The sequence below is a fragment of the Aminobacter sp. P4_D5 genome (genome assembly GCF_056401815.1).
Genome location: NZ_JBFUIP010000006.1, coordinates 1 through 55,986 on the forward strand (window position 1 = coordinate 1; position 55,986 = coordinate 55,986).

A 55,986-nucleotide genomic window follows, 5' to 3' on the forward strand; every position below is an offset into this window, starting at 1 on the left:
GCCCAAGATCGTCGCCATCGTCGCGACAATGCGCAAGCTCCTCACCATCCTCAACGCCATGATCCGGGACCAAAAACCATGGCAAACCGCTTGACCGCCAAGACAGTCGCTCTCCCCGTTCACGGGGAGAAGGTGCCGGCAGGCGGATGAGGGGCAGCGCATCGCGCCTTAGCTGGCACTCGGATCACAGGCTTTTAGCGACTGATCATTCATGCCGTGACATAGGTGAAGCCAGAATCGGTGCATACCGAGGCGGGGTTTGAGAAGGCCCTTTTCACCCCGCCCGGACCTTCGGTCCGCCCCCCCACAAAGGGGAGGTAGAAAAACCTACCGCACCACCGCTTCCGAAAACTCCACCGCCCTGCCCTGCGACGGCGTGACAATCTCGCCCTGCCACATCACACGGATGCCGCGAACGATCGTGCCCACCGGCCAGCCGGTGACCTGCTTGCCATCATAAGGGGTCCAGCCGGCCTTCGAGCCAGCCTGGGCGTTGGTGATGGTCTCGATGCGCTTCATGTCGACGACGGTGAAGTCGGCGTCATAGCCGGCGGCGATGCGGCCCTTGCGTGCCATGCCGAAAATGCGGTTCGGGCCGTGGCTCGCGAGATCCACGAAGCGCTCGAGCGTCAGCCTTCCAGCGTTCACATGGTCGAGCATGATCGGCACCAGCGTCTGCACGCCGGTCATGCCCGAAGGCGATGCCGGATAGGGCTTGGCCTTTTCTTCAAGTGTATGCGGCGCATGGTCGGAGCCAAGCACGTCGACCAAACCCTGGCTGATGCCATGCCAGATGCCGTCGCGATGGCGAGGGCTGCGCACCGGCGGGTTCATCTGCAGCAGCGTGCCGAGCCTGGCATAGTCGTCCGAGCTCATGGTCAAATGGTGCGGCGTCGCCTCGCAAGTCGCGACATCCTTGTGGTGTTCGAGGAAGGCGATCTCCTCAGCCGTAGAGATATGCAGCACATGGATGCGCGCGCGGGTCTCATGCGCGATGCGCACCAGACGCTCGGTGCACTGGAGGGCGGCGATCTCGTCGCGCCAGATCGGGTGCGAGGACGGATCGTTGTCGACGCGCTCGCCAAGGCGTTCGCGCAGGCGGAACTCGTCTTCGGAATGGAACGCGGCTCTGCGGCGCGTATTGCGCAGGATGGAAGCCACGCCCTCGTCGTCTTCGACCAGAAGGTCGCCGGTCGACGAGCCCATGAACACCTTGATGCCGGCCGCGCCCGGCAGGCGCTCCAGCTCGGCCACATCCTTGGCGTTCTCGCGCGTACCGCCAACCCAGAAGGCGAAGTCGCAATGCATGCGCGCCGTCGCACGGCTGACCTTGTCGGCGAGTGCTGCTTCGCTGGTCGTCAGCGGGTTGGTGTTGGGCATTTCGAAGACGGCGGTGACGCCGCCGAGCACGGCCGCGCGCGAACCCGTTTCCAGGTCTTCCTTGTGCTCGAGGCCTGGCTCGCGGAAATGCACCTGGGAGTCGACCACGCCGGGCAGGATGTGCAGCCCACGGCAGTCGATGGTCTCGCCGGCCGATGCGCTACCCAAATCGCCGATGGCGGCGATCCTGCCATTGGTCACGCCGACGTCGCGGACGCCGGTGCCGTCATGATTGACGACGGTGCCGCCCTTGAGGATGAGATCGAAGGTCGTAGCCATGTCGCGCRTGCCCTTGTCTGGGAATTGACTGCGGCTTACGTAATGGCTCTCCGAAATGCAAGATCAGGTCCATGCCGACAGCCATCCTCGCAGACCGCGCCATCATCGATGTTTCCGGCCCCGACGCCGAGCATTTCCTGCAAAACATCCTGACGCTTGATCTGGATGCACTCGGCATGCACGAGGCGAAACCCGGCGCGCTGCTTTCCCCGCAAGGCAAGATCATGTTCGATTTCCTGGTCTCGCGAAGCGGCGAAAGCGCACTCAGGCTGGAGTGTCGCGCCGACATCGCGGACGATTTCGTCCGCCGCCTGATGCTTTACCGACTACGCGCCAAGGCCGATATTTCCAAGCAGGATCAGTCAGTTGTCGCCGTTTCGTGGCAATTCGAATCAGCCGCTTCGCAAACTGATTCAAGCAAGACCGTCCGCGACAGCCGTTTTCCGACGCCAGTCACCCGTATCTACGGCGATGCGCCCGTTGCTGATGCCAGTGAGGCCGACTGGCATGCCTTCCGCATCGCCAACGGTGTCGCTGAAAGCGGGCCCGACTACGCACTGAGCGACGCCTTCCCGCATGACGTGCTGCTCGACCAGATGGGCGGGGTCGGCTTTAAGAAAGGCTGCTTCATCGGCCAGGAGGTCGTCTCGCGCATGCAGCATCGCGGCACGGCGCGCCGCCGCGTGCTGCTCGTTTCGGCCGGCTCGAACCTGCCCGCCGCCGGTACCGAACTCAAGGCCGACGGCAAGGTTTTGGGCACGCTCGGTTCCGCTTCGGGCGCCAGCGGCCTTGCCATCGCCCGCATCGACAGGGTCAAGGCGGCACTCGACGCCGGCACCGAAATCACCGCCGGCGACATTGTTGTGTCGCTTAAAATCCCCGCCTGGGCGAGCTTCACCTATCCCGAAGCCACCAGCGCGGAAGAAGCCTGAGACATGGCCGACCGTCCCGGCGCCCCACCGCGCGCCTGGCAGCGCATGCTGTCGGGCCGCAGGCTCGACCTGCTCGACCCCTCGCCGCTCGACATCGAGATATCTGACATCGCGCACGGCCTCGCGCGTGTCGCCCGCTGGAACGGCCAGACTTCCGGCGACCACGCCTTTTCGGTGGCGCAGCATTCGCTTTTGGTCGAGCAGATTTTTCGCGCCATCGAGCCGGACGCTTCGCCCGACGCGCAGCTTGCCGCGCTGCTGCATGACGCGCCCGAATATGTCATCGGCGACATGATCTCGCCGTTCAAATCGGTGGTCGGCGGCGGCTACAAATCGTGCGAGGAGCGCCTCCAGCATGCCATCCATTTGCGCTTCGGCCTGCCCACCGAAATCGGACAGGGCCTGAAGAAAGACATCAAGCGCGCCGACCAGATATCAGCCTATTTCGAGGCGACGATGCTTGCCGGCTTTGCGGTTTCAGAGGCAACCGAGTTCTTCGGGCGCCCGCGCGGCATCACAGCCGATGGGCTCGATCTCGCGCCACAGCCGGCAAAACGCGTGCAGGATGCTTTCCTCAAACGTTTCGCTGTAATCGAACAGCAGCGCTACAGGTAATTCAAGCCGGCGGGATGAACTCCTGGCTGATCTCCTGGAACACCGGCATGGCCTCGAGCCGTGCTGCATCCCTGGCGAGTGCAGGGAAATCGGCCATATCCAGCAACCCCTGATGTGCGTCATTGATGAAACGCAGCACGACAGTCACTGCGATATCGGCATGACCGATGCGGTCGCCGAACCAGTAGTCCCCGCCCCGCTTGGTCCGCTCGGCTTCGAGCACTTCGAGAACCGACGCTATCTGCGTGCGACAGCGCTCCACCCAGACGTCCGACACCTGCGTGTGCAGCCGCTTTTCGTAAAACAGGCTGACGGCCTTTTCGCCGACGCCCATCGCCAGCGAGGCGATCTTCAACGCCTGATGCCGGGCCGGCTCAGCCGTGGGGAACATCGCTTGCCCAGCGGGCGCCAGGCTGTCGAGATAGTCGAGGATGATATGGCTTTCGATCAGCACCTCGCCATTATCAAGCACCAGCGTCGGCACCCGCGTCAGCGGGTTGTAGGCACGGATCTTGTCGGCGTCGCCAAAGGCCGACCACGGCTCGTGCTTGAACGGCAGGCCGTAAAGCCTGAGCGCTACGCCGACGCGGCGAACAAAAGGTGAGTCAAACTGGCCGATGAGGATCATGCGATGCTTTCCAAAATCTGATGGTTCGAATGGAGGGTCATGGCGGCCCGCAGTCAAGTCTTGGAATGCCGCCCCGGCTGGCCGCGCAGTTCAAGCACCGTGACCAGCACCATCACGACGGTCGTCGCGGCACCCACAAGCAGCGGCGACATGTGGCTGGCGAGCGGCACCAGGGCCGCGAGGATGGCGATGCCGATCAGATGCGACAGCGGTGTCCTGCCAGTGACGTAGCGCTTGAACAAAAGATTGCCGAACAGATACAGCGCCGATCCGCCGACCGAGGTCCAGATCACGGCGGCTTCAGAATTGCCGAGCGGATGGGCCAGCACCAATTCGTCCGACACCGCCACCACGATAATTCCGGCAACCAGCACGACGGGAATGTAGGTATAGGCAACGCGCGCGATCCGCCCCCTGTCGGCGGCCTCGGCGATCTTGTGATGCGCAACCTCCTGGCCAACGTTGAAATAGATCAGCCACATGGCGACTGAGGCGAAGAAGGTCGTCAGGAATGCCGCGAGGTTGATCCAGTTCCATTCGAGTTCGGCGAAGGTCGCGCCCGAAACCAGGATCGATTCACCGAGCGCTATGATGATGAACAGCGCGCTGCGCTCAGCCATATGGCCGCCGTCGACGTCCCAATCGGCGGTCGACGAGGCGCCATGCCACGGTGTCCAGAAGCCGAGTGCCAGCGAGATCAGCTCGATGGCAAGTGCGGCGCCCCAGAGCAGGAATCGGCTTTCGGGTGCTGCCAGCCCGCCTGATAACCAAAAGATGCCGGACAGACACAGCCACAGGCCGATGCGCACGAAATTGGCGTGGTTGTCGGGATTGTGATGCTTGAGCGCCCACAACATGAAAAGCGTGCGACCCAGTTGCATGAACACATAGGCGACAGCGAATTGCAGGCCACGCCCCTCGAAGGCTTCGGGGATCGATGTCGATAGCATCAACCCAGCCAGCATCAGCACAAACAGCATGCCGCGCACCGGTGCCTTGGTGGGATCGAGCCAGTTGGTTACCCAGGCGGTGTAGTTCCACACCCACCACACGGCGATCAGCATCAAAAGGCTTTCGAGCGAACCCTTCATGTTGAGGTCGCGCAACAGGAAATGCGACAGCTGGGTAATGGCGAATACGAAGACCAGGTCGAAGAACAGCTCGACGAAGTCGACCCGCGCCGCCTCGCCTGCGGTGCGTTTGCGCAGGTAGTTTTGAGTCGCCCCTTTGATCGCCACGCCCCCGCCCCTCGTTGCTGCTCGCGGCAATTTCGACGGCGATCCCTTGGCGGTCAAGGCTCGGAGATACGGCCGAGAGTCTCGGCCGCATCTTTACTGACAATGACCTGCAAGTCGGTATTGGAACGCAGCCCTAGTCGACCAGCGTGCCGCAGCTCAGATTGGCGATGGCACCGGTCATCGCGCCGGCACGATCCGAGGCGACGAAAGCGGCGAAGTCGCCGATCTCGGCCAGCGTCGGAAAACGCCGGAGCAACGGCCCCGAAGCGGCGCGGGCGGCGAGCATGTCGTCGACCGACATGCCGGCGCGCTTGGCGAAGCCCTCGAAGGCCGCGCGGGCGTGCGAAATTTCAAGGGATTCCGGGATGGCATCGGGTCTCAGGCAGATCACCCTGATGCCGCGCGCACCAAGCTCGCCGGCGAGGATGCGCGACATGGCTTCGACCGCAGCACTTGCCACGCCGTTGCCGAGAAAGCCCACACCCGACATTCGCGCGCCCGGCGTGGACAAGGTCAGCATCACGCCCCTGCCCCGCATGTGCCGCGCCACCGCCTTCGCGGTCAGGAAATTGGTCCTGGTGTAGGCAGAAACAGGGGTTTCGAAATCGGCAAGCGAAAGTTCGGCAAGCGGCGTGCCCTGCACATGGGCAATGCCAACCGCGTTCAACGCGATGTCGATACCACCCGCCTTTTGGGCCACCGCATCGGCATGACGCTCGACCATCTGCTCGTCGAGTGCATCCAGTATGGCAATTTCCGCGAACCCGCCTACAGCACGGATGTCGGCTGCGACAGCCTCCATCCTGGCGCGCGTGCGTCCGGCCAGGAAGACACGGGCACCGTCACGGGCGAATGCCTTTGCGGCAGCTCCACCGATCGCGCCGCCGCCGCCATAGACGACAGCCGTCTTGTTCTTGAGCAACATGTCACGCTCCACTCTTTGTAGCGGTTGAGGTCTGTGAGCTTTCGATACGCTGTGCGTATTCGCCCACCAGCCTGGTGTGGGTCCGCCAGAAGCCCTCTGGTTCGCGCCCCTCAAGCCTGTCGGCCAATATGCCGAGATGCGTATGCCAGCCAGCGGCAACGTTCAGCATCGCGCCATGGTCGGTGAGACGACGGTGGGTGACCGTCAGCAATACCTTGCCGTTGCGCGGCGAAAGTTCGAAACGCACCTCCGAACTTGCACCCACCTCGGCAGAAGCGCCCCAGCTATAGGCAAGCAGATGCGGCGGCTCGCAGGCGATGATCTCGCCAGGCACCCGATGCTCGGCGAAGGCGGCCATGTGCGCTGGCGGCGGATCATCGTTGCGGGTCAGTTCGGAATTGCTGAAGACGTTTTCGACCTGTCCGCCGGCTCTGAGTTCCATCGGCCCCGCCGCCAGCCATGTCCGGCGCTTGTCCGACTGTGTCAGGTAGTCCCACACCCGCTCGATCGGCCCAGGCAAGAGACGCTCGATACGCAACGTGCCGGGTTCGGTGACGACGCCGTAGGAAGCTTGCAGAGCTTGAATGGTCATGGCTTGATTCCCTTTTGTCTGTCCTCGGCGGCGGCGCGGTCCTCCGCCTCCAGGATGGCCTCAAGTGTGTCGAACTGCTGGTTCCAGAATTTCTCGTAGTGACGCATCCACTCGACGCCGGCATGCATCGGCAGCGCATCGAGGCTGCAGACATGGGTGCGACCTTGCACACTGCGTTTCACCAGCCCCGCCTTCTCCAGCACCTTGATGTGCTTTGACGCCGCGGCCAGCGACATGTCGAAGGGCGCGGCAAGGTCGCCGACATTGCGCGGTCCCCTGGCCAGCCCGTTGAGCATCGCCCTGCGGGTCGGGTCGGAAAGCGCGTGAAAGATCGCGTCGAGCAGTTCGGTATTTTGTTCAACCATAAGGTTGAAGATAAGGCCGCAAATCCGAATAGTCAACCATTCGGTAAAATGTTTTTAAAGGCTACTTGCCGTTGCGCTCCAGCCGGTCGAGGAACCACTGGGTCAGGCGCACCCAGACCTCGTCCTTCTCGCCCGAATCCTCGACGCCATGGTCCAGGTTCGGATTGTCGTTGACCTCGATAACGAACACGCCGTCCTTGGTCTCCTTGAGGTCGACGCCGTAGAGGCCGTCGCCGATGCATCGTGCCGCGCGCACGGCGGTGTCGATGACATGGGCCGGCGCGTTCTTCAGCGTAAACGTCTTCATGCCGCCCTCGTCGGGCTTGCCGGCGCGGTCGTGATTGACGATCTGCCAATGCTTCTTGGCCATCAGATAGTGGATGGCAAACAGCGGCCGGCCGCCGAGCACGCCGACACGCCAGTCATATTCCGTCGGCATGAATTTCTGGGCGATCAGCAGGTCAGAATCCTCAAGCCACGAGGTCGCCAGCGCCTTCAGCTCGTCGAAGTTCGAGGCCTTCTTGACGCCGCGCGAAAACGAACTGTCAGGGATCTTCAGCACCAAGGGAAAGCCGAGCGTGTCGGCCGCCAGCCCCAGATCCGACGGTCCCGCGATCATGACGGTCGGCGGCACCGGCACGTTGTTATAGGCCATCAGCTCGTTGAGATAGACCTTGTTGGTGCAGCGGATCATCGACAGCGGGTCGTCGATAACGGGCATGCCTTCCTGCTGGGCGCGGYGGGCGAAGCGGTATGTGTGGTTGGAGATCGACGTGGTCTCGCGGATGAACAGCGCATCGTAGTTGGCGAGCTTGGCCAGGTCCTTCTTGGTGATCGGTTCAACCTCGACGCCCATCTTTTCGGCGATGCGCGACCAGTAACGCAGCGACGATATTTCAGACGGCGGCATCTGCTCGTTGGGGTCGATCAGCGTGGCGAAGGTGTAGCGCGAGGGCGTGCGCGCCTTGGTGTCGCGCCACTCCCGGTTGGTGTAAGCTTCCAGCGCCGCAACGAAGCGCTTCTTGTCGGCATCGTCGAGCCGGCCAAGGGCTGCAAAGCCGATCTTGTGGATCGAGGCCCATTCGCCATCCTTGATCGCGACTTCCAGCGCCGGCGCGCGGAACCAGTCGAACAAAAGCCGAGCGAAGCGGTCCCAGGCTTTCGACGGGCCGGCGCCGAAGAAGATCGTCACTTTCGCCGGAAACGCGCCGCCCAAATCCTTGCGGCATTTGTTGAGCGCCAACTCCAGTTCCGGCAGCGCGTTTTCGTAGAGCTTGCGCTCCGATAGGTCGATCATCGTCTCGACGGTTGGGATCACCTTGTGCCCGCGCGAGCCGGCAAGCAGCGAGGCGTAATAGCCGCGGCTCTGGTAGGCATAGCGATTCGACAGGTTGATGATTTTCGGCCGCTGGCCGCGAAACAGCGCGGGGTGGGCGAGATAGTCGCGATTGGTGATGATCTTGTGCGGCGTCGCCGCCTGGTCGAGATCGCTTTGGCGGCCGGTGATAATGACCCAGGTCATCGTTTGCTAGGCTTTCCGAGAATGATTGCGGCGCGCAGGCCATCGCGGCCGAACTGCGCCATGCGCATGAAGATGTCGTAGGGAACGGGAATGTTCGCGGCGTCGGATGCCGTCTCGCGCTGCTCGTCTTCGATCCACGGGTCGTGGATCAGGATGTGGCCGCCGTCGTCGCTGATGGCGAGCACCCAGTGCGGCACCTTCTTGCCGAACATCAGGAAGCCCGAGATCAGCACCAGAACAAGCTTGCCCTCGGCCAGCTTTCCCCTGATGTCTTCGAGCGCGAACGGGCGGTAAGTCACGGCAATGGCGTATTTTTCGGCGCGGTTGCGGAAATCGGCCTGCGCCAGTTCCATCACCCGGCGTTTTTCAGCGCTACGCACCGACTGCAAGAACAGCGCGCCGGGAAAAGACACAAAAATCTCGGTGCCCAGGCCGCTTTCGTGTGCCGCGACCGCGAGCCCAAACGGTTCGCAACCGCCCGGCCCCGACATCATGAAGATCGTGGTTGCCTCACGCCACAGCCTGACCTCCATCACCGGATCGGGCACGAAGGCCCGGTCGAAATTGGCAATCGCCATCATCAGGCAGCACGGGCCGCAGGTGAAATCGCAGGTCTGGGCGTAGAAAGGCACCTTGGTCGCCACCGGCACGTCGCCGCGCAGCGTCTTTTCGTAACGAAGCGCAGTCATGCCATCTTCGTAATAGTCGGGCTCCTGGCCTATCTTGCGGTAGCCGTTTTGCTCGTAGAGGCGGATGGCGCGGGCATTATCCTCGCGCACCTCAAGCCGCAGCATCATGCGGCCATGTTCGTAGGCGACATGTTCGGCCGCATCGAGCAGGCTGCGGCCGATGCCCTTGCCGCCGAAATCGGGCGCGATCGCAAAGGAGTAAAGCCGCGCCACGCCGCTGCCCTTACGAAACAGCACCATGGCGTAGCCGGCGACGCTGCCATTGCTTTCGGCGACAAGCGCCTGTGCGGTCTCGTGATCTATCAGCTGGCGGAAAGATCGGCGCGAGATCCTGTCGCCTTCAAAGACGGCGTTCTCGATGGCGCAGAGCGCATCGACATCATCTGCGCGGGCCGTACGAATGTCGGCAGCCATGCGGACCTGAGAACCTCGATTGGGCGGAAGACTGCCCCAAAGATGCATCCTGCGAAGCACTCATGCGCTCGCCATGCCAGCGCAGTCACGCCTCGATTCGGGCCATATTGTGACATGGCCGAGGGGCTGGTGGGCATATGAATCTTGTAGTGAATCGAGATGAAGATGTCGGCGCCTCCTTCGAGGCTCGCTGCGCTCGCATCGCCGGTTGAGGGGACGTTCTCGCCCTGAACCGGCTTCACTGAAAACTTGGAATTCTGCTCGGTCAACGGCATGGAAGCTGGCAATCGACCTTCATCCTGGGCGCCAGCGAAGCGAGCCCCCAAGCGCACGCACCGACGACTAGGTCATGCCCGCGCCGGCGATCAACTGCATGTAGGCATCCTTGGCGACCACACCCATCTGCTCCGCCGGCAGCGTGCCGACGATGGCGCAGCCATAGCCCTTGTCCTGCCAGTAGACGGCCTCGGGCCCACCGCTGGCGAGTGTAACCGTGCCCTTCGAGCGCTCTGTGCCTTCGGTGGTGACATAGACCGAAATCCGGTTGCCCTCGGCGTCGGCATAAAGCATGAGCGCCGCCGTACTTCCATTCGCCGGCACCAGGCGCCCGCCGAGAAGCGTGAAGCCGTTCTTGCTCAGGTCCGGCGCCACAAGCTTCAGCCCAGTGCGCTTGGACAGCCAGCCAGTCAGATAGGCCGGATTGCTGCCATCGACCTCGACGGGCCGGTTCTTGTCGGCGGCAAAGGTCTGATGCGCCGCGATTGCCAGCTGGGCCATGCGGTCGTCGGCGTCGGGATCAGCGCCCAGGCCGCTTGCGCCGGCGAAATAGCCGCCAAGACCACCTGCAACCAGCAGCGCGGCCGCCGCCGCCATGCGCCAGCGCTGCGGCGCCTCCTTGCGCTTGGGCGTGTCGCCATTGACCGCCGCTTCGAGCCGCGAAGGCACATTTTCGTCGAGCACGCCGGCAAAGATGTCGCGCAATGCCGAATTGTCGGCGGCATAGCGCTGGCTCCTCGCCTTCATGTCGGGGTTGGCCTCCAGCCAGGCCTGATAGGCGGCGCGTTCGTCCTCCGGCAGCTCGCCGTCAAGCGCCAGGTGGATATCGCGATCGGTAAAGGCGCGCGCGTTCATTTCTCGACGATCCTTATCGTCCGCCGGCGTGCCTGATCGTCAAGCAGTCCGCGCAGTTCCTCGCGTCCGCGCGCAATGCGCGACATCAGCGTGCCGGCCGGCACGCCGAGCATCATTGCGGCCTCGGCATAAGAAAAACCTTCGATGGCGACCATCACCAGTGCGGCGCGCCGGTCGGGGCTGATCGCCTGCAGCGCATCGACGATCTCGCGCGAGGCGATACTTTCGGTCTGCGTCGCCGGTGTCGCCAACGCCTCCGAGGCATCGAGCGGCAGCATCGCCGCCTCGCCGCGCCGGTTCACCTTGCGCATTTGGTCGATGAATAGATGATGCATGATCGTAAACAGCCACCTCCTGGGGTTTTCTCCGGTTCGCCAGTTGTCCATACGCAACAGCGCGCGTTCGAGGCAGTCCTGGACGAGGTCATCGGCGGCATCGCGGTCGCGCAGAAGCGCGCGCGCATACCGGCGCAAACGGGGAATTTCCTGAAGTATCGCTGCCTTCTTTTCTTCCATGACCGCGGATCGCAAGTCGCCCTTTGAACATGCCGATTGAACGCGCGTTGCGCGCGCGGCGCAAGCATTCTGACTAGAGCGCCGCGCGTCCGCTTGGACGCGCAAAGGACGCTCTAGAACTCCAAAACTGCGCATCGTCCTTCCGAAAATCAATTCGGATTTTCGGGTCGATGCGCGGCGACGCCTTGCCACCCCAGTCACCCAAGCACACAAGCAACGCTGGCGACGCTGTGTTTATTCCCGACACATCAGAATTCTTGAAGCATTGAGCTAGTTCAATTGATTTTGAACATCGCATCGGATCGGCTAAACAAGCGCTCCCACGGGAGATGCGACGATGACGGCAGCAGCAGCAAGCACCAGGTCGAAGTCGAGCGTCCCCTGGCTCATCATCATTTGCGGCTGCCTGATCGCCGCGCTGACCTTCGGCCCGCGCTCAGCGATGGGCTTCTTCCAGCTTCCCATGCTTGCCGAAAAGGGCTGGGACCGCACCACCTTCGGTCTCGCCATGGCGATCCAGAACCTGTGCTGGGGCCTTGGCCAACCGATCTTCGGCGCCATCGCCGACAAGTTTGGCAGCTGGCGCGTGCTGACGCTGGGTGCAGTCCTTTATGCGCTCGGCCTGTATCTGATGGCCCATGCCAACAGCGCCACCATGCTGCATCTGAGCGGTGGCGTTCTTGTCGGTCTCGGCGTTGCCGCCGGTTCCTTCAGCATCGTTCTGGCGGCTTTTGCCCGCAACACCAACCCTGAGAACCGCTCCATGGTGTTCGGCATCGGCACCGCCGCAGGTTCCGCCGGCATGTTCATCTTCGCCCCGATCAGCCAGGGCCTGATCGACGCCTATGGCTGGTCCGACACGCTGGTCTACATGTCGATCGCCATGCTGATCATCCCGGTGCTGGCGATCCCGCTGGTCGGCAATGCGCGCTCGGGCAAGGTATCGCAAGCCGAGGTCGATCAGACGCTCGGCCAGGCGCTGTCCGAGGCCTTCGGCCACAAGAGCTACCTGCTGCTTACCTCCGGCTTCTTCGTCTGCGGCTTCCAGGTCGCCTTCATCACCGCCCACTTCCCAGCCTATATCAGGGACATCGGCATCGACGCACGTTACGCCGTAATCGCGCTGGCGCTGATCGGCTTCTTCAACGTCATCGGCTCGCTCGCCTCGGGCGTCATCGCCCAGAAATATTCAAAGCCGCACTTTCTCGCCTGGATTTACATAGCACGCTCGGTACTGGTGACGGCCTTCCTGCTGATGCCGCAGACACCGACAAGCGTGGTGGTCTTCGCCATCATCATGGGCTTGCTCTGGCTGTCGACCGTGCCGCCAACCAACGGGCTCGTCGCCATCATGTTCGGCACCCGCCATCTCGGCATGCTCGGCGGCATCGTCTTCTTCTCGCACCAGATCGGCTCGTTCCTCGGCGTTTGGCTCGGTGGCTACCTCTACGACCATTTCGGATCCTACAATCCGGTCTGGTGGCTCGGCGTGATACTTGGCCTGTTCGCCGCAGCCATGCACTGGCCGATCAAGGAACGCCCGGTCACACGGCCAGCAATACTGGCGCCAGCGGAATAAGGCTACCTAAGGCCTAACTATGTCAGGCCATATCGGTCTGGGAAAAATCATTGCCCTTGTAAAACAGCTTGGCGCCCAGCGTCTTGGCACAGGCATACGCGAAGCAATCGCCGAAATTGAGGTCGGCTGGATGGCCGACCGCCTTGCCGTAACGCATGCCGGCGTCGATGGCGATCAAGCCGATTTCGCTTGAAATCGCCGTATCCTGGGCCTCAATTTCAAGGATAAATCCGTCGACCAGTTCGCGCGCCCGGGACACGACTTCCGGGGTCGGTTTGCGTCCGGTCGGTTCGGCCGCCGCTCGTGCCAGTGCCATCACAGCCTCGAAGCGAACCAATGGCGAGACATGGCGCTCGCCAGGGATATCGCCTAACCGTTTGACCAGCTCTTCCCAGCCGGCCTCCTGGTTCAGGATGGCAACGATGACCGACGCATCGACGAACATCACTCGCCGTCCCACATCTCGTCGGTGAATTTCTTCATGTCGAAATCTGGATTGGGCAGACCGATCCCGGCTGCCTTCGCCTGCAGTTTGGCCAGGCGATCGCGCAGCGGTACCTTGGCGCGATTGCGTGCGAGTTCGTGCAGAAGTGCCGTCCGCACCGCCTCGGTCTTGCTCGCGGCACCCGAAACCGCCTGCAATTCGGACGCCAGCGCGTCGACTTCATTGTCTCTGATGTAGAGCGGCATCTGAATATCCTTATTAGAATATTCAGATAGGCGAAATCGCATATTCACGCAAGGTAAACTACCACGCTTCACATACAGGTCAGCTACAATAAAAGCGGCGGCCGCCGTCGCCGATGAAGGTGTTGCTGCGCCGGTCGTAGCCATGACGCTGGTGGCAAGGCCCGTTCCACTTTTCGCGCCGGCGCTCCTTGGCGTTCTGCTCTGCCACCGATCCGGCAACGATGGCCCCGACCGCAAGGCCAAGTATGCCAAGGCCGATGGCGGCTTCAACGTCGCTATCCTTGTCGCGCTTGCGGCGTTCGTGGCGATCCTGACGGTCACGCCACCGGTCGCATTGCCGGCGCTCGTAACGGTCGCGAGGCCACGAGCAATCGATGTCGTCGTCATCGTCGTAGTAATAGCTGTCGCCGACCAGTTGTACCGAGGCAGCCGCCGTGACGTTTCGGCCGCCGGCATGCGCCGGAAGGCTGGCCAGAAGGCTTGYGGTCAACAGGCAGGCAAGCGGTTTTGCAAACAACATGACGCTCTCTTTTCTGGGATCACCCGATCATCGAAACAGGCCGGTTGGGAGGGGGACTGTCTTCGATGCGTTGGAAAGTGCTGCGCGCCCTCCCTGGAGGTGCAAAGGACGCCGCAGCACTTTGGACCAGCGTCTGATCCGTTGCGAAAATCGATGCCGATCTCCGGCAGCCGGGCCTAGAAGCGGTAGTTCAGGCCGAGCTTGACGCTGTGGCTGGCGGCGTCCGCGCTCGTACGAGCGCCGTCCTTGAGCACGGCGTTCACGTCGCCATAGTTGACGTAGTTGTATTCGGCACGGGCCGAGATACCGCCGGCGAAGGCCTGCTCGACGCCGCCGCCGACCAGGTAGCCGCCTTCCCACTTGTCGTCGGAAACCACGTTGCCCTTGGCTTTGAACTTGGCCATGGAATAGCCGGCCGTGCCGTAGACGAGCGTGCGGTCGAGACTGACGCCGGCGCGAACCTTGGCCGCACCGTTCCAGGTGCGTTCGAGTTCGGCACCACGACCGAGATCGTATTTCGACCCGCCGGAATAGCTGCCTTCGAGTTCAGCACCATAGACCATGACGCCGGACTGGAAGTTGGTGCCGACTTGGCCGCCGAACTGCAAGCCGCTCTTGTCGGCGAACGGGTTGGGAAAGCCCGAGGACGCGGAACCAAGGTGAACACCGGCATAGACGCCCGACCAGTCGTAGGGCGCATCGGAAAACTGCTGGGGGGCGTAGTTCTGGGCCACATCCGCTGCTATCGCGGGCATGGCAAAAGGCGCTAGGCCAGCGAATACAACGACAAACAGATTTCGCTTGGACATGATAATTCTTGCTCCGACATTGACGTTGGGCTGCGAAGCAAATGCCTCGCAGCCCGTTGACGGGGCATCGACGCGGCGGCAACGGGGGGAGAACCCGCCGGCGAAGTCCCGTGCAGCCTATTTGGTTGCGAGCGGAAACTGCGCCTTCTGCATTGCAGCAACATTGCATCGAATATAATAAAATCAACTATTTATCGGTAATCTTTCAGTAATCTTCATTAAGCGATCCTTGCGGCCATGTGCCGGTTCTAACGGGCGGCTCGCGTGAGCAGCCGTTGATAGAAGAGTCCGATGCCGATCAGCACCGCACCCAGTCCGATGAAGGACAGCGCGCGCAGAACACCTTCGAGTTCCGACATGTCGAACAGGAAGACTTTTGCCACCGCAATCGAGATCAGTGCCGCCGAAGCGATGCGCAGGACCTGCGATTTCAGCATCACGCCGGCGACCAGAAGTCCGACGCCCATGGCAAGCCAAAGTGCCGAATAGGTATAGGTCTCGACCTGCCCTAGCCCGGCCCACAAGGCGATATTCTCGCCCTGGAACAGCCGCCTGACCGACAGCGTCGCATAGGCGAAGGCGAGCAGTGCCGCGACCAGCGCCAGCATTGCCGAATACCATTTCGGCCGCTTGCCCCTGGCGTAGTAGGCGAGCGCAACGGCTGCCGCCGCCGGCAGCAGGTAGGCGAGGAACAACAGGTTGAAGAAGACGATCCTGCCCGTGCCTTCGTCGGTGAACAGCGGGTTGAGCACCAGGAAGTGCTGGGCAAGGATGAACAGCACAGAAAGCACGCCCATGCCAAGCGAGCCGTATTGCAGCACGGCACTCGGCGAGCGCATGTCGAGCGCCACCATGATAGCAGCGCCGCCGAGCGAGATCAGCGTGTAGATCGCCTGCTCGGCCAGGGTCGGAGCGTTGGAGGTGATGACCCCGCCATTCATCGCGTGGCGCACCAGCATTGCCACCGTCAGCAACGCAAACAGCGCCGCCACCGCTTCCATCACCAGCCGTGGCCGGCCATTGGTGGTGCGCGCCAGTTGCCAGGCGGCAAAGCCGAAGGCGAGTGCGGGGATGCCGTAGCCCAGCAGCAACCAGTTGAACACTGGCGTCCGGCCCAAGACATCGGCGCCGACGATAGTCGGATCGAAGGCGACACGCGCCAGCACGGCGATGGCGGCTGCAACGCTGAGCCAGCCAAGCACTGGATAGGCCCGCTGGCGAGTCACCAGCGCCGGCACCACAGCGGCCAGGCCGAGCAGCACGGTCGTAAAGCCCGAACCGAAGCCCATATGCAAGGCCAGCAACAGCGCCACCCCTGCCCCGCCAAACGCGAAGGAAACTGCCGGCCCGCCAGTCAAAGGCGGCTGTTCGCCACGTGCGATCCATTCCCCGCCTGCGACGAAGGCAGCGACCAGGACTGTCGCGACAAGCGCCCGCACAAGGTCGCGATCAGGATTGCCATAAGCGATCCAGAGCGAAAACAGCACCACCAATGGCACCGCAACACCCCATCCGGCCCAGTTCGCCGCACGCCAGGGTGCGGCCACCACCTGCCGCCGGGCGCTCCAGAAGCCCGCGCCAGCAAAGACCAGCCCCAGTCCCCAGCCGATGCGGGTCAACGTCGAACCGGCGACCTCGATCGGCAGGCCTTCGACCGTCAGCCCGCCGATCGGCAGCTCAAGGTCGAATGTGCCGCCTATGGCGTTGCGCAGGTAGATGAGCACCACGGCAAAGCCGGCTGCGAAAAGCATGGACACTGCGGCCGGACGGTAAAGTGCTACCGCCAGCATGCCGAGCAGCAGCAGCGTGCCGCGCAGCGGGCCGCCAAGGGCGGCATAGGTCGGATGGATGAACAGCACCAGCGCGGTGACGGCGATAAAGAACGCCGGCACCATCGAGGGCCAGTCGAGTTCTGCCTCATCGCCGCCGCGTCCGAGCCACAGCCAGGCAAGTGCTGCAAGCGTCACGGCACTCATGAACAAGACGATGGTGAAACTGACCAGCGGCGCGTCGGCGAGGTAGAGCAGCGTCCACAGGCCGGTGCCGATGAAGGCAGCCCCGATCAGCAGCGACCATCTGCGTGTGCGGGCAACGGCCGCTGTCGCAACCAAAACGATGGCGAGATAGCCGAACAGCGCCCAGTAGTTCGGTGCAGTGGACGAGACCAGCACAGGCGTCACCAGCGAGCCGAGCAGGCCGAGACCGGCCAGCGCCTGGCCATGTGCCAAGGCTGCGGCAATGGTCGTCACACCGACGATGCCCAAAAGGGTGAAAGCTGGGCCTGCGCCGATGAAGCCGTAGATGCCGTGCGCGGCGTAGATGGTGCCGAAAAGCGTGAACGCGCCAGCGGCGGTCAGGATCGCTGGGATATAGGCGCTGCCGCCATTCTGGATCGGCACGCGGAAGCCGGTGCGGCGGATGAATTCGCCGCCGCCGACAAGGATGAGGCCAAATACAGCAGCCATGGTCAGCCGCGCAGCGGGGCCGAAGAAGCCGGATTCGATCGAATAGCGGATCAAGAAGACGCCACCGAAGGCCAGCGCCAAGCCACCGACCCACACCGCCCAGCGCGTGCCGAGCGCGGTTTCGATATCGGGCCCTTCACGCGCCGGTGCCGGCTCGGCTACTGCAGGCTTGGCGCTCCACGGTCCCGGTTCGCCCGCCTCGGCCTGTGCCGCGACCAGCAATTCTTCAGTGACCGCCGCTGCCGGCTCCGCCGCAGCAGGCTGGTCGGCCGCCGTGGCCGCCAACGCCTCGGGGGCGATCGGCTCGCTGACCTTCTCCGCTGAAATTTCCGCCGCCTTCGCTGTCGGCGCGGGCACCGTCCCTGACAGTACCAACGAGCGCAGCGCGCCCAACTCGCGTTCGAGCAGGCCAAGCCGGCTTTGCTGTTTCGACACGATGATGATCAGCGCGACAATGGCGATGACGCCCAAAAGGCTCTCAAGCATGGCCGTTTCCCCCTCAGATTGGCCTGCTCACCGCGCCGCCAGATTGGCGACGGGAAAGATCGAGCATGTTTCGGTGCCAAAGGCGAGCAGCTTGCCGCTGGCATCCTTCAGCGTGGCTTCGGACACTGCGAGCGTCCTGCCCTTGTGGATCACCTTGCCTTCGCAGACCACCTCGCCGGTGGCGGGCGTGATCGGCCGGATCAGGTTCACCTTGAACTCGACCGTTGTGTAGGCCTCGCCCTTGTCGAGCATGCTGTGCACCGCGCAACCCAAGGCAGAATCAAGCAGGGTCGCCGCCCAGCCGCCATGAACCGAGCCAAGCGGATTGAGATGGCGTTCGCTTGGCACGCCGCGAAACACCGCGCGACCGGCGTCCACTTCGGTCAGCCCAAAATTCATCACCGCGGCGATCGGCGGTGACGGATACACCCCGTCCACGACACGTTTCAGCAACTCCATGCCTGAATATAGGTGCACGTCCTCATGCGGGATCGTGCCCAGGCCAAGGGGAGAAAAATGGCCAGGGAACAACTCGACTTCGCTCATGCGGCAGTGTCTCCATGGGAGATGGCTTGGGCAGCGTAGAACTTGCGCAGCGCCATGAGCAGCCCGCTCCGCGCGTCGGGGATATCGATCCCGCGCGGCTCATAGACATGGCGGGCAAAAAAGAAACTCGACAGCCTGAAAGCGTCCTCGATGGCTTTGAGGTCGGCACCTTGCCGCGCCCCGCGCTGCAAAAAGGGCGGCAGCGCAAACAGCTTGTCGCGCCATGGTTCACCGGCAGAACGCGACACCGCCCGGCCCGATTTCGGCGAGACGTAGGTCAGTTCCTCGACGGTGCCGGTCGCGGCACATTCCGAGAGATCAAGGCCGAAGCCGAGTTCTTCCAGCACCAGAAGCTCGAAGCGAACCACCAGCTCTCCGACCGCCTCGGCTTCGTTCAAGTGATCGATCAGGATCGCCAGCGTCTCGTATAGTGCTGCATGCGGGTCGCGCTCGGGCAGCAGCCTCAGATGCGCGGCCAGTGTCTGCAAGGCATAAACGGCAATGGCGCTGTCGATCAGCCTGGCGGCATTGAGCTCGATCGGCTCGGCCTGGAAGGTGCCCATATGCTCGTCGAGCCGGGCACGCCAGACAAGGTCGACGCGGTTTCCAGCCTGCAGCACCGGCTGCTGCTTGCGCGAGCGGCCGCCGCGCACCAGCCCAAGATGCCGGCCATGCGCACGCGTCATCACCTCGAGCACGGCCGAGGTTTCGCCATGCTTTCGGGTGCCGAGGATGATTCCTTCGTCGCGCCATTCCATGGCCGGACCATCAGCCGGTTAGGTGGCGAAATCAAGAACATTGCAGGGGCCAAAGCCGTACAGAGAAGCATCCTGCCTTCGGCATGGACATGGCGAGTGCTGCGCGTGCATGATCCCGAAGGTGTCGAACGCGAGGGGCGGTCGCGCTCTTCCATCGGGGGACAGATATGTTTCACAAGCAGATTACGACATTTCGACTGCCGCTGGCCGCGCTTGGGTTTCTGCTCGGATTTGGCCAGGCCAGTTTTGCCCTCGACGATCTGGAGACAGCACCTCCCCCGCCCCTTGTGACCACCGACGTGACCCTGTTCGAAAACGTCCGCATCTTCGACGGCAAGAGCGCGACGCTTTCGGCCCCATCAAACGTCCTGGTCAGGGGCAACATCATCGAGCGGATTTCACAAGCGCCGATCGAGGCCGGCGGCGAGGCAAAAGTGATTGCCGGCAATGGCCGCGTGCTCATGCCAGGGCTGATCGACGCCCACTGGCACGCCTTCATGGCCGCCACACCGCAACCGCTGTTGATGACGGCCGACCCCGCCTATCTGCAATTGCTGGCGGCGCGCCAGGCGGAGGCGACGCTGATGCGCGGCTTCACCACCATCCGCGATCTCGGCGGGCCGGTCTTCGGGCTCAAGCGTGCGATCGACGAAGGCGTCACGCCTGGCCCGCGCATCTATCCCTCGGGCGCGATGATTTCGCAGACCTCCGGACATGGCGACTTCCGCTTTCTCTACGAACTTCCCCGGATCCCCGGAGGACCGCTGAGTTTTTCCGAGCGCGAAGGCATCGCGGCCATCGCCGACAGCCCCGACGAGGTCAGGCTGCGCGCACGCGAACAACTCAGGCTGGGCGCGAGCCAGATCAAGCTGATGGCCGGCGGCGGCGTCAACTCGCCTGCGCACAATCCGATCGAATCCATTCAGTACACCGAGCCGGAGCTTCGTGCGGCGGTCGAGGCGGCCGAGAACTGGGGCACCTATGTCACCGTGCATGCCTACACCCCGCCCTCGGTCCAGCAGGCGATCCGCGCCGGCGTCAAGGTCATCGACCATGGCCAGCTGCTTGACGAGGCAACAGTCAAGCTGATGGCCGAAAAGGGTATCTGGTGGAGCCTGCAGCCGCTGACCTATGACCCGGACGTCTTTGCGCGCATGGACCCGTCGTCCCAGAGACGGGCCAAGCAGGTGTTCGACGGTACCGACAACGCCTACCGGCTGGCCAGGAAATACAAGGTCAAGACTGCCTTCGGCGCCGACATCCTGTTCGACCCGGCCGCTGCCAGYCGTCAAGGCGCAGCACTGGCGAGCCTCGCCAAATGGTACACGCCGGCCGAAGCACTCAAGATGGCGACCGGCGACAATGGCGAGCTGATGGCGCTGTCGGGCTTCATCAACCCCTATCCCGGCAAGCTCGGCGTCGTCTTGGAAGGCGCGCTCGCCGACCTCCTGCTTGTCGAAGGCAATCCGCTGGAAGACCTCAAACTTGTCGCCGACTCCGACAAGAATTTTTCCATCATCATGAAGGACGGCAAGGTCTACAAGAACACGCTGGCGAAGTAACCGGCCGCCGCGTCGCCACGGCGGCCGGTTGGATCAGGCCGGCTTCATCGCCCGGGTGCCGAGCCAGTCGAGCGCGAGCATGACCAGCAGCGAGATGCCGACCAGCGGAAACAGGATGCCGCCGACAGCCAGAATCGCGATCAGTCCACGAAACACGCGCCGGTCGGTGGGCAGCGGCGGCACGCCAAACGAACTGGCCGGGCGCCGCTTCCACCACATCACGGCGGCCGACACGGCAAGCAAGACGATGCCCAGGCAGGCAGCCAGCAGCACCAGCTGATTGGCGAGGCCGAACTCCTGGCCCATATGCACTGATATGCCCCATTCCAGCCATTTGCCGAGCGGGCCGTAATCGGCAAAGCCCATGTCGATCAGCGGCTTGCCACTATACTGTTCGAGATGGACAACGCGCTGTTGGCTCGCATCGTCGGGATAGACCGAGCCAGTGTAGACGCCTTCCGGCGTCGCTGGAATGTTGACGGCATAGCCGCGATGCAGGCCAAGCTTGTCGAAGGTCGCGACCGCCACGTCGAGACCTATGGGCGCCATTGCATGCTCGGCTGTCGATTGCGGCATCTGCGCCTGCTCGAGCGACCACGACGTCTTGGCGACATGGTTGAGATGCTCGTCGGACATCGGCACGGCCACCCGCACGCCGGCGGGATAGCCGAAATTGTTGCCATTGGCCCATTCATTGACCTTTTCGCCCCACACGCCCGACCACGGCATGCCGGTGATCGCCAGAAAGACGATGAAGAAGCCGACGAAGATGCCTGTCACCGCGTGGGTGTCGCGCCAGAACATGCGGTTTTTCGGCTTGCCCCGCACGGTGACGACACCGCCCGACTTTCCGCGCGGCCACCAGAGATAGATCCCTGTCGCCACCAGCAGGATCGACCAGCCGGCGGCGAGTTCGATCAGCATGCGGGCGGTGTCGCCGAAATATTTGAGGCTGTGCAGATAGCGCACCATCCACATGATCGTGCCGCGATCGGGCAGCGCGCCCAGCACCTCTCCGCTATAAGGGTTCACATAAACCGCAAGCTTGCCCTCGGTTTCCGTCTTGACGGTAATCTCCACCGAACCTGTCGGTGAAGCGGCGTCGGTGAATTTGACGGCGGTGCCAGGATGAGCCGCGAGCGCTGCGACAACCATCGCAGAGGGTGCGGCCTTGCCTTCTGAAATCTCGACACGCTTCAGGTCGGAATAGACGAGCGCGTCGATCTCATCCTTGAAAAGATAAAGAGCGCCGGTCACGGCGAGGCTGATCATGAAAGGCAGCACCAGAAGGCCGGCATAGAAGTGCCAGCGCCAGACGGCGCGAAAAAGATTGGACGGCGAGCGCGCAGCCACAGCGCTGCTCTCCCGTCCGAGGGTCATTTCGGACATTGTTGTCTCCATAAGCGTGGAAGTCAGGCCGCTTGAACGGCCTTGATCGGTTCGACGTCAGATGGAGATCGTTGGTGGTGCCCTTGCCTCGGCGATCAGCCCGCGCAGGCCCTGCCGAACGGGCTCAGCCAGTACGGCAATAACAGTGCCATCCGCCTCCGGCCGGTTGAGGATGAAGGCAAGCTGTTCGCCCGGCAGGCCGGGAGCAGTCGCCACCGCCAGCTGGCAGAGCGTGCCGCAGGGGCATTCGGCGGGGCTGCGGACAGGCTGCTTGTCGCCGCTCGCAGGGGCCATGCCGTCCATGGTGCAGATGACGCCGAGCGGGTCGGCGGCAGAGGCCGCCATGGCGCCGGACGCGGCACCTGAAAGCAGCGCTTGGAAAAGCAGCAGGAACGCGATCATGCCGGCGATGGCGCCGGTCGCAAGCCTGTCCCGCAAAATGAGCCGCATGCTCTTCATCGTGGCGCCATGCCACAATGCCGCCGCAAAGTCACTGCGGCACGGGCGCTATGCCAGCCTGTCACCAGCCGCGAAAACGTGGCCAGTGGCCCAGCCCGCCACCAGCGGCCAGCACGTCGTAGCCGTCGAACTGCGCGGCAGTAGCGCAGGCATGGTTGGGCAGGATGCGCAACATCTCGCCCACCGCGAGATCGGGAAGCTTTGCCTCGCTGCCGGGCCGCACCGCAATGACGCCGTGTTCCTGGGTCGTGGCCGCGACGATAAGGTCTTCAAGCACGCGCCCCTCGATGTCGCAGACCACGCCGTAACCCTGGTCAACGGCTTGCGATGCGGTGCCGCGATCGCGCGACAGCGCCATCCAGCCGGCATCGATCATGATCCAGCCGCGCTCGTGTTGATGGCCGATGACGGTTGTCAGCACCGACAGGGCAATGTCCTGCAGCGTGCATACACCTATGCCTGCCTGGACGAGGTCAAAGAAGACATAGACACCCGCCCTCACCTCGGTCACACCGGTCAGGTCGCGGGCAAAATGCGCGGTCGGCGTCGAACCGACACTGACGACCGGACAGGCCAGGCCAGCGCGCTTCAGTATTTCCACTGCCGTCAATACCGCGCGACGCTCCTGTTCGGCGAATTCGACCAGGCTTGCCTCGCCGCGCGCGCCGTAGCTCTCGCCGGCATGAGTCACGACACCGCGCAGTTCCGCGCCACCGTCTGTCAATATACGCCCTATCTCGACGATGGCGGGATCATCCGGGCGCAGCCCCGAACGATGGCCATCACAATCGATCTCGATCAGGGCCGGTATCGCCTCGCCCGCCTGGCGCGACGCTGCGGCAACGGCACTTGCCTGGGCAATCGAGTCGAGGGTTACGACAAGGTCGCAGCCCTTGGCTCGCAGGGACAGAACGCGCGGCAGTTTTTGCGGCGAAATGCCGACGTTATAGAGAAGATCAGTGACGCCGGCGCCAGCAAAGACTTCGGCCTCCTTCAGCGTCGCGACCGTCGCCGAGCTGGCATTCCTGAGAACTCGTTTGGCGGCATCGACCGACTTGATCGTCTTGAGATGCGGTCGGCCCGAAACATTCAATCCAGCCAGTCTATTGTCGAGGCGTTCGATGTTTCGGAGCATGATCGCCTCATCGAGGATCAGGCTTGGAGTCGGCAGTTCCCTCAGGCTGGCTGCATCCCGCATAACCGCAGGTCCCCATCTCGGCTGCACAGATCATAACGCAAAGCCTGATCGACCACCAAGGGTTGGAAAGAGCACCAGGTTCTCGTCAGCGCTCGCGCGGCCATTGCGGATGCAGCGTGTCGATGACGAAGCCGTGGGCATGCCGGCGTCCATGGCGATGCGCGCCCTCCGTCCAATGCGGATCGTCCTCGGCAAGGTCATCATGGTGATGGCCCACGATATCGGGATCGGAAGCCGGCCACATCAATACGGCCACCGCCACCGCAACAGCGGCGATACCAGCCATGATGACAAAGGTCTGGGACAGGCCGACGGTCACGCCGAGCCAGCCGGCCAGCGGATAGGCGATCAGCCAGCAGGCATGGGAAAGCGCAAACTGCGCGGCAAACAATGCCGGCCTGTCTTCCGGGCGCGACGAACGCCTGAGCAGCCGGCCCGCCGGCGTTTGCGCGACCGAATAGCCAAGGCCGAGAACGAACCACAGGGGTAGCAGGGAATCAAAACCCTGTACCAGCGTGCCGCACACAAGYCCGAACGCCAGCAGAGCTATGCCCGCCAGCATGATCGAGCGGTCCTGGACCCGGTCGAGTATTCGCGGCAGCATCAATGCCGCCACCATCGATCCGACGCCATAAGCCGCCAGCGCCATCGCCGTAGACTTCTGCGTCAGGCCATATTCGCCCTGCACGATGACGACTGTGTTGACGATCACCATCGCACCGGAAGCCGCAACCGCCATGCTGACGGCAAGCAAGCCCTGCAGCCGTGGCGTTGCAAGATAGATCCGCAACCCCCGCGTGGTTCGCTCATAGATCCCGCGGTGTTCGGATACGTGCGGGCTCGGCAGCGTCACCGAGACGACCAGAGCCGCCGATGCCAGAAAGCCGATCATCGTACCGGCAAACAGGCTGTGGAAGTTGATCACCGTCAGAAGTGCCGCCGCCAGAATGGGGCTGACCAGACTTTCGAGGTCATAAGCAAGCCGGGTCAGCGAAAGCGCGCGGGTGTAGTCCTTTTCGTCAGGCAGAATGTCGGGAATGGTCGCCTGGAATGCGGGAGTGAACCCGGCGGATGCCGATTGCAGCAGGAAGATCAGCACATAGACCTGCCAGACTTCGGTGACAAAAGGCAAAAGCAGCACCACCGCCGCACGCACGAGATCAAGGCAGACCAGCATCGGCCGTCGCGGCAGCAGCTCGGCAAAGGCAGCCGCCACAGGTGCTACGACAACAAAGGCGATCATCTTGATCGCAAGGGCTGTGCCAAGCACCACACCGGCGTCCGGCCCGGCCAGATCATAAGCCAAGAGCCCGAGCGCGACCGTCGCGAGGCCCGTACCGATCAGCGCGATCAGCTGGGCAGCAAACAGATGGCGATAGGTTCGGTTGGACAGGATCTGAAGCATCGGTCAGGCTCGGTGATGTCAGGCGGCCCGAGGGCTGCAACGGTTGCTCGGCAGAAGGCGCGAGGCGGCCGGAATCGGCGGCGTCTCACAGGTACTTGGTGATTTCCTTGAACTCGTCGATCGACTGCCGCTGCTCGCGCGGCAACGGTCCGACCGCTTCTTCCAGGCAATGATCGAGATGATCCTGGATCAGGGTGCGCTTGGCCTGGCCGACAGCCTTTTCCACCGCGTGCAATTGCTGGGCGACATCGAGGCAAGGCCTGCCCGCCTCGATCATGGCGATAATGCCGCGCAGATGGCCTTCGGCCCGCTTCAGCCGCTTGAGCGTATCGGGATGGGACGCGTGGGTATGCGCATGTTCTGTCATCCCAAGATGCTATCCCCCTGGGGAGCATGTGGTCAAGGCAGCATCCCTAGAGGTCGCCGACCTTCTTCTTGCCGCTCAAGAGCGCGTAGACCGCCATCGAGTGCCCGTGCCCGAGGGCGAAATCCTCGCGCAGCCATTCGATTACCTGCCCGGCCTTCACGCCGGCCTTGAGCTTTCCCTGTTCAGAAAAGCCCTTTTCGTCGGACAGTTTCAAAAGGTCCTCCGGTCCCTTTCCGGTCTTGTTCTTGATCGTGTCGAGATAGGCTTGAAATGACATTGCAGTTTCTCCCGATTGAAGGTTGGGTTGATCAAGCGCGCCGACGGTTGGCCAGCACCCCACCAGCGATGATCGCCGCGAGGCCCGCGACCGAAAGCAGGGTCAGCACGTCGTTGAACAAGAGCGCCGCCAGCACCACGCCGAAGCCCGTGCCCCAATAGCCAAGCTGGCTGAAGAACACCGGCCCGCCGATCTCCTGCAGGCGGAAGTTGAGCAGGTAGGACGAGGCCGAGGTTGCGACCATGCAGCCGATCCAGAACAGCACGTCACGGTCGAAAAAGACCCAGCTCGATGGCGCCTCGAAGAAGGGCGCCACCAGCGCCACCATCAGGCTGGAGCTCAGCAGGATGCCACAGGAGAAAGCGAGCGCCGACGAGCCCTTGGGCCAAAAGGCCGAGCGGATGATGTTGCCGGCGGCGGCACAGGCCGGGATAGTGATGCCGAGCAGCACCCACACCGTCTCCGAGAGGTCGATCTCTGCCAGCTGCTGCTGCACAAGGGCCGCCATGCCTGCAAGGCCGATGAGGATGCCGGCGAAGCGCCTGACATACATGCGCTCGATGCCGAGCCCGGCGGCGAAGCTCATCGTCAACAGCGGCGACAGCGAATAGACGGTCGAGGTATAGGCCGGCCCGACACGGTCGACGATGTAGTAGCCGAGTACCGTGGGCACGGTGAAGCTGATGATGCCGAGCACCAGGTAGAGCACGATATGCCGCCACTCGCGCGGTATGCCCTGCCCCGACGCGGCCAGCAGCGGCAGCAGGATCAGGCCAGCGCCGACATTGGCAACCAGCGCCAACTGGAACGGCTGCATGCCCGCGTTCAGTGCCGCCTTGGAGATCATGATGCGGGTGGCAAAGACGAGGCCGCACAACGCCAGCAGGATCAGCGGCGAGCGCGCGGCGTAGGACACCGGCAGACGAAGAACTTCCTGTTGCGTCATGGCGAACCTCGAGATATCTTAGCGCTAAGATAAATGACGGAATTATCTTAGTGTCAAGACATCTCGACGAAAATAATGGGGAATTGGCCGGCGGCGGCCTGCAGGACGGCATCGATGCGCGGCGCGCCCAATGGGCCAAAGAGCTCCCTCATCTCGATACGCGCGGCATGGCGATCCTCGGCCGCGCCCGCTGGATCACGCTTGCCGCCCGCCCGAAGATCGAGGCGATCTTCGCCACCTACGGCCTCGACAGCGGCGAGGCCGACGTGCTGTTTACGCTTTTGCGTTCCGGGCCTCCATACCGACTGCGCCCGACCGAACTCTACCGCTCGATGATGATTTCGTCGGGCGGCGTCACCAACAGGATCAACCGCCTCGCCAAGGCAGGGCTGGTCAGACAGGTCAGCGCCGAAGGCGATGGGCGCAGCCTGCCTGTCGAACTCACCGACGAAGGCCTCCGACGCGCCCGGGAAGCATTCGAGGCCGATATGGCGGTCGAGACGCTGATGCTCGAAAGCCTGACCGAAGCCGAACAAGAGCAGCTCACAAAGCTTTTGCGCAAACTGGCGCTATCCCTTGGCAGCACCAGCGCGCCAGAGTGAGAGCGCAATGGGCATCTCGATGCCGGCCGCCAATGCCAAAGGAAACGGAATGAACAGGGACGATCTCGCCGCGCGCTTGCGCCAACAACAGGCCGCGACGACCTTGTATGCCACCGGCAAAGGTCTCGATCAGCCTTGGCAGGTCTCGGCCGGCGTGGCTGATCAGTCGAGCGGCAGGCCGATTTCCGCCGACACGCCGCTTCGGGTGGCGAGCAACACCAAGACCTTCGTGGCCGCCACCGTTCTCCGGTTGTGGGAACAGGGCCTGATCGACCTCGACAGCCGGATCGCACCACTCGTGACGCCACTGTTCAACGACCTGCTTTCGACCGCCGGATACCGCACCTACAAGATCACCGTTCGCCATCTGCTGAACCACAGCGGCGGGCTATGCGATCACGCCGACGATCCGCGCTACTTCGCCACCGTGCTTGCCGACCCGACCCGCTTCTGGACACGCGAAGAGCAGGTTCGCCTCGCCGTGGAATACTCGCCCCCTTTGAGCGAAGCGGGGACGCGGTTCAGCTATTCCGACACAGGCTACATCCTGCTCGGCGACATCATCGAGCGCATCTCGGGCACAAGTCTCGCCGCCACGGTTCGGCGCGAAATGTCGTTCGACAGGCTGGGCCTGACATCGACATGGTGGGAGATCGCCGAACCACAGCCTGTAACAACCGAGTTGAGGGCGCGTCAGTTTCTGGGTGCGGTCGACGCCACCGACATCAACGCATCGATGGACCTCTACGGCGGTGGCGGGCTGGTGATGTCGGCGCGCGACCTCGCCACATTTTTTGCAGCCCTGTTCGAAAACAGAGTTTTCGACAGCCCGCAAACGCTCCAAGAAATGCTCTCGAAGGGCACTCATGAGGGCGCCGACGCCTACCGTCTCGGCATTGCCGTGAGCCGCGTCGACGGCATCGAATGTTGTTCGCATCTCGGTTTTTGGGGAACGGTCGCCTACTATTCACCGGCCTCGGGCACGGCCATCGCCGGCTTCACCACGAACCGCGAAGCGCGCGCTGGGCTCGTGTCGATCATCGAGCAGACCCTCGCGACAACCCTGCCCGTTTCCGCTATCGCCTGAGCAAGGATCATGTAGTTTTGCAAAGTTGCCGCAGGGCCTGGCCAATGCGGACTGACCACTGGAGCGCAGACATGCCGTCGACCGAGCTATTGATCGCCTTTTTCGCCACCACAGCGATCTTCGCCTTCATGCCTGGTCCTGCCATGCTTTACGCCGCGGCCCAGACGCTGGCGCGCGGACGCTGGTCGGGGATGATGGCAGCGCTCGGCATCCATCTCGGCGGCTATGTCCATGTCATTGCCGCTGCTGCCGGCCTGTCGGTGCTTTTCCACGCCGTGCCGCTCGCCTATATGGTCGTCAAATTTGTCGGCGCGGCCTACCTCATCTGGCTCGGCATTGCGCTGTTCCGCGCCAAGGTGCAAGGCGATGGCGATCTCCCCGTCATCGAGCCAAAATCCGCCCGGCGCGCCTTCTTCGAAAGCGTCACCGTCGAGGTGCTCAACCCCAAGACGGCGATCTTCTTCATGGCGTTCCTGCCGCAATTCATCGATGCGTCGGCCACATTTCCGGTCTGGCTGCAGTTCGTCCTGCTGGGCATGATCGTCAACATGATGTTTTCGAGCGCCGATATCATCGGCGTGATGCTGGCGGGCGCGATGATCACCAGGCTGCGGCGCTCGAGCCGTGCCCAGCGCCTGATGCAGCGCGCCGGCGGTGCCGTGCTCGTCGGCCTTGGCGTTCACGTGGCCCTGCAAAAGAGCTGAACTACAAAGCGCAGACCACCGACTGAGCCCTTCGAGAATGATACCAGCCGACCACACCATTTCCCTCGCCGATCAGCTTGCCCAGGGTCAGCGCTCATTCAGGGGCCTGCAACTCGCAGGTAGCGATCTCGCGCGGCTTGACCTCAGCGCTTGTGAGTTCGTCGACGGCAATCTGGCCGGATGCGATCTATCGGCAGCGACGCTCACGGATACGCGCTGGACAAGCTGCCGCATGGCGGGCGCCAAGCTTGCGGCGATCGATGGCGTCGATGCCGAGTTCCGCAATTGCGACCTCTCCAACACAGACTGGACGCGGTCGCGGCTCAACGCCGCGAAGTTCAGCCAGAGCAAGCTGACGGGCGCGAATTTCGCCGATTGCGCGTTGATCGGCACTGACTTCCAGCAATGTCGGCTGGTCAGCGCCTTCCTGCCCGCCGTCTCGTTCCGCCGCAAATCGCTCGACAATCTCGATTTCAGCGATGCCGAACTCAGAGGCTGCGATTTCCGCGAGGCGATCTTCGACGGCTGCAGCTTGCGGGGCGCCACCTTGCGCTCCTGCCGCTTCGAAGGTGCCGACCTGCGCGGCTGCGACCTTGGCCCGCTGAAGCTCAACGAGGCGGCGATCCTCAAAGGTGCGGTGATCTCGAAAAGCCAGGCAACAGACCTTTTGCGCAATCTCGGGCTGCAGGTGCTGTAGCCAAGAGCGGCCCTAGCCGCCGCTGGCCTCGACAAAATCAACTTTGTGAATGTGGCGGCCGCCCAGCGGGGCTACGCTTTCACGCTGCTTCTGCCGAAACAATTGTGGATGCATCGAAGAGATTGCGGCCGATGGTCCGCGCGGCCTCCAGATGGTCAGCCGGCCCTTGCGTTTCGGAGTCGAGCAGGAGCTCGGACGTCACCACTGATGCACCGACATAATCGAAGATGCCATGGTCGATCTGCGTTTTCATCGCGCCGAAATAGCCGTGCCGCGCATAGGTCCGCATGGTTGCGCCACCGATGGCGACGAGATGAACCTTGAGGTGACGCAGTCTCTTCATCGGCTTGATGCCGGGGCCCTCATCGTAAGCCCAACCGTTGGCGAACACGCGGTCGACCCATCCCTTGAGCAGCGCCGGCATCGACCACCAATAGACGGGATAGACCAGCACAAGCGTGTCGGCGCGATCGATCCTTGCCTGCTCGGCGGCGACATCGGCTGACGGCGGCACCTCCCTGCGGTGAACGGCGAGATCCGTGGCGGTGTAGCGCGGATCGAAAGTTTCCGCCGCAAGGTCGGCAACTTCGAAGCTGTTGCCTGGGTCGGACTGGGACAGGCCCTCGGCGATTTGCGCAGCGACGCTGTGGCTGAGCGACTTCGGATCGGGATGCGCGACAACGATGAGTGCGTGCATGTCGAAAACTCCTGCTTGGTGGTTGCGGGCGGCGGGCGCTGCTTATATACTTTCTGTAAGCTAATTTTAGTAATATACTTTTGGTACATAACGATGTCAAGCGCCGTTACGACAGCCCCACGCCTGCGCAGGCGCCTGCTGCGGGAAGACCGCCATCGCCAGCTTCTGGACGTCGCATGGGCTTTGATCAGCGAGGAAGGAACGGAAGCCTTGACGCTGCCACGGCTTGCCGAGCAGGCGAACGTGGCAAAACCCGTCGTCTATGACCATTTCGCCACGCGGCCGGCGTTGCTCGCAGCACTTTACCAGGAGTTCGACACGCGCCAGACCGCGCTGATGGACACAGCACTTCAAGCAAGCGAACCGACCCTATCGGGCAGAGCCGCGGTCATCGCATCGTCTTATGTCGAGTGCGTGCTTCTGCAGGGCCGCGAGATACCGGGCGTGATCGCAGCCCTTGCCGGCTCGCCCGAACTGGCGAAGGTCAAGCGCGATTACGAAGCGATCTTCATGGAGAAGTGCCGGGCCCTGCTTGCCCCGTTTGCACCGACCGGCACCGTCGCGTCGCCGGGGCTTTGGGCGATGCTTGGGGCGGCCGAAGCACTGTCCTTCGCCGCCGCGAGCGGAGACATCACGCCCGCTCAGGCCAAGGACGAGCTGTTCGAAACAATACTCGCCATGGTCGCCAGAAACGAGCGGCAGAGGCAATGATAACGTTCTGGGGCTCGCGCGGAAACCGCGCGAAAACCCCATTCCGATCAACACCCGGCTGCCGCTGTTTGCTACGCGGACCTTCGCTTCGGGATCATGCTAGCAATAATACACGCCAACCGCGCAGCGCCGCACGGTGCGCCGCGCCACGCCGGCAACGCTCACTGGCGTAAGAGGCCGACCGACCCTGGCTTCGGCCGTTGAGACGAAACCAGGAAGCCCAGGCACTGTCGGATGCTCCAGGGTTTCGAGCCCGATAAACCCGACAGTTGCGGCGAGCAGATAAATTCTCAGCTTCCTTGACGCGTTCATTTGCCACCTCCTGGTGCAAAATGGCTGGGCAGTTCATCGATGTCGCGCAACTCCTTCACATCGATCTTCTTGGCACCGTCCGGCGCCTTGAAGGCAAAATCATCGGCCTTCATGTCGGTGCCGGCTTTCCAGTCACTGATCTGGATACTGTATTGCGGCCCTTGGGCCACCCCTTTGGAGGTAATGACATACCGGCACGGATAGGGATGTTCGCCTTGCGCGATCCAGATCTGCCAATCGACGTCCTTTGCCCGGAAAGCCAGATGGTCGCATTCGGTGCCGCCGATGACGCCGCTGCCGAGATCCTTGACGTTGGTCACGCCATGCATCAGCTCGTCATAGACGTTCGACAGCAAGAGATCGGCGCCCGGAACCGGCTTGTGGTATTTATCGCGCAACTCGTCGACAAGATGATCCACCGTGCCGGGGGCATCGACCTGGGCATACGCATTGGCGTCCTTGCCCAAAAGGGTCAGGACCTTCCCGTCGAAGAGAATTTCGACATTGGCGAACCCGCCGGTGCGCGTAGCACGGAACTTGTCGGGCCGGCTGAGATCGACTTCGCCCGAACTCGCCAGCAACAATTTCTGGTGATCCTTGGTGACGACCTCGAGGTTGGTGTCGTAGTCGAACGATATGCTCTTCTGCGCGGCCAGATAGTCGGACATCGCCTTGAGCATGGTCTTGGCCGCTGCTTCATCGGCTTTTGCGGGCGCTGCGAGGCCAAGCGTCAAGACCACAGCAGAAGCCGTCGCGGCTATGAGCGCGAGACGGTGAGTCCGCTTGAGGAAATCATGCTGCACGAACATGGGAATACCTCCGCTTTGGGTGACTTGTTCAATTGGGGTATCTGCTCTTGGAAAATGGTGACCTAAGCCTGATCGGAAACGAAGCGGCGTGTCGCTCCAGTCGAGCGCGAATTTCCTCCGGAAAAGACAGCAATGCGGATACAGCAAAGGTGCTGGATTGCCATTCCCTCAGGCCTCGCCTGATACAACCTGGGCCTGCAAACCGTAGCCTACTCCCCGAATGTCCCTTGGTCCACCACAGGGGAGCTATCGAGGCGGTGCTCGACGTCGCCATCATTTCCTTCCCCAGCCGGAGGACCGTAGTTGTATCTGCTGCGCGCCGCGTAAACATGTCTTCCCAAAGGACAAATCATCAACTATCCGCAGATTGACCTTCGCTGGACAATGGATCGAGACGTGATCAGACCCGCAGATATGACGGATGCTTCCAGCCTCGCTGCGCTCGGTCTGGAAGTTTGGCTGAACACTTACATTCGCAATGGTGTCAACGCGTTCTTTGCCGACTTTGCATTGAGACAGTTCACCGCCGCTCGGTTCGAAGAAATCTTGTCGCAAGAAAATCAAACCATCCTGGTTTCGCAGAATTCCGTTGGCATCGACGGATTTATCCATGTCTCGTTGGGCGTCGAGGCGCCCGTGGCCAAATGCTCCGATCTCGAAATTTCAACGTTGTATGTCCAGCCCCGGCACCAAGGCGGTGGCGCCGGCGGGAGGCTGCTTGCGGCTGGCTTGCAATTTTGCGCATCAACCGGGCGGCCCGATGTCTGGCTGTCGGTCAACGCCGAAAATGACCGCGCCTCCCAATTCTATCTGAGGAAGGGTTTTGCCAAGGTCGGCGAAACGCAGTTCCGGATCGATGGCCAGTCTTATCCGAACCACGTGCTGCGATACGCACTGACCTAGCAAGCCCGGGCCAGGGAAAACTGCAGCCCGGCGGGCTGCCATTGCGAGCCGCCCGCCCAAGATCACATTGTCCTACTTGGCCATGGACGCCCTGGCGGCCTCGATCTGCGCCTTGACTGCATCAAGGTTGAAGCTGGCGCCCTTCTGCATCGGTGGGAACTCGATTGCCGTCTCGGCGAGCTTGGCCACCTCCTGCTGAACGAACACGAAGCGCCAGAACTGATACAAGAACCACTGGTTGAAGTATCCTTGGGCACCGTCCAGGGTTCCGTTTTCCGGAGTGCCCAGGCGTTCGAACGGATCGAGCCGCAGGTTCGTGATCGACGGTGCATCGACATGATCCTTGGCCCCGAGCCAGCCGTTCGGCTGCTCTATGAAGCGATACTTGTAGTCGTCGATGCGCACTGCGCCCAAAGTGCTCTCACCAAAATAGTAAATCTCGTGGCGGGCCGAAGGTCCCTTGCCGGTGAGCATGGCCGTCTGGTCGTAACCGTCGAGATAGTTCTTGTAGGTGCGATCGCCAATCTTCTTGCCTTTGAGAAGCTCGGCCTTGATGTTCGGGTTTCCTGCCGCTGCCACGAAAGTCGGCAGCCAATCAAGACCCGACACGATGCCGTTCTCGACCTTGCCGGGCTCAATCTTGCCGGGCCAGCGAATGAATGCCGGCACGCGGAAGCCACCTTCATAGATCGTGCCCTTTTGTCCCTTGAATGGCGTGTTGCCGCCATCGGGCCAGGTAAAGGTCTCGGTGCCGTTGTCTGTCGTGAACAAAACGATGGTGTTGTTGTCGACGCCCAGTTCCTTGAGCTTCTGCATCACCAGTCCAACGTCGTCGTCGAGCTGGGCCATGCCGGCTTCCTGGAGAGACCAGCCATTCTCCGAATTCTGAAGCGCCTCATATTTGGGAGAAAGGTGGGTTACGACATGCATGCGCGTGGGATTGAGCCACAGGAAGAAAGGCTTGTTGTCTGACTTGGCCTTCTCCACGAACTTCAGGGCGAAGTCGCGGATTTCACCGTCCACTGTTTCCATCCGTTTTGGATAGAGGGTTCCGGCGTCTTCTATCTTCTGCTTGCCGACCTTGCCCCAGCGCGGGTCGACGGTCGCGTCATCAGTGGTTGTCGCCCAGCTGTGGAGCATATTGCGCGGCCCAACCTTGTCCAGGAGTTCCTGCGGGTAGTTGGGGTGCGCGGGATCTTCCATCGCATCAAGGTGATAGAGATWGCCGAAGAACTCGTCGAAGCCGTGAACCGTGGGCAGGAACTCATTGAGATCGCCAAGGTGGTTCTTGCCGAATTGGCCTGTGGTATAGCCCATATCCTTGAGAACCGTGGCCAGTGTCACGGCTTCGGCGGGCAGTCCGGTCGTGGCTCCAGCCTGACCGACAGTGGTCATGCCGGTACGGATCGGCAGCTCGCCGGTGATGAAGTTCGCACGGCCCGCAGTGCAACTCGCCTCGGCATAATAATCAGTGAACAGCATGCCCTCGGCGGCAATCTTGTCGAGGTTCGGCGTGCGCCCGGCCATCATGCCGCGATGATAGGCGCCGATGTTCCACATGCCGATATCGTCACCCATGATGACGACGATGTTGGGCGGCTTGTCTTGCGCGGCTACCGTCGCAGCGCTGCCCAAAGTCAGCGCGGTGCCAAGCAACAGAGTTCCAAGAAGATTTCGCTTCATATGCTTTCTCCATCCATGTGCTGAGACCAACTCACCTTGCGGAAGCCAAAGGCAGTCATGACGAAACATTGCGGAAGGCTATGCCGGAGCGGAGGCGCCGCAACGACGCCCTGCCCTACGCAAGGTGCCTCGCCTTTAGGCTAGTGGTTGTAGGGCATACCGGCGTGTAGGTTCGGGTAGCTTCTGTGCTGAATTTGCCGCGATCGTCCGCGTTCTGACACGGTCTGGCTACGTGCCCGAACGTGATCGGCGGGCTTGCCAGGCGACAGCAAGGAGCAGGCCAAGTGCGGCATGGAAGGCAGCCGCTGGCCACAGCAAAGGCCCAGACAGGGCACCATCGAGCCCGAGATAACRAAGATACGCCGCCACAAGGACGTTGTAGGTGAGCATGGCCGCCAGTGCGGCGTGCCTGCCTTTATCCTTTTGGCCGATCCAGCCGGCCGCACCCAGGGCGATCAGTGCAACTCCGGCAACGCGGGCGACGGGCAGGCCAGCGCCGAACAGGCCTTCGCCAAGCAGCAACCGCGCAACCAGGTTCGGATCGAAGATCAGGGCAGCGCCTGTGGCTGCCTCGATAAGAGCGGCAATCCCAAGTAACCACGCAACCGCCATCGCGGTTCTTCCTCTTCAGGAGTTCCCGAGGCAGCCGCCCACTGTCGTTTGGGCGCTCACTCGCCCGGCTGGTTGCCAGAAGCCGCAGCCAGCGGGACGGTACGCGAGGTGGCGTCGCTGGAGGGCAACAGGCCTGCCTGCCTAAGCCCTGCGATCAATCGGGCTCGATCCTCGGGCTGGAAGTTTCGCTTGCCGAACTCCGCCTCGATGTCGGGCATGAATCCGGGGCGCAGCTTGGTAAACACCTCACCGTTGCGGGCGGCTTCATCCATCATTCCGTTCTGCGCATAGATGACCGCCGCCACCAGATGAAAGAGCGGCCATTGATCGAGATTGGCCTGCCGAATCTCCGCGAGGGCGGTTTCGTCGTCCTCAAGCATGTAGGCCGCAAGTGCCAGAATCGCATGATAGTAGCCGGACCCGCCCGGGTTGCGGGCCAGCGCGTCCTGCAAAAGTGCTGCACCCCGCTGCCACTGCCCACCCAATGCCAACCGAGTGCCAAATTCGCCAAGGAACTCGGTGTCGTTGGGGTTGAGGGCGAGCGCCCTTTCCCCGACGGCGATAGACTCCGCCAACTGCTGGCTGAAGAACAACGCCGTCATCAAGGCCTGAAGCGCACGCACATTGCGCGGGTCAAGCTCGACGGCCCGGCGCGCGACGTCAAGTGCGCGTTCAAGCGAACCGGCGCGCCGATTAAAGCCGAACCTGTCTTCATCGACATAGGCAATGGACAGCATCGACCAGGCGGTGGCGTAAGCGGGATATCGCGCAACCGTCTGTTCGAGGCACTGGCGGACCACGGCATGTTGTTGGCTACTCAAGGCTGCGCGGTAGCCATAGAATTGCAGCGTGCAACGGTAGGCGTTGAGATCATCAGGCGGGGCGTTGGCCGTATCGGCCTGATAAATGACGCCAAAGGGCTGCGCCACTGCCGTCGCGACCTTGGCGGCAACGTCAGACTGAATGGCGAACAAGTCGCGTGATCGCAAATCATTGTCATAGGTCTGGGACCAAAGGATCGCGCCGGAATCGGTTTCGGTCAGGCGGGCAGTGACACGAACCCGGTTGTCGAAGACCTGCACACCGCCCGCGAGAAGAAACCGGGCACCTAGTTTCTCCAGCACATGCGAAACAGCGACCTGGGGCGGCAGGGCTTCCGAGGTCTCACGGCCAAATACCGTGAGTTCCTTGAAGCGCGGCAGCACGCTCAGCAATTCTTCAGTGATCCCCGTTGCGTAGATCTTCGCCTCCGGTCCTTCGCCAAGATCGGCAAATGGCGCGATCACCAGAGTCGCCCCCTCAGGATCGTACACTGGTGCGGCTGGCGATGACGCCTGGGACATCGGCTTGTTGGCGGTCCAATTGGTGTAGATCATGACGCCGACGAGAATTGCCAGCAGCGCCGTGACCAGCCCCAATGTTGATGTGACCAGCCAATGGACCCGGTCCCAAGCAGGCGCTGGCGCATTCGCAGCCTTCGAAACAGCAGCAGGATCGCCCGGCCCGGGCTCCACGACGTCCGCACCGATCCAGGAGAACATCGGCACGTATCCGCCCTTGGGAATTTCGATGCGGATCGGATCGGCTTGTCCAGCAACCAGATAGTAGCGCTCGAGCGCGCGGCGCAGCCGCCCCGCCTCGATCCGCACAACGGGGTCTTCCTGCGTGAATCCCTCGTTCCGCTCGAACACTTCGATGGCAATCGAGTAGCCCTTGATCCGGTCAGCACGGCCTTCGAGGGTTTCTTCGACCACATAGCGCAGGAACGCGCATCCGCGCGCGGGAACGGGGAATTCTGTGCTGGAAAGAATGCGCTCGAGTTGAACGCGGATTTCGTCCGGAGAGGGTAGCGGTCGCGATGCGGAGAATAGTAACGACGCCGCGGCATGCCTTGAGACCTGCATTGCCGTTCCCCTCGATCTCGCGCAACCTGGACATGCAGGCCCGAGCGTAGACTACCGTAACCTACTCCCCGAATGCCCCGCGGTCCACCAGCATGCCTAGGGTCTATCCTAATTGATGTGCGCGCAGGTAACCGACGACAGATGGGAGGGCGCCCTCGACATGGATCAAAACCTAGCCGCCGCCAAACGCCATTTTCCCGCTCGCGGTCGCGCGATCGAGGAATTGGCGGCGCGCAATGACGATTTTCGCGCGCTGTGCGCGGATCTCGCTGATGCGGAGACCGAGGTCCAACGATTGGTGAATTCAGTTTTGCCAAAACGCGACCAGCGCGTTTCAGAATATCTAGAACTGGTGCGCGACCTGGTTGGGGAGATCGAGGCGGCGCTCGACGCTGCCGCCATCATTCCCTTCCCCGGCCGGCGGCCGTAATTGTTTGGTCTTGAAAAGCGGGAGCAGTGCCGCATAGGGTCGCGGTCGGGAGCGCCAGATGGCGGGAATTGACGGCCTTTGACATTGCCTTTGTCGGCGCTTGCCTCGCGGGCGTAGCATTGTTACCGTCCTCCAATTCCCGGGGACGTTCCAGCATTCGATAGTTCAGCCCGGCGGTGCCTTTTCCAACGCGACTTGCTCGACAAGCTCGACACGACGAAAAGCAAGCCCAGGAGGGAAATTCACGCCTACGCAATTTCGGGCCAAATTGTTCGGCCCAACGCCTCCCGGATACCGGTCTCAGCGCAACCGCACGTGCAGCACGTCGTTTTCTACCAAGCACAACAAAGGAGAAGCGCATGTACACGAAGACAGTAGTGGGTATGGCACTGGCTTTTTCCGCTTTGGCTGCCATGGCCTCCGCCCAGGAGCCTCCAAAGAAATTCGGCAGCGAGGCCGGTTGGGACATCTTTATCAAGCCAGACATGGGCCCCGGCTGCGTGATCACAAAAAAACTTAACAATGATGCGCAATTCCAAATGGGCATCGACGCGACCGCTGAAAAACGCGGCTACATGGCTCTCTACACCAAGGCCGATGCCCAGGTTACCGCCGGGGATGAGCTCTCAGTGATCTTCGATGTCGACGGACAGAAATTCAGCGGGGCCGCTACCGGCCAGCAGATAGACGGGATGAAGGGGGCCTTTGTTTGGGTCAACAATCCCGAGTTCATCTACGACCTCGCCAAGAAAAAGAGCCTGACAATCGCCCCTGCGGGACGTGAAGCGATCGTGTTGCCTCTTACCGGGACCGATGCTGCCTTCAAAAGCCTGCGCGCCTGCCAGGAAGCTCAGTAATCGGAATCAGTTGCGGCACTCTAGCTGGGTGCGTTAGGCGATCGGGAGGTGATGATGCCTCGCCTTCCGAACGTCCTGTGAGMAGCTGTTTTGTGTCTGGCGCACGGGCACCGCAAGCCGGAGCCCTGGCGCGGAAACAGGCCCTTTGTCAGGCTCGACGGTCTGGAAAATCGTTCTAGTTGCACTCTGCGATCCGCGATCGGATCGAATAAATCAGGCATCCTTGCTCGATCTTTCAGTCGAGCGGGTCGCCGCGCCTCGTGTCGTCGGAATTCCTTCTTCGACAGCTACGTCGAGAAGGCCGCACTTGGGTTTCTTGATGACGCGACGAAATCCGACAAACCCTTCTTCATCAGCGTCAACTTCATGAAGGTGCACCAGCCGAACATGCCGGCGCCGGAGTTCGAGCATAAGTCGATGTCGAAATATGCCGACAGCATCGTCGAGCTGGATACGCGCATCGGCCGCATCATGGACAAGCTCCACGAGACCGGCTTGGACAAGAACACGCTTGTCTTCTACACCACCGACAATGGCGCCTGGCAGGACGTCTATCCCGACGCCGGCTACACGCCGTTCCGTGGCACCAAGGGCACGGTGCGCGAAGGCGGCAATCGCGTTCCCGCCATCGCCGTCTGGCCGAGCAAGATCAAGCCGCGCAGCAAGAACCACGATATCGTCGGCGGCCTTGATCTGATGGCGACATTTGCTTCGGTTGCAGGAGTCGCCTTGCCGACCAAGGACCGCGAGGGACAGCCGATTATCTTCGATAGCTACGACATGTCGCCAATCCTGAAAGGTACAGGCAAGTCGGAGCGTACCTTCTGGTTCTATTTCACCGAAAATGAGCTCACGCCTGGTGCTGCCCGCGTGGGCAATTACAAGGCCATATTCAATCTGCGCGGGGACAACGGTGCAGACACCGGAGGATTGGCAGTTGATACCAATCTCGGTTGGAAGGGGGCGTCGAAGTATGTCGCGACTGTCCCACAGGTCTTCGACCTCTGGCAGGATCCACAGGAGCGCTACGACATCTTCATGAACAACTACACGGAGCGTACCTGGACGATGGTAACGATCAGTGCCGCGATAAAGGATCTGATGGCGGCCTACGTGAAGTACCCGCCATGCAAGCTACAAAGCCAGTCCTATACCGGCCCGATCGAGCTGTCGAAGTATCAGCAATTCCAATGGGTCCGTGATCAGCTTGCCAAAGACGGCGTTGAATTGCCGATGCCGACCGGCAATTGAAACGGCTGCAAAAGGAGCGGCAAGGTGCCGCCCTTTTTCCTGGGCCATTTTAAGAAAACCGTATTCAGCTCGCCTGCGCCAACGCCACCGCGTCCGGCCCCGCCGGAAAGCGGAGCTGTCCTGATGCGTCGTTCGCGGCCTGCCACACGGCTTCGGCGACGTCGGTTTCCTTCGTCACCAGCGCGGGCGTCGCGAACCCGGCAAAGATCGGCCCCGCGAACGCGGCATAGGCCTCGGGAATAAGATCCTCGACGCGCAGCTCGGTGTTGTGGGCAAAGCGCGTGCTCGGTGCATAGCCGGGCTCGACAATCTTCACCCTGACATCGAACGCGCCAAGCTCATGGGCCAGCGACCCGGTAAAGCCCTCGATCGCCATCTTGCTTGCGGTATAGGCAGCGGCCAGCGGCATCGGCGCCAGCGTCACACTTGAAGTGACATTGACGACCACGCCCGACCGCCGCACGCGAAACTCAGCGATCACTGCCTGGGTCATCGCCATCACGCCGAAGGTGTTGGTTTCAAACAGCTTGCGCACATGCACCATCGGCATCGCCTCGAAGGCGCCGACGAGGCCGATTCCCGCATTGTTGACGAGCACGTCGATCGGGCCGCTGGCGTCGAGCGTTGCTGCAATACTCTCGTCATCGGTCACATCGAGCGGCAGAACGCGCATCCGCTCCGTGCGCGGCAGGATGCCTACGCGCGGATTGCGCATGGTGGCAACGACATTCCAGCCCAAGGCATGGAAGTGGCGGGCGGTCTCCAGGCCATAACCTGACGAGCAGCCGGTAATCAGCACGGTTTTCATGGACTTTTTCCTGATTGATGTTGACGCCACGAAAATACCGTCCAAAATCCGGACTATCATCAATCTCCAGTCCTATATTCATTGGCAATAGTCCTGATATGATCGACCCCCTCGCCCAGGTCATCGAACTGCTCCAGCCCCGTACCTTGTTCTCGAAGGGGATCAGCGGCGCCGGGCGCTGGGGCGTCCGCTACTCCGAATTCGGCCAGCCTGGTTTCTGCGCCGTGCTCGAAGGCAGCTGCCGCCTCGCAGTCGACGGCGAGGCACCGGTCACGCTCGAACAGGGCGACTTCGTGCTTTTGCCGGCCACCCCTGCCTTCACCATGTCCGGTTTCGAGCCTGTGGCGCCAAGGCGTATCGACCCCAAAACGACGCCTGCACCGACGGAGGAGGTTCGCCACGGCCGGCAGGATGGCCCGGCCGATGTCCGCCTGCTCGGCGGCTACTTCGTCTTCGGTTCTCCCGATGCTGCGCTACTGGTGTCGCTGCTGCCAGCGATGGTCCATATCAGCGGTGTCGAGCGGCTTTCGACGCTGGTGCGGCTCATCGGCGAGGAAGCTGGCCAGCACAATGCAGGCCGCGACCTCGTGCTCGGCCGCCTCGTCGAGGTCCTGCTGATCGAGGCGCTGAGGGCAAGCCGGGCAAAGGGCTCGCCGCCCGGCTTGCTCAGCGGGCTGGCCGACGCCAGGGTTTCAGGGGCGATGCGGCAGATGCACGGCGATCCGCAGCGGCCGTGGACGGTAGCCGAACTCGCCGGCGAGGCCGGCCTGTCCCGCTCGGCCTTTTTCGACCGCTTCACGCGCACCGTCGGGCTCAGGCCGATGGAATATCTGCTCGCCTGGCGCATGGCGCTCGCCAAGAAACTTCTCGGCGACAAGGGGATAGCGCTGGACGAAGTCGCCCGCCAGGTCGGCTACGGCTCAGCCAGCACCTTCAGCACCGCCTTCAGCCGCCATGTCGGGCAATCGCCGGGCCGCTACGCCCGCAGCGACCGGCACGGCTGAGAGGCTTGCAACAATGGCAAGACGCCGTGCTCTTTAATGCGGGAAATCCAGCCCCATTTCGCGGTAGCGTTCGGGGTCGTCGCCCCAGTTCTCGCGCACCTTCACAAACAGGAACAGGTGCACCTTCTGTTCTAGAATGCTGCCGATTTCCATGCGCGAGGCCTGGCCGATGGCACGGATCGTTTCGCCCTTGTGGCCGAGCACGATCTTCTTCTGGCTGTCGCGTTCGACATAGATGACCTGCTGGATGCGCACCGAGCCGTTGGGCATCTCTTCCCACTTCTCGGTTTCGACATGCGACGAGTAGGGCAGTTCCTGGTGCAGCCTGAGATACAGCTTCTCGCGGGTGATCTCGGCTGCCAGCTGGCGCATCGGCAGATCGGAGATCTGATCCTCGGGGTAGTACCAGGGACCTTCGGGCAAGCGCTTGGCCAGGAAGTCGAGCAGGTCCTTGCAGCCAGAGCCGGTCAGCGCCGACACCATGAAAGTGCGTTCGAAATCGACGGCCTCGTTGGCGGTCGCAGTCAGCTTCAGCAGCTTTTCGGGATCGACCCGGTCGACCTTGTTCAGGATCAGGATCTTGGGCTGGCGCACGTCCTTGAGCCGTTCGAGGATGGCGGCGGCATCACCCTTGATGCCGCGCTCGGCATCGATCAGCACCAAGATTAGGTCGGCGTCCTTGGCCCCGCCCCAGGCGGTGGTCACCATCGCCGTATCGAGACGCCGCTTCGGCTTGAAGATGCCGGGCGTGTCGATGAAAACGATCTGGGCGTTGTCGTGGGTGGCGATGCCGCGCACGATGGCGCGGGTCGTCTGCACCTTGTGGGTGACGATCGACACCTTGGCGCCGACAAGCTTGTTGACCAGCGTCGACTTGCCGGCGTTCGGCGCGCCGATCAGCGCGACAAAGCCCGAACGGGTGGCACCCGTTTCAGGCGTAGCGGTTTCAGGGGCATCGGTCACGATGCGGTCTCCTCATGCTTCCATACGCCCTCACGCACCAAAAGGGCGGCGGCGGCATTCTGCTCGGCCTCGCGCTTGGAGCGACCGGTGCCGGTGGCGGGCAAAAATTTGCCGACCCGCACGCTCACCGAAAAGACGGGGTCGTGGTCAGGGCCGGTACGGCTTTCGATCTTGTAGGCAGGCACTGCTGTCGACGCCTGATGCGCCCATTCCTGCAATTCGGTCTTGGGGTCGCGGCGTGCCGCACCCGCAGCCTCGGCGCGCGGCTTCCAGTATTTATGGATGAAACGCTTGGCCGCATCCAGCCCGCCGTCGAGATAAATGACAGCGATCAGCGATTCCAGCGCGTCTGCGCGCAGATTGACGCGCTTGCGATCGGCAAGATTGCGCACTTCCGAGCCCGCGCGGATCAGATCGGCGAGCCCGATCTCGTCGGCGATCTGGGCCAGCGCCTCAGCATTGACGAGCGCGTTGAGCCGGACCGAAAGCTCGCCTTCGGGCGCTTCGGGAAAATCGGCAAGCAACATGTCGGCGACAGCAAGCCCGAGCACCCGGTCGCCCAGGAACTCGAAACGCTCATAGTCGACGCCTGCATTTGCGCTGCGCGCGCTGCCATGCGTCAGCGCCCGTTGCAGGCGCTGATGGTCGCGGAAGATATGGCCGGTACGAAGTTGCAACGCATCGGCGAGTTCCGTGGCGGTGAGCCGTTTGCCTGCCATGCCTATCGGACGAAGTTGAACAGGCGCGAGCCGCGCATCTCGGTCGGCCACTTCCAGATTTCCAGCGGGCTTGCGCCATCGGCGATCGAGAAGAAGATGATGTTGGCGCGGCCGACAAGGTTCTCGGCCGGCACGAAACCGACGTTAAAGCGGCTGTCGGTCGAGTTGTCGCGGTTGTCGCCCATCATGAAGAAATGGCCTTCGGGCACGAGGAACTCACGCGTGTTGTCGCCGATCGAATCCGGCGTCAGGTCCAGCGTGTCATAGGAAACGCCGTTCGGCAGGGTCTCGCGATAGACGTCGACCGGACGGTTGACCTCGGTGATATCGGGATTGTCGATCTGGCCTACCTTTTCGCGCGGCACTGCGGTGCCGTTGATATAGAGCTGGCCGTCCTTCATCTGGATGCGGTCGCCGGGCAGGCCGACGACGCGCTTGATGTAGTCGAGCGAAGGATTGGGCGGGAACTTGAAGACAACGACGTCGCCACGCTCGGGGTCGGAGCCGAAGATACGGCCCGAAAACAGGTTGGGCGACAAAGGCAGCGAATAGCGCGAAAAGCCATAGGCCCATTTGGTGACGAACAGGTAATCGCCCTCGAGCAGCGTCGGCCGCATCGAGCCGGACGGGATCGAGAACGGCTGGAACAGCAGCGTCCTGATCACCAAAGCAAGCAGCAGCGCCTGGACGATGACGCTGACGGTTTCGCCAAGCCCGCCGGACTTCTTCTGTTTTTCAGCCACGCTCATATCGTCCTCGATTGTAGGTCGCGATGGGTATAAGGGCTCGCCGTCGCGGGGGCAATGTCTCAGCCGCCGCCAAAACCCTAAGATAGTGGCGGTTGTTCGACGGGCACGGCCTCGATGATCACAAAGGCTTGCGCGAGCGGAAAATCGTCAGTGATTGTCAGGTGAACCACTGCGCGATGTCCTGCGGGCAACATGGTTGCCAGGCGCTTGGCGGCCCCGCCGGTCAGTTCCATGGTCGGCCGGCCGCCCGGCATGTTGAGCACGCCCATCTCGCGCCAGAACACACCTTCGGCAATGCCGCAGCCCAGTGCCTTGGAGCATGCCTCCTTGGCGGCGAAACGCTTGGCGTAGGATGCAATGCGCCCACGGCGGCCCTCGGCGCGCGCCTGCTCGACCTCGGTGAAGATGCGCTGGATAAAGCGCTCGCCATGGCGGGCAATCGATTTTTCGATCCGCCTTATGTCGATCAGGTCGCTGCCGATGCCGAGGATCATTTTTTCCCCTCCAGGCGGCCAAGCTGAAGCTGCCGATCTCCCCCCATGCGGGGGAGATGGCCGGCAGGCCAGAGGGGGGTGACCGGGCTCACCACTCCTAAATATTCCGGCTGCCCGGCTTGATCGCCGGGATCGCCGCCAGTTCCGGCGGCAGATTGTCGGCCGGATAGGCGGGCACCTCGTATTCGGCGAGCGCGATCAAAGGCACGCCGACATCGGACTTGCCGGCCGAACGGTCGATGATGCAGGCGGCAGCCACAACCTCGGCGCCGAGTTCGCGCAGGCACGCGATGGTCTCGCGGATCGAAAGACCAGTGGTGACGATGTCCTCGACGATGACGACGCGGGCGCCCTTTTCGATCTCGAAGCGGCGCAACCGGAAGGTGCCCTGCTCGCGCTCGACCCAGATCGCCGGCACCTTGAGATGCCTTGATGTCTCGTAGGCCGGGATCAGCCCGCCGATCGCGGGGCCTACGACGTAGTCGATATCGCCCTTCACCTCGGCGCGGATCTTTTCGGCCAGCGCCTTGCAAAGTGTTTCGGTCTTGTCGGCATGCATGAACACCCGCGCCTTTTGCAGGAACACCGGGCTGCGCAAGCCGGACGTCAGGATGAAATGCCCTTCCAGCACCGCACCCGCCGAACGGAAAATGTCCAGAACTTCGCTCGTCTGCATCTTTGTCTTTCCTGACGTCAGCCCAGCGCACTGCCCCTAGCCGTTGACGCGGCGGGCATCGCTGACGCTGGAGTTGTCCTTGAGCTGGGAGATCAGCCGGTTCAAGTGCTTCAAATCCCAGACTTCGAGATCGAGCAGCATTTCGGTGAAATCGGGGGCTGTGCGTATCATCGACAGCGTATGGATGTTGGCGTCGTTGGCCGCCACCACCTGGGCAATGTCGGCGAGCGAGCCCGGCGCGTTGATCGCCGTCACCGAAAGCCGCGCCGGAAAGCGCTCCTTCGAGCCCTCGTCGAGGTCCCAGCGCACGTCGATCCAGCGCTCAGGCTGATCGTCGAAGGCCATCAGCGACGGCGACTGGATCGGATAGATGGTGATGCCCGAGCCGGGCTGCATGATGCCGACGATGCGGTCGCCGGGCACGGCCCCTTCGGGTGCAAAGCGTACCGGCAGGTCGCCGCCGACACCACGGATTGGCACGGCAGCCCCTTGCGCCTTGCTTTCCTTGCGCTGCGCCGACGAACGGCCAGGGATCTGGAACAGCATGCCGGCGGCATTGCGGATCTTCGACCAGCCTTCCTCGCGCGGCTTCGGCGGGTGGGTGACGCGCTCTTCCTTGTAGTCGGGGAAGACAGCGCGGACGACATCATTTGACGCCAGCTCGCCGCGGCCGACAGACGCCAGCACATCCTCGATGTCCTTGCGCGCCAGCCGGTGCAGCACAGACTTCAAACTGTCCTTGGAGAACTTCTTGCCGGCACGCTCGAAGGTACGTTCGAGGATGCGGGTACCCAGCCCCGAATACTGCTTGCGGATGGCGTTCTTGGTCGCCCTGCGGATCGCCGAGCGCGCCTTGCCGGTGACCACGATCGATTCCCACGCCGCCGGCGGCACCTGGGCCTTGGAGCGGATGATCTCGACCTCGTCGCCGTTCTTGAGCTCGGTCACCAGCGGCATCACCCGACCGTTGACCTTGGCGCCGACGCAGGTGTCGCCGACATCGGTATGCACCGCATAGGCAAAATCGATCGGCGTAGCCCCGCGCGGCAGGGCGATCAGCATGCCCTTGGGGGTGAAGCAGAAGACCTGGTCCTGGAACAGCTCGAGCTTGGTGTTTTCGAGGAAATCCTCGGAGTCGCCATCGGCGAGCTGCTCGATCGTCCGCCTGAGCCAGGCATAGGCGTTGGTTTCCTTAGAGATTGAGTGGCCAGCACCGTTGGTCTTGGTGACGTTGTCCTTGTAGATCGAGTGCGCCGCGACACCGTATTCGGCGATCCTGTTCATCTCGCGGGTGCGGATCTGCAGCTCGATGCGCTGGCGCGAGGGGCCGACGATGGTGGTGTGGATCGAGCGATAATCGTTTTGCTTGGGCGTCGAGATGTAATCCTTGAAGCGCCCCGGCACCATCGACCAGGTGGTGTGGATCGCGCCCAGCGCGCGATAGCAATCGGCAACGGAGTCGACGACCACGCGGAAGCCGAAAATGTCTGACAGCTGCTCGAACGACAGCGCCTTGGTCTCCATCTTGCGGAACACCGACCACGGCTTCTTCTGCCGGCTCGTCACATCAGCCTTGATGTCATATTTCTCGAACTGCGCCGACAGCGCCTTTTCGATGTCGACGAGCACACCCTTGCTGCGCTCGGACATTTCGGCCAGCCGCTCGGTGACGGTGCGGTAGGCCTCCGGATTGATGTAGCGGAAAGCGAGCTCTTCCAGCTCCTCGCGCATGCCCTGCATGCCCATGCGGCCGGCCAGCGGCGCATAGATGTCCATCGTCTCTTCGGCGATGCGCAGGCGCTTGCCCTCGGGCACATGGTGCAGCGTGCGCATGTTGTGCAAACGGTCGGCGAGCTTGACCAAAAGCACGCGCACGTCTTCGGAGATCGCCAGCAAAAGCTTGCGCAGGTTTTCCGCCTGCTCGGCCTTCTTGGAAACGAGGTCGAGTTTCTTGAGCTTGGTCAGCCCCTCGACCAGCTTGCCGATGTCGGGACCGAACAGCTCGTCGATCTCGTCGCGGGTCGCGCTGGTGTCTTCGATCGTGTCGTGCAGCAGGGCGACCGCGATCGTCGCCTCGTCGAGATGCATGTCGGTGAGGATCGCCGCCACTTCAAGCGGGTGCGAAAAATACGGATCGCCCGACGCACGCTTCTGATGGCCATGCTTTTGCATGGCGTAGACATAGGCCTTGTTGAGCAGCGCCTCGTTGACGTCAGGCTTGTAGCGCTGGACGCGCTCGACAAGCTCATACTGACGCATCATGGGCAGCTTCCTGGAACTCGAAATGAATCATGCGCCGCAAGGGCTTGCGACGCATGTGATAGATAACCACTGATGTGGCGGCGCGGAAGTGCCCGTTGGCCGGTTTGGCGCGCGTTTTGACGCGACGCGAGACCTTTTTGAGAATTCGCCCTGCCGAGTCAGATGGCGTGGCTTTCAAGAACCGGAGCGGAGCGGACTTTCGGGTCCGTGAGCACCGGAAGCGCAGAAAGCCGCGTCAGGTGGCCGGCAGGGTAGAATTCTCAACAGGTCTCAGTAGTCGTCGCTCTTTTCGGGAGCGACAAGGCTCTCGATGCCGGCGAGCAGGTCTTCTTCCGACATGCGGTCGAAGTTGATGTTTTCTTCGGCTTCGTTGCTGTCGACGGCGGAAGCGGTGGCCTGGTCGGCGGGCTCGGGAGCCTCGGGCTCCGGCTCGTCGATTTCGACATGCTTCTGCATCGAATGGATCAGGTCTTCCTTGAGATCGTCGGGCGAAAGCATTTCTTCAGCGATTTCGCGCAGCGCAACGACCGGGTTCTTGTCGTTGTCGCGAGGAAGCGTGATCTGGGCGCCCTGCGAGATCTGGCGGGCGCGATGACCGGCGAGCAGAACGAGCTCAAAGCGGTTGTCGACCTTGTCAATGCAGTCTTCAACGGTTACGCGGGCCATGAAGTGCCCCTTTCATGCATGGATTTGACGGAAAGCTAGCGCGTGCCTTAACCTGAAAGGCCGCGCAATTCAAGCATGAAGCCTGCACTGCCCGTGAAGTGACGAAATCCTGGCATCCATCCACCCATGATTTATTTACTGCCCCGCTACTCTCCCCCTCTTGGAATGACTCGCAGCGGGCGATATTTCCCACATTGGGGCAAGACATTGATTTGGGGGGAACGGGCGCTCGGTTCAGCGTATTTGGCGACAGCCTATTTCAACAAGGATATTTTCCTATGTTTGATCCTCGCGAGAAAATCGCACTTTTTATCGACGGCGCCAATCTCTACGCGACGTCCCGCGCTCTCGGCTTCGACATCGACTACCGCAAATTGCTTTCCAGCTTCCAGAAGCGCGGCTATCTGCTGCGCGCCTATTACTACACGGCGCTCGTCGAGGATCAGGAATACTCCTCGATCCGCCCGCTGATCGACTGGCTCGACTATAACGGCTTCAAGGTCGTCACCAAGCCGGCCAAGGAGTTCACTGACGCCACCGGCCGGCGCAAGATCAAGGGCAACATGGACATCGAGCTGACTGTCGATGCCCTCGAACTCGCCGATGTCGTCGACCACTATGTCATCTTCTCGGGCGACGGCGATTTCCGCACGCTCGTCGAAGCGTTGCAGCGCCGTGGCCGCAAGGTCTCGGTGATCTCGACCATGGCCTCGCAACCGCCAATGATTTCAGACGATCTGCGCCGCCAGGCCGACCATTTCATCGATCTTGTGACACTCAAAGCCGAGATCGGTCGCGAGCCCTCCGAGCGACCGGTCCGCAAGGTCGACCCGGTCGAACCGACGCCAGAAGACATTTGATGCACAGTCCCCGGTCTGCGCTCCCGGTCGATCCCGACCGGGATTGCCCGCTCTGCCCTCGCCTGCATGATTTCATCGCCAGCTGGCGGCAGCGCGAGCCGGGCTGGTACAACGCGCCCGTACGTTCCTTCCTGCCACCGGAGGGCGAAGACGCCGTGCGTTTCCTGATCGTCGGGCTGGCGCCGGGCGTTCGCGGAGCAAACCGCACCGGCCGCCCCTTCACCGGCGACTATGCCGGCGAGTTGCTCTACTCAACGCTCAAGCGTTTCGGCATGGCGCGCGGCGAGTTCGAAGCGCGGCCGGACGACAGCCTGGAATTGATCGGCACGGCCATCACCAACGCCGTGCGCTGCGTGCCGCCTGACAACAAGCCGGTGGGCGCCGAGATCAACACCTGCCGCACCTTCCTGGTGCCGACGATTGCGCGCTTTCCCAACCTGAAAGCGATCCTGACGCTCGGCTCGATCGGCCATCAGTCGACGGTACGTGCACTCGGCGCACGAGTAGCTGCCGTACCTTTCAAGCATGGTGCCCGTCACGATGTCGGCAATCTCGCGGTGTTTTCGAGCTACCATTGCTCGCGCTACAACACCAACACCGGTGTCTTGACGGAACAAATGTTCGTCAATGTTTTCCGTGATGTAGCCGAATACCTGGAGAAATAACGCCTTCGCAGACGAGCTGGAAGCCGGCTTGCCTCGTTTCGTCCTCAATCCAAGGCGGCGGCAATCGCTTCACGAAGCTCCTCACCGGTGATCGGTTTGTGAAGAATCCGGTTCCCGCTGGCGCTCACCTCTTGCAACCGCGATGGCGAAGTGTCGCCAGTGACAATGAGGGCTGGAACGACGCGACCAATATAGGCGCAAAGAACCTGTATTGCGTCCAGGCCGGTGGCGCCATGGGCCAGGCGGTAGTCGGAGATGATCAGATCGACCGGCGCGTTGCCGTGCCTGCTGGCCTGTAGATGGATTTTTTGCACCTCTTTGGCAGATCTGCCTGCGTAGACACGATGACCATCCAGTTTAAGCAACTGCACCATGGCATCGAGAACGTCTCCTTCGTCTTCCACCACCATGACGCCTGCGGCCATAGCGTTGGTGGGTATCTCTGCGCGGGACAGAAGAGACGTCGTTACGGCTCGAGGAACCGCAACAGAAAACATCGAACCGCGCCCGAGCGCGGACGTCAGCTTCAGCGGGTGTTTAAGCAACTCGGCGGTGCGGCGAACAATAGCGAGACCTAGCCCAAGGCCCTGGGTACGATCCCGCCCAGGGTTTTGCAGCTGCACGAACTCCTCGAAAACCGTAACCTGCTGATCAATAGGAATACCAGGGCCGGTGTCCAGGACCTGGATTTCCACCAAATCGCCGCGCCGGCGGCAACCCAGCAGAACTCCACCCTCCTTGGTATAGCGAAAAGCGTTCGATAGCAGGTTGTTGAGGATTCGCTTGAGCATCATCGGGTCACTTTCGACGGACAGGTCGCTGTCGATCGCCCGCCATTGAAGACCACGCTGTTTCGCCTCCGCAGCAAATTCGTCCCGGAAATTGCTGAAAAGCTCGCGCAACTCCACCGCTTCTTTTGAAACGGTGACAATACCGGCGTCGAGCTTGGAGATATCGAGCAACGCGTTCAGGAGCCCGCTCAGGTCGCCAATGATGGATTTCGCCCTGCCTGCCAGGTCGAGAGCCTGGCTGGACGGTACGTCGCCGCGCTGCCCGAGCACTGCGACGGTCGAAACTAGCAGGCTCAGGGCATGGATCGGCTGGCGCAGATCATGGCTGGCTGCCGCCAGAAAACGTGTCTTGGCGCGATCCGCGGCCTGCGCACGGTCACGCTCTTCTTGCAGGTGCTCGACGAGCCTTTCATTTTCCAAGCGCAAGCCAATGGTCTCGCGCAGCATGCGGTAGGCGACGCGGCCATAGTAGAAATTGATGACCACAAGGGACACGAGCAGGAACAGGAATCCGGCGGAAATGCTGCTTCCGGTTGTCATGACGCGCGCGGCGACAGGCAAAACCGTGGCGAGGATCGAACCGACCAGTGCGGGCGGAAAAGCCGAAAGCGACGGCACCGTGCCGCAGACGAGGCCGGTCAGCACGACGACCGTGAAAGAAAGCAACAGAGGCTCTTCAGGAAGGAAACCTACCCAACCGAATATGCCCCACAGCAGGCCCGAGACTGAGGAAAATCCAGCTGCGAGCCATGCCCACCGCAAGATAGATGCCGAATCGCGCGTGCGGCTGAAAAAGCGGCGGGACGCGACCACGCGAATGGCCGTCAGCAGATAAAGCGCACCGAGCCAGCCGGCCAGCCAAGTCGTGGAAATGCCGCTGCTCAAGACATATACGGCCGCGAGAGAAATGACGACGTTGGAGATGACGACGCCATAGGAGTTGCGATACAGAAGCTCGACGAGAGCCTGTCGAATCTTGTCTTCCTGCATCGGCCCCTCCAAATGCCAGACAAAGATCATCCAGCGTCCTTCCCAAGGAGTGTTGATCTAAAGGAAATTTGTTTCCCATACGTTGGCAATCATGGAACGTGCACCGCTGCCTCATGAATGGTGATCAGATGAACCGCCCCCTCACCATCATCATCGCCGACGACCACGCCATTGTGCGCGAGGGGTTGAAGCTACTGATCTCGACGATGGAGAACATGTCGGTCGTGGCAGAAGCAGCCGACGGCGAAGCTCTGCTGGAGCTCATAAGAAACATGCGCGCCAACCTTTTGATCCTCGATCTCGGCATGCCGGGCGTTGCTGGGCTCCAGTTCATTGCCGACATAAAGGCACTGGCGCCTCGCATGAAAATTCTGGTCCTGACAGCGAATATCGAACCGAGAACGGTACGCGCTGCCCTTTTGGCCGGCGCCAGTGCTTACCTGACCAAGGACGGCAATCCCGAGGAACTCGGTGCGGCCATCGAAGCAGTCAGGAAGGGGGAGACCTACCTGGCGCAAACCGTTCGCTTTGCGATCAGCGAGCCGACCCGAAACAGCAGGCCATCGGCAGCGCAGGAAATCCTCTCGCCGGTCCCGCTGACCCGGCGGGAGCGAGAAATCCTGATGCTGGTGGCGCAAGGACTGACTGCCCGTGAAATCGCGGAGCGGTTGGGCATCAGCCCGGCGACGGCGCGCAAGCATCGCGAAAACCTGATGGGCAAGCTCAATCTCCATAGTGCCGCCGAACTGACCGCCTATGCGGTGCGCTTGGGAATGCCCACGACATGACACCGGCGCGCCGCGTCCGCAGCCGCAATCCCGTGTAAATATCTGCTTAACCAATAATAGATTAGCCAAAACCGAGCGCGATCCAAATACGGCATCTGCCGTATGTCTTCTGCCGTGAGCCGAGCCTATTCCTCCCCCCGTCTGGATCGTCTGGGAGGAACCTTGATGACGTCGTTGGAGTTGTGGATTCCGTTCGCTGTCGCAACGCTTGCATTCGCATGCATGCCTGGGCCGGCGATATTGTACATGACCGCCCAGACCGCCGCCCTTGGCCGCAGGGCCGGATTGATGGCCGCGCTTGGCGTTCATATTGGCTGCTATGCCCACATCATCGCTGCCGCCATCGGCCTCGCCTCGCTGATGGAGCAAGCGCCGATGGCCTATGCGGCCATCAGGCTTGCCGGCGCGGCCTATCTGGTATGGCTCGGCCTCACCATGTTCCTTGGCTGGAGCAAGACCGCCAATGAAGCAGGAAGTCGAGCTTCAAACACTTTGCGCGACAGCATCGTGGTGGAGGTCCTCAATCCCAAGACGGCGCTGTTTTTCCTGACCTTTCTTCCGCAGTTCGTCGACCCGGCTGCCGCTTTTCCGCTTTGGCTGCAGTTCGTGAYGCTCGGCATTCTCGTCAATCTCGTCTTTTCCATCGCCGATTTGGCAGCAGTCGGCATCGCCTCGCTCACCCTTGCCCGCTTTGCTTCGGGCGGAGCCGGCTGGATGGTCCCCAAGGCCTGCGGTTCGATCCTCATTGGCCTTGGTCTGGCGCTCGTCAGCCAGCAGATGATGTGACCTTTTCCAATCGTGCATTGGTATGATCGTGTTGCTCGCAAAGATTGTTGGGCCGTTGACACAGGTCAATGTCGTTTTGGTTCATTGTGCTCAATTGAAAACGCAAACCGCTACAGGAACTGGAGCCATGAAACCATGAGCAGTGCCCCGAATTCACACAGTTCATCTGCCCGGCTAGTCATTCCAGCGCTTGCCGCCCTTTACGAAAAAGTTGCCCAGCCGCTGAGCTGGGTGGTTCTTCGCGTGGTCGTGGGGCGCGCGCTGATGGTCGAGGGATGGCCGAAAATTCTGGCACCCTTCGCGCAGACCGGCTTTGTCGAGAGTGTTGGCTTCTACCCCGGCTGGCTCTGGTCGCCATTGCTTGCCGCGATGCAGTTCTTCGGCGGAATAGCGCTTGCGATCGGCTTCATGACACGTCCGGTCGCCCTCGCAAATGCTGTCATGTTGGCCATAACCTGGTGGTTCCACTACACACATCCTTACGGTGACGCCTTCCTCACCCAGGCTGGAATCGACGCCTTGAAGGCGGGTGKCGATACGCTTTTCACGCCAGATGGCGTCAAGAGATTGGCAGACGGCGGCACAGCCCTCTTGCATCAGGTGCAAGACAAGGCGGAATTCCTGTCAGCTATCTGGGCCGTCGCGGTCATGTTGTTTGCGGGATTTGGCGGAGGACCGCTCTCTGTGGAACGTACCCTTCTCAAGCGCGAGTTCTAGGACACGCTGCGACGCACGATCTGATCGTCGCTCGCAATGCGGGCGACGAACTTGCACCATTTGACCTGCCGCAATGGCAGGCGCGATGGACCTTGAAGAATTCGCCCACGGCCCGTTTCGGCCCGCGTGCCTCTGTGCCTCCCCAAGAATTCGCTCTCGCAGCTTCCCTGGCTGTTCAGCGTGCGCTGCCTGCCCGACGCGCTCATTCTCAACAGCGACCGCAGCGCTGACATCGTTCTGGCGCGTACCCGGATGGGGTAACCCAGTCCCTTCCAGGACTGGCGTGGAGGCGCCGCATCGCCAGCGTGGGGCGGCGCCTGTGCTTGCAAATGCAGAAACTTTTCCCTTCGGCGCACCGGGCCAGCGCGGGGTTTTGCACAGCTTGCGGCATCGCATTGATCGACATGACGAAGTCTTGCCCACCTCCGCTTGACGAAACCCGATACCGGTGAGATAGTAATCCATAACTAAGACATAGATTACATAGTAATGTAACAACCGGGAAGGGGACCAAACATGAAACACATGACAAAAATCGCCATTTCGCTGGCCGCGATGTTGCTGCCGGCGACAGGCGTTGCGTGGGGGCAGTCCAAGGGTGGGGTGATCGACGTCGCCACCATCGGCGAGCCGCCGACTCTCGATCCAATGGCTTCCACCGCCGACCTGGTGGGCATCGTCACCCAGCACATCTACGAAACGCTCTATACCTTCGATAAGGATTGGGGTGTCACCCCGCTGCTCGCCGCCGACATGCCGCAGATTTCGGCCGACGGCATGACCTACACGATCGCGCTGCGCACCGGCATCAAGTTCCACGACGGCTCGGACATGAATTCCGCCGACGTGGTCGCTTCGCTGCAGCGTTGGATGAAGGTCGCGACGCGCGGCAAGCAGACCGCCGAGACCGTGAGCGCCGTCGAAGCCGTCGATGACAACACCATCAAGATCACCCTCAACAAGCCGTTCGCGCCGCTGCTTTCGCTGCTGTCGCTGAACAATGCCGCTGCCATCATCATCCCGTCGGAAGTTGCCGGACAGGATCCGTTGACCAGCTTCGTTGGCACCGGCCCCTATATGCTGAAGGAGCGCAAGCCCGACCAGTTCATCCAGCTCGCCCGCTTCGACGGCTACAAGTCGCGCGACGGCGAATCGAACGGCTATGGCGGCGCCCGCAAGCAGTATCTCGACGAGATCCGCTTCGTGCCTGTGCCCGATCCGAACACCCGCATCGAAGGCGCGGTGTCTGGCCAATTTACCTATGTCGACTCTCTGCCGGTGGAATCCTTCGACAAGATTTCGGGCGGCAAGACCGCGCCCGTCCTGCTGAAGCCGTTCGGCTGGCCGGTKTTCTTCATGAACACCAAGGAAGGGCTGAACTCCGACATCAAGATCCGCAAGGCGATCCAGGCAGCGCTCGCACCCAAGGACATGATGCTTGCGGCGTTCGGTTCGGAAGATTTCTTCTCCATCGACGGCGCCATGTATCCAGAAGGCTACAAGTGGCACAGCGAAACCGGCACCGAGCCCTACAAGCCCGAGGGCGACACCGCAGCTGCTGCAGCCCTGCTCAAGGAAGCGGGTTATGACGGCTCCAAGCCGCTGCGCATCCTGACCAGCCGCCAGTACGAATTCCACTACAAGCTGGCGCAGGTCGCAGCAGAATATCTGAAGGCCGCGGGCTTCAAGGTGCAGCTGGATGTGGTCGAATGGGCAACTCTGACCAAGAACCGCACCGATGCGGCCTTGTGGGACATCTACATCACCCACAGCCCGTTCCTGCCCGAGCCATCTTTGACCGGTTTCATGTCCGATACAGCGCCAGGCTGGTGGGTTTCCGACAAGAAGCGTGAGGTTCTCGGCGCTTTCAACGCGGAATCCGACCCGGCAAAGCGTCTCGCCTTGTGGCCAGCCGTGCAGCAGGTCGTCTACGACGAGGTTCCTGCCTTCAAGGTCGGCAATTTCAACGCGCTCGCCGCCCAGGCACCCAATCTGAAGGGTGTGACGCCGGCCCCGTGGCCCTACTTCTGGAATGCTTATCTCGAAGCCAAGTGACGGACTTCCACTGCCGTCGAAAGCTGGCGGCCTGATGTTGCTCCCTCTCCGGC

Annotated in this window: 58 protein-coding genes and 1 pseudogene; 20 read left to right on the forward strand and 39 right to left on the reverse strand. The window is 62.0% G+C overall.

All coding sequences use genetic code 11. The features are described 5' to 3' along the window. Positions 1-327: 327 nt before the first annotated feature. Positions 328-1,659 carry a dihydroorotase gene (locus AC1DWF_RS02610; protein ID WP_476787457.1) on the reverse strand — a complete coding sequence of 444 codons (1,332 nt, stop codon included), beginning with the start codon at positions 1,657-1,659 and terminating at the stop codon, positions 328-330. A 71-nt stretch (positions 1,660-1,730) separates the two neighbouring features. On the opposite strand from AC1DWF_RS02610, the gene ygfZ reads away from it, so the two are divergent. Further along, positions 1,731-2,591: a CAF17-like 4Fe-4S cluster assembly/insertion protein YgfZ gene (gene ygfZ, locus AC1DWF_RS02615; protein WP_476787458.1), complete on the forward strand. Its 861-nt coding sequence runs from the start codon at positions 1,731-1,733 to the stop codon at positions 2,589-2,591. Between the two features lie 3 nt (positions 2,592-2,594). After that, positions 2,595-3,206: an HD domain-containing protein gene (locus tag AC1DWF_RS02620; RefSeq protein ID WP_476786099.1), complete on the forward strand. Its 612-nt coding sequence runs from the start codon at positions 2,595-2,597 to the stop codon at positions 3,204-3,206. Between the two features lies 1 nt (position 3,207). Here AC1DWF_RS02620 and AC1DWF_RS02625 read toward each other — a convergent pair whose 3' ends face one another. The 9 genes from AC1DWF_RS02625 to AC1DWF_RS02665 form a co-directional block, all read right to left on the reverse strand. Further along, on the reverse strand, positions 3,208-3,834 hold the full coding sequence (locus tag AC1DWF_RS02625) for a glutathione S-transferase family protein (RefSeq protein WP_476786100.1): 627 nt from the start codon (positions 3,832-3,834) through the stop codon (positions 3,208-3,210). A gap of 53 nt (positions 3,835-3,887) precedes the next feature. Then, positions 3,888-5,072: a low temperature requirement protein A gene (locus AC1DWF_RS02630; protein WP_476787459.1), complete on the reverse strand. Its 1,185-nt coding sequence runs from the start codon at positions 5,070-5,072 to the stop codon at positions 3,888-3,890. Positions 5,073-5,205: 133 nt separating this feature from the next. Then, on the reverse strand, positions 5,206-5,997 hold the full coding sequence (locus tag AC1DWF_RS02635) for an SDR family NAD(P)-dependent oxidoreductase (RefSeq protein WP_476784569.1): 792 nt from the start codon (positions 5,995-5,997) through the stop codon (positions 5,206-5,208). Between the two features lies 1 nt (position 5,998). Further along, positions 5,999-6,589, reverse strand: coding sequence for an SRPBCC family protein (locus tag AC1DWF_RS02640; RefSeq protein WP_476784570.1), 591 nt, complete (start codon positions 6,587-6,589; stop codon positions 5,999-6,001). Further along, positions 6,586-6,954 (reverse strand): ArsR/SmtB family transcription factor, encoded by a 369-nt coding sequence (locus tag AC1DWF_RS02645; RefSeq protein WP_476784571.1) that lies wholly within the window; start codon positions 6,952-6,954, stop codon positions 6,586-6,588. Before AC1DWF_RS02645 ends, AC1DWF_RS02640 begins: the two co-directional genes overlap by 4 nt. A gap of 61 nt (positions 6,955-7,015) precedes the next feature. Next, positions 7,016-8,476 (reverse strand): RimK family protein, encoded by a 1,461-nt coding sequence (locus AC1DWF_RS02650; RefSeq protein WP_476841432.1) that lies wholly within the window; start codon positions 8,474-8,476, stop codon positions 7,016-7,018. After that, complete coding sequence (locus tag AC1DWF_RS02655; protein WP_476787460.1) at positions 8,473-9,579, reverse strand: peptidase C39 family protein; 1,107 nt, start codon at positions 9,577-9,579, stop codon at positions 8,473-8,475. Before AC1DWF_RS02655 ends, AC1DWF_RS02650 begins: the two co-directional genes overlap by 4 nt. A 342-nt stretch (positions 9,580-9,921) precedes the next feature. Then, entirely contained in the window at positions 9,922-10,710 is a 789-nt protein-coding gene (locus tag AC1DWF_RS02660) for an anti-sigma factor family protein (protein ID WP_476784574.1), read from the reverse strand. Continuing rightward, positions 10,707-11,225, reverse strand: a complete 519-nt coding sequence (locus tag AC1DWF_RS02665) for a sigma-70 family RNA polymerase sigma factor (RefSeq protein ID WP_476787461.1) — start codon at positions 11,223-11,225, stop codon at positions 10,707-10,709. The genes AC1DWF_RS02660 and AC1DWF_RS02665 overlap by 4 nt, the downstream gene beginning before the upstream one ends. A gap of 337 nt (positions 11,226-11,562) precedes the next feature. On the opposite strand from AC1DWF_RS02665, the gene AC1DWF_RS02670 reads away from it, so the two are divergent. Then, on the forward strand, positions 11,563-12,804 hold the full coding sequence (locus AC1DWF_RS02670; RefSeq protein ID WP_476784576.1) for an MFS transporter: 1,242 nt from the start codon (positions 11,563-11,565) through the stop codon (positions 12,802-12,804). A gap of 22 nt (positions 12,805-12,826) precedes the next feature. Here the strand turns inward: AC1DWF_RS02670 and AC1DWF_RS02675 are convergent, their stop codons facing one another. The 7 genes from AC1DWF_RS02675 to recO all read right to left on the reverse strand — a co-directional run bounded on the left by AC1DWF_RS02675 (position 12,827) and on the right by recO (position 19,078). Continuing rightward, on the reverse strand, positions 12,827-13,252 hold the full coding sequence (locus AC1DWF_RS02675) for a type II toxin-antitoxin system VapC family toxin (protein ID WP_476784577.1): 426 nt from the start codon (positions 13,250-13,252) through the stop codon (positions 12,827-12,829). Beyond that, positions 13,249-13,494 (reverse strand): type II toxin-antitoxin system VapB family antitoxin, encoded by a 246-nt coding sequence (locus tag AC1DWF_RS02680; RefSeq protein ID WP_476784578.1) that lies wholly within the window; start codon positions 13,492-13,494, stop codon positions 13,249-13,251. The genes AC1DWF_RS02675 and AC1DWF_RS02680 overlap by 4 nt, the downstream gene beginning before the upstream one ends. Positions 13,495-13,573: 79 nt before the next feature. Continuing rightward, positions 13,574-14,014 (reverse strand): hypothetical protein, encoded by a 441-nt coding sequence (locus tag AC1DWF_RS02685; protein ID WP_476841433.1) that lies wholly within the window; start codon positions 14,012-14,014, stop codon positions 13,574-13,576. Between the two features lie 176 nt (positions 14,015-14,190). Continuing rightward, complete coding sequence (locus AC1DWF_RS02690; RefSeq protein WP_476784580.1) at positions 14,191-14,823, reverse strand: outer membrane protein; 633 nt, start codon at positions 14,821-14,823, stop codon at positions 14,191-14,193. Positions 14,824-15,071: 248 nt separating this feature from the next. After that, positions 15,072-17,774 (reverse strand): DUF2339 domain-containing protein, encoded by a 2,703-nt coding sequence (locus AC1DWF_RS02695; RefSeq protein ID WP_476784581.1) that lies wholly within the window; start codon positions 17,772-17,774, stop codon positions 15,072-15,074. Positions 17,775-17,801: 27 nt separating this feature from the next. After that, positions 17,802-18,320, reverse strand: a complete 519-nt coding sequence (locus AC1DWF_RS02700) for a PaaI family thioesterase (protein WP_476784582.1) — start codon at positions 18,318-18,320, stop codon at positions 17,802-17,804. After that, the gene (recO, locus tag AC1DWF_RS02705) at positions 18,317-19,078 is read right to left on the reverse strand and encodes a DNA repair protein RecO (RefSeq protein ID WP_476784583.1); all 762 of its coding nucleotides are present in this window, start codon (positions 19,076-19,078) and stop codon (positions 18,317-18,319) included. The genes AC1DWF_RS02700 and recO overlap by 4 nt, the downstream gene beginning before the upstream one ends. A 167-nt stretch (positions 19,079-19,245) precedes the next feature. Here recO and AC1DWF_RS02710 point away from each other — a divergent pair, with 167 nt between their 5' ends. Continuing rightward, positions 19,246-20,640 (forward strand): metal-dependent hydrolase family protein, encoded by a 1,395-nt coding sequence (locus AC1DWF_RS02710; RefSeq protein ID WP_476785652.1) that lies wholly within the window; start codon positions 19,246-19,248, stop codon positions 20,638-20,640. Positions 20,641-20,673: 33 nt separating this feature from the next. Here the strand turns inward: AC1DWF_RS02710 and AC1DWF_RS02715 are convergent, their stop codons facing one another. From AC1DWF_RS02715 to AC1DWF_RS02745, 7 genes are all read right to left on the reverse strand, one after another. Continuing rightward, positions 20,674-22,029 carry a PepSY-associated TM helix domain-containing protein gene (locus AC1DWF_RS02715; protein WP_476785648.1) on the reverse strand — a complete coding sequence of 452 codons (1,356 nt, stop codon included), beginning with the start codon at positions 22,027-22,029 and terminating at the stop codon, positions 20,674-20,676. A gap of 57 nt (positions 22,030-22,086) precedes the next feature. Further along, on the reverse strand, positions 22,087-22,479 hold the full coding sequence (locus AC1DWF_RS02720; RefSeq protein WP_476787462.1) for a DUF2946 family protein: 393 nt from the start codon (positions 22,477-22,479) through the stop codon (positions 22,087-22,089). 70 nt (positions 22,480-22,549) lie between these two features. Beyond that, positions 22,550-23,686 (reverse strand): alanine racemase, encoded by a 1,137-nt coding sequence (locus AC1DWF_RS02725; RefSeq protein WP_476785650.1) that lies wholly within the window; start codon positions 23,684-23,686, stop codon positions 22,550-22,552. A gap of 85 nt (positions 23,687-23,771) precedes the next feature. After that, positions 23,772-25,091, reverse strand: a complete 1,320-nt coding sequence (locus AC1DWF_RS02730; protein ID WP_476787463.1) for an MFS transporter — start codon at positions 25,089-25,091, stop codon at positions 23,772-23,774. Between the two features lie 85 nt (positions 25,092-25,176). Continuing rightward, a complete protein-coding gene (locus AC1DWF_RS02735) occupies positions 25,177-25,458 on the reverse strand; it encodes a metal-sensing transcriptional repressor (RefSeq protein ID WP_476786235.1) in 282 nt (93 codons plus the stop codon). 46 nt (positions 25,459-25,504) lie between these two features. Continuing rightward, on the reverse strand, positions 25,505-25,735 hold the full coding sequence (locus AC1DWF_RS02740; RefSeq protein WP_476786236.1) for a DUF4287 domain-containing protein: 231 nt from the start codon (positions 25,733-25,735) through the stop codon (positions 25,505-25,507). Positions 25,736-25,766: 31 nt separating this feature from the next. Continuing rightward, on the reverse strand, positions 25,767-26,681 hold the full coding sequence (locus AC1DWF_RS02745) for a DMT family transporter (RefSeq protein ID WP_476786237.1): 915 nt from the start codon (positions 26,679-26,681) through the stop codon (positions 25,767-25,769). A gap of 50 nt (positions 26,682-26,731) precedes the next feature. Between AC1DWF_RS02745 and AC1DWF_RS02750 the strand changes: the two genes are divergently transcribed. From AC1DWF_RS02750 to AC1DWF_RS02765, 4 genes are all read left to right on the forward strand, one after another. Then, positions 26,732-27,283 carry a MarR family winged helix-turn-helix transcriptional regulator gene (locus tag AC1DWF_RS02750; RefSeq protein ID WP_476786238.1) on the forward strand — a complete coding sequence of 184 codons (552 nt, stop codon included), beginning with the start codon at positions 26,732-26,734 and terminating at the stop codon, positions 27,281-27,283. A 49-nt stretch (positions 27,284-27,332) separates the two neighbouring features. Continuing rightward, positions 27,333-28,370: a serine hydrolase domain-containing protein gene (locus tag AC1DWF_RS02755; RefSeq protein WP_476787464.1), complete on the forward strand. Its 1,038-nt coding sequence runs from the start codon at positions 27,333-27,335 to the stop codon at positions 28,368-28,370. Between the two features lie 71 nt (positions 28,371-28,441). Further along, positions 28,442-29,074: a LysE family translocator gene (locus AC1DWF_RS02760; RefSeq protein WP_476783727.1), complete on the forward strand. Its 633-nt coding sequence runs from the start codon at positions 28,442-28,444 to the stop codon at positions 29,072-29,074. 37 nt (positions 29,075-29,111) lie between these two features. After that, positions 29,112-29,771, forward strand: a complete 660-nt coding sequence (locus AC1DWF_RS02765; protein WP_476783726.1) for a pentapeptide repeat-containing protein — start codon at positions 29,112-29,114, stop codon at positions 29,769-29,771. A 79-nt stretch (positions 29,772-29,850) separates the two neighbouring features. On the opposite strand, the gene AC1DWF_RS02770 is transcribed toward AC1DWF_RS02765, so the two are convergent. Beyond that, positions 29,851-30,468, reverse strand: a complete 618-nt coding sequence (locus tag AC1DWF_RS02770) for an NAD(P)H-dependent oxidoreductase (protein ID WP_476783725.1) — start codon at positions 30,466-30,468, stop codon at positions 29,851-29,853. Positions 30,469-30,561: 93 nt separating this feature from the next. Here AC1DWF_RS02770 and AC1DWF_RS02775 point away from each other — a divergent pair, with 93 nt between their 5' ends. After that, the gene (locus AC1DWF_RS02775) at positions 30,562-31,179 is read left to right on the forward strand and encodes a TetR/AcrR family transcriptional regulator (protein ID WP_476783724.1); all 618 of its coding nucleotides are present in this window, start codon (positions 30,562-30,564) and stop codon (positions 31,177-31,179) included. A 99-nt stretch (positions 31,180-31,278) separates the two neighbouring features. Here the strand turns inward: AC1DWF_RS02775 and AC1DWF_RS02780 are convergent, their stop codons facing one another. Together AC1DWF_RS02780 and AC1DWF_RS02785 are read right to left on the reverse strand one after the other, a co-directional pair. Then, a complete protein-coding gene (locus tag AC1DWF_RS02780; RefSeq protein ID WP_476783723.1) occupies positions 31,279-31,491 on the reverse strand; it encodes a hypothetical protein in 213 nt (70 codons plus the stop codon). Next, positions 31,488-32,171 (reverse strand): DUF2092 domain-containing protein, encoded by a 684-nt coding sequence (locus AC1DWF_RS02785; RefSeq protein ID WP_476787532.1) that lies wholly within the window; start codon positions 32,169-32,171, stop codon positions 31,488-31,490. Before AC1DWF_RS02785 ends, AC1DWF_RS02780 begins: the two co-directional genes overlap by 4 nt. 525 nt (positions 32,172-32,696) lie before the next feature. On the opposite strand from AC1DWF_RS02785, the gene AC1DWF_RS02790 reads away from it, so the two are divergent. Further along, on the forward strand, positions 32,697-33,203 hold the full coding sequence (locus AC1DWF_RS02790) for an N-acetyltransferase family protein (RefSeq protein ID WP_476841434.1): 507 nt from the start codon (positions 32,697-32,699) through the stop codon (positions 33,201-33,203). A 72-nt stretch (positions 33,204-33,275) separates the two neighbouring features. On the opposite strand, the gene AC1DWF_RS02795 is transcribed toward AC1DWF_RS02790, so the two are convergent. The 3 genes from AC1DWF_RS02795 to AC1DWF_RS02805 all read right to left on the reverse strand — a co-directional run bounded on the left by AC1DWF_RS02795 (position 33,276) and on the right by AC1DWF_RS02805 (position 37,402). After that, the gene (locus tag AC1DWF_RS02795) at positions 33,276-34,886 is read right to left on the reverse strand and encodes an arylsulfatase (RefSeq protein WP_476841435.1); all 1,611 of its coding nucleotides are present in this window, start codon (positions 34,884-34,886) and stop codon (positions 33,276-33,278) included. Between the two features lie 228 nt (positions 34,887-35,114). Next, on the reverse strand, positions 35,115-35,498 hold the full coding sequence (locus AC1DWF_RS02800) for a hypothetical protein (protein ID WP_476841436.1): 384 nt from the start codon (positions 35,496-35,498) through the stop codon (positions 35,115-35,117). A 56-nt stretch (positions 35,499-35,554) separates the two neighbouring features. Further along, positions 35,555-37,402, reverse strand: a complete 1,848-nt coding sequence (locus tag AC1DWF_RS02805) for an adenylate cyclase (protein WP_476787465.1) — start codon at positions 37,400-37,402, stop codon at positions 35,555-35,557. A 115-nt stretch (positions 37,403-37,517) separates the two neighbouring features. Between AC1DWF_RS02805 and AC1DWF_RS02810 the strand changes: the two genes are divergently transcribed. From AC1DWF_RS02810 to AC1DWF_RS02820, 3 genes and pseudogenes are all read left to right on the forward strand, one after another. Next, complete coding sequence (locus tag AC1DWF_RS02810) at positions 37,518-37,832, forward strand: hypothetical protein (protein ID WP_476783729.1); 315 nt, start codon at positions 37,518-37,520, stop codon at positions 37,830-37,832. A gap of 359 nt (positions 37,833-38,191) precedes the next feature. After that, positions 38,192-38,689: a hypothetical protein gene (locus AC1DWF_RS02815; RefSeq protein WP_476787466.1), complete on the forward strand. Its 498-nt coding sequence runs from the start codon at positions 38,192-38,194 to the stop codon at positions 38,687-38,689. Positions 38,690-38,965: 276 nt separating this feature from the next. Then, a pseudogene (locus tag AC1DWF_RS02820) lies at positions 38,966-39,940 on the forward strand (sulfatase-like hydrolase/transferase); the annotation flags it as partial. Positions 39,941-40,004: 64 nt separating this feature from the next. Here the strand turns inward: AC1DWF_RS02820 and AC1DWF_RS02825 are convergent. After that, positions 40,005-40,748, reverse strand: a complete 744-nt coding sequence (locus AC1DWF_RS02825; RefSeq protein WP_476785550.1) for an SDR family oxidoreductase — start codon at positions 40,746-40,748, stop codon at positions 40,005-40,007. Positions 40,749-40,846: 98 nt separating this feature from the next. On the opposite strand from AC1DWF_RS02825, the gene AC1DWF_RS02830 reads away from it, so the two are divergent. Further along, positions 40,847-41,752, forward strand: coding sequence for an AraC family transcriptional regulator (locus AC1DWF_RS02830; protein WP_476785549.1), 906 nt, complete (start codon positions 40,847-40,849; stop codon positions 41,750-41,752). 33 nt (positions 41,753-41,785) lie between these two features. Here the strand turns inward: AC1DWF_RS02830 and era are convergent, their stop codons facing one another. The 7 genes from era to rpoZ all read right to left on the reverse strand — a co-directional run bounded on the left by era (position 41,786) and on the right by rpoZ (position 48,281). Next, positions 41,786-42,715, reverse strand: a complete 930-nt coding sequence (gene era, locus AC1DWF_RS02835) for a GTPase Era (protein ID WP_476785548.1) — start codon at positions 42,713-42,715, stop codon at positions 41,786-41,788. Further along, a complete protein-coding gene (rnc, locus tag AC1DWF_RS02840) occupies positions 42,712-43,434 on the reverse strand; it encodes a ribonuclease III (RefSeq protein ID WP_476785547.1) in 723 nt (240 codons plus the stop codon). Before rnc ends, era begins: the two co-directional genes overlap by 4 nt. Before the next feature lie 2 nt (positions 43,435-43,436). Continuing rightward, on the reverse strand, positions 43,437-44,183 hold the full coding sequence (gene lepB / locus AC1DWF_RS02845; RefSeq protein WP_476787467.1) for a signal peptidase I: 747 nt from the start codon (positions 44,181-44,183) through the stop codon (positions 43,437-43,439). Between the two features lie 77 nt (positions 44,184-44,260). Next, on the reverse strand, positions 44,261-44,677 hold the full coding sequence (acpS, locus tag AC1DWF_RS02850; protein ID WP_476787468.1) for a holo-ACP synthase: 417 nt from the start codon (positions 44,675-44,677) through the stop codon (positions 44,261-44,263). Positions 44,678-44,774: 97 nt separating this feature from the next. Continuing rightward, positions 44,775-45,353: an orotate phosphoribosyltransferase gene (pyrE, locus tag AC1DWF_RS02855; protein WP_476786281.1), complete on the reverse strand. Its 579-nt coding sequence runs from the start codon at positions 45,351-45,353 to the stop codon at positions 44,775-44,777. 36 nt (positions 45,354-45,389) lie between these two features. Beyond that, positions 45,390-47,615 (reverse strand): RelA/SpoT family protein, encoded by a 2,226-nt coding sequence (locus tag AC1DWF_RS02860; RefSeq protein WP_476786282.1) that lies wholly within the window; start codon positions 47,613-47,615, stop codon positions 45,390-45,392. A 270-nt stretch (positions 47,616-47,885) separates the two neighbouring features. Continuing rightward, on the reverse strand, positions 47,886-48,281 hold the full coding sequence (gene rpoZ / locus AC1DWF_RS02865; RefSeq protein WP_476786283.1) for a DNA-directed RNA polymerase subunit omega: 396 nt from the start codon (positions 48,279-48,281) through the stop codon (positions 47,886-47,888). 278 nt (positions 48,282-48,559) lie between these two features. Here rpoZ and AC1DWF_RS02870 point away from each other — a divergent pair, with 278 nt between their 5' ends. Beyond that, the gene (locus AC1DWF_RS02870; protein ID WP_476785869.1) at positions 48,560-49,141 is read left to right on the forward strand and encodes a LabA-like NYN domain-containing protein; all 582 of its coding nucleotides are present in this window, start codon (positions 48,560-48,562) and stop codon (positions 49,139-49,141) included. Further along, positions 49,141-49,806 (forward strand): uracil-DNA glycosylase, encoded by a 666-nt coding sequence (locus AC1DWF_RS02875; protein WP_476785870.1) that lies wholly within the window; start codon positions 49,141-49,143, stop codon positions 49,804-49,806. The genes AC1DWF_RS02870 and AC1DWF_RS02875 overlap by 1 nt, the downstream gene beginning before the upstream one ends. Positions 49,807-49,850: 44 nt before the next feature. Here AC1DWF_RS02875 and AC1DWF_RS02880 read toward each other — a convergent pair whose 3' ends face one another. Further along, positions 49,851-51,587 carry a hybrid sensor histidine kinase/response regulator gene (locus AC1DWF_RS02880; RefSeq protein ID WP_476787469.1) on the reverse strand — a complete coding sequence of 579 codons (1,737 nt, stop codon included), beginning with the start codon at positions 51,585-51,587 and terminating at the stop codon, positions 49,851-49,853. A gap of 128 nt (positions 51,588-51,715) precedes the next feature. On the opposite strand from AC1DWF_RS02880, the gene AC1DWF_RS02885 reads away from it, so the two are divergent. The 4 genes from AC1DWF_RS02885 (at position 51,716) to AC1DWF_RS02900 (ending at position 55,933) form a co-directional block, all read left to right on the forward strand. Next, complete coding sequence (locus AC1DWF_RS02885) at positions 51,716-52,375, forward strand: response regulator (protein ID WP_476785872.1); 660 nt, start codon at positions 51,716-51,718, stop codon at positions 52,373-52,375. Positions 52,376-52,540: 165 nt separating this feature from the next. Continuing rightward, complete coding sequence (locus tag AC1DWF_RS02890) at positions 52,541-53,161, forward strand: LysE family translocator (RefSeq protein ID WP_476841437.1); 621 nt, start codon at positions 52,541-52,543, stop codon at positions 53,159-53,161. A gap of 135 nt (positions 53,162-53,296) precedes the next feature. Beyond that, the gene (locus AC1DWF_RS02895; protein WP_476841438.1) at positions 53,297-53,878 is read left to right on the forward strand and encodes a DoxX family protein; all 582 of its coding nucleotides are present in this window, start codon (positions 53,297-53,299) and stop codon (positions 53,876-53,878) included. A 516-nt stretch (positions 53,879-54,394) separates the two neighbouring features. After that, positions 54,395-55,933, forward strand: a complete 1,539-nt coding sequence (locus tag AC1DWF_RS02900; RefSeq protein ID WP_476787472.1) for an ABC transporter substrate-binding protein — start codon at positions 54,395-54,397, stop codon at positions 55,931-55,933. Positions 55,934-55,986: the final 53 nt, after the last annotated feature.

Coding starts and splice junctions, on each gene's coding strand:
- AC1DWF_RS02670 (WP_476784576.1), top strand. CDS start 11,563: ATGACGGCAGCAGCAGCAAGCACCAGGTCGAAGTCGAGCGTCCCCTGG.
- AC1DWF_RS02785 (WP_476787532.1), bottom strand. CDS start 32,171: ATGCTCAAGGCGATGTCCGACTATCTGGCCGCGCAGAAGAGCATATCG.
- AC1DWF_RS02610 (WP_476787457.1), bottom strand. CDS start 1,659: ATGGCTACGACCTTCGATCTCATCCTCAAGGGCGGCACCGTCGTCAAT.
- rnc (WP_476785547.1), bottom strand. CDS start 43,434: ATGGCAGGCAAACGGCTCACCGCCACGGAACTCGCCGATGCGTTGCAA.
- AC1DWF_RS02655 (WP_476787460.1), bottom strand. CDS start 9,579: ATGGCTGCCGACATTCGTACGGCCCGCGCAGATGATGTCGATGCGCTC.
- pyrE (WP_476786281.1), bottom strand. CDS start 45,353: ATGCAGACGAGCGAAGTTCTGGACATTTTCCGTTCGGCGGGTGCGGTG.
- AC1DWF_RS02815 (WP_476787466.1), top strand. CDS start 38,192: ATGTACACGAAGACAGTAGTGGGTATGGCACTGGCTTTTTCCGCTTTG.
- AC1DWF_RS02695 (WP_476784581.1), bottom strand. CDS start 17,774: ATGCTTGAGAGCCTTTTGGGCGTCATCGCCATTGTCGCGCTGATCATC.
- AC1DWF_RS02665 (WP_476787461.1), bottom strand. CDS start 11,225: ATGGAAGAAAAGAAGGCAGCGATACTTCAGGAAATTCCCCGTTTGCGC.
- AC1DWF_RS02880 (WP_476787469.1), bottom strand. CDS start 51,587: ATGCAGGAAGACAAGATTCGACAGGCTCTCGTCGAGCTTCTGTATCGC.
- AC1DWF_RS02760 (WP_476783727.1), top strand. CDS start 28,442: ATGCCGTCGACCGAGCTATTGATCGCCTTTTTCGCCACCACAGCGATC.
- AC1DWF_RS02780 (WP_476783723.1), bottom strand. CDS start 31,491: ATGAACGCGTCAAGGAAGCTGAGAATTTATCTGCTCGCCGCAACTGTC.
- AC1DWF_RS02660 (WP_476784574.1), bottom strand. CDS start 10,710: ATGAACGCGCGCGCCTTTACCGATCGCGATATCCACCTGGCGCTTGAC.
- AC1DWF_RS02805 (WP_476787465.1), bottom strand. CDS start 37,402: ATGCAGGTCTCAAGGCATGCCGCGGCGTCGTTACTATTCTCCGCATCG.
- AC1DWF_RS02645 (WP_476784571.1), bottom strand. CDS start 6,954: ATGGTTGAACAAAATACCGAACTGCTCGACGCGATCTTTCACGCGCTT.
- AC1DWF_RS02640 (WP_476784570.1), bottom strand. CDS start 6,589: ATGACCATTCAAGCTCTGCAAGCTTCCTACGGCGTCGTCACCGAACCC.
- AC1DWF_RS02765 (WP_476783726.1), top strand. CDS start 29,112: ATGATACCAGCCGACCACACCATTTCCCTCGCCGATCAGCTTGCCCAG.
- AC1DWF_RS02690 (WP_476784580.1), bottom strand. CDS start 14,823: ATGTCCAAGCGAAATCTGTTTGTCGTTGTATTCGCTGGCCTAGCGCCT.
- rpoZ (WP_476786283.1), bottom strand. CDS start 48,281: ATGGCCCGCGTAACCGTTGAAGACTGCATTGACAAGGTCGACAACCGC.
- AC1DWF_RS02720 (WP_476787462.1), bottom strand. CDS start 22,479: ATGCGGCTCATTTTGCGGGACAGGCTTGCGACCGGCGCCATCGCCGGC.
- AC1DWF_RS02620 (WP_476786099.1), top strand. CDS start 2,595: ATGGCCGACCGTCCCGGCGCCCCACCGCGCGCCTGGCAGCGCATGCTG.
- AC1DWF_RS02775 (WP_476783724.1), top strand. CDS start 30,562: ATGTCAAGCGCCGTTACGACAGCCCCACGCCTGCGCAGGCGCCTGCTG.
- recO (WP_476784583.1), bottom strand. CDS start 19,078: ATGGAATGGCGCGACGAAGGAATCATCCTCGGCACCCGAAAGCATGGC.
- lepB (WP_476787467.1), bottom strand. CDS start 44,183: ATGAGCGTGGCTGAAAAACAGAAGAAGTCCGGCGGGCTTGGCGAAACC.
- AC1DWF_RS02830 (WP_476785549.1), top strand. CDS start 40,847: ATGATCGACCCCCTCGCCCAGGTCATCGAACTGCTCCAGCCCCGTACC.
- AC1DWF_RS02700 (WP_476784582.1), bottom strand. CDS start 18,320: ATGAGCGAAGTCGAGTTGTTCCCTGGCCATTTTTCTCCCCTTGGCCTG.
- AC1DWF_RS02870 (WP_476785869.1), top strand. CDS start 48,560: ATGTTTGATCCTCGCGAGAAAATCGCACTTTTTATCGACGGCGCCAAT.
- AC1DWF_RS02770 (WP_476783725.1), bottom strand. CDS start 30,468: ATGCACGCACTCATCGTTGTCGCGCATCCCGATCCGAAGTCGCTCAGC.
- AC1DWF_RS02715 (WP_476785648.1), bottom strand. CDS start 22,029: ATGTCCGAAATGACCCTCGGACGGGAGAGCAGCGCTGTGGCTGCGCGC.
- AC1DWF_RS02860 (WP_476786282.1), bottom strand. CDS start 47,615: ATGATGCGTCAGTATGAGCTTGTCGAGCGCGTCCAGCGCTACAAGCCT.
- AC1DWF_RS02735 (WP_476786235.1), bottom strand. CDS start 25,458: ATGACAGAACATGCGCATACCCACGCGTCCCATCCCGATACGCTCAAG.
- AC1DWF_RS02810 (WP_476783729.1), top strand. CDS start 37,518: ATGTGCGCGCAGGTAACCGACGACAGATGGGAGGGCGCCCTCGACATG.
- AC1DWF_RS02885 (WP_476785872.1), top strand. CDS start 51,716: ATGAACCGCCCCCTCACCATCATCATCGCCGACGACCACGCCATTGTG.
- AC1DWF_RS02740 (WP_476786236.1), bottom strand. CDS start 25,735: ATGTCATTTCAAGCCTATCTCGACACGATCAAGAACAAGACCGGAAAG.
- AC1DWF_RS02875 (WP_476785870.1), top strand. CDS start 49,141: ATGCACAGTCCCCGGTCTGCGCTCCCGGTCGATCCCGACCGGGATTGC.
- AC1DWF_RS02625 (WP_476786100.1), bottom strand. CDS start 3,834: ATGATCCTCATCGGCCAGTTTGACTCACCTTTTGTTCGCCGCGTCGGC.
- AC1DWF_RS02755 (WP_476787464.1), top strand. CDS start 27,333: ATGAACAGGGACGATCTCGCCGCGCGCTTGCGCCAACAACAGGCCGCG.
- AC1DWF_RS02635 (WP_476784569.1), bottom strand. CDS start 5,997: ATGTTGCTCAAGAACAAGACGGCTGTCGTCTATGGCGGCGGCGGCGCG.
- ygfZ (WP_476787458.1), top strand. CDS start 1,731: ATGCCGACAGCCATCCTCGCAGACCGCGCCATCATCGATGTTTCCGGC.
- AC1DWF_RS02725 (WP_476785650.1), bottom strand. CDS start 23,686: ATGCGGGATGCAGCCAGCCTGAGGGAACTGCCGACTCCAAGCCTGATC.
- AC1DWF_RS02680 (WP_476784578.1), bottom strand. CDS start 13,494: ATGCCGCTCTACATCAGAGACAATGAAGTCGACGCGCTGGCGTCCGAA.
- acpS (WP_476787468.1), bottom strand. CDS start 44,677: ATGATCCTCGGCATCGGCAGCGACCTGATCGACATAAGGCGGATCGAA.
- AC1DWF_RS02825 (WP_476785550.1), bottom strand. CDS start 40,748: ATGAAAACCGTGCTGATTACCGGCTGCTCGTCAGGTTATGGCCTGGAG.
- AC1DWF_RS02745 (WP_476786237.1), bottom strand. CDS start 26,681: ATGACGCAACAGGAAGTTCTTCGTCTGCCGGTGTCCTACGCCGCGCGC.